The 57,671-nt window shown below is 54.8% G+C and carries 52 protein-coding genes (2 of these 52 only partly in view); 27 read left to right on the plus strand and 25 right to left on the minus strand.

The window, feature by feature from the left end:
- From UTO39_RS10545 to mutT, 8 genes are all read left to right on the plus strand, one after another.
- Nucleotides 1–506 carry the 3' portion of a D-alanine--D-alanine ligase gene (locus UTO39_RS10545; protein ID WP_320727134.1) on the plus strand. It extends 415 nt beyond the left edge of the window, so the window shows 506 of its 921 coding nt (coding positions 416–921); its start codon lies beyond the left edge, outside the window; the stop codon is at nucleotides 504–506.
- 1 nt (nucleotide 507) lies between these two features.
- Entirely contained in the window at nucleotides 508–1,350 is an 843-nt protein-coding gene (gene ftsQ / locus UTO39_RS10550; protein WP_045259458.1) for a cell division protein FtsQ, read from the plus strand.
- Entirely contained in the window at nucleotides 1,347–2,603 is a 1,257-nt protein-coding gene (ftsA, locus tag UTO39_RS10555; RefSeq protein ID WP_006173845.1) for a cell division protein FtsA, read from the plus strand. The genes ftsQ and ftsA overlap by 4 nt, the downstream gene beginning before the upstream one ends.
- A gap of 63 nt (nucleotides 2,604–2,666) precedes the next feature.
- The gene (ftsZ, locus tag UTO39_RS10560) at nucleotides 2,667–3,818 is read left to right on the plus strand and encodes a cell division protein FtsZ (RefSeq protein ID WP_008501978.1); all 1,152 of its coding nucleotides are present in this window, start codon (nucleotides 2,667–2,669) and stop codon (nucleotides 3,816–3,818) included.
- Nucleotides 3,819–3,919: 101 nt separating this feature from the next.
- Nucleotides 3,920–4,837, plus strand: a complete 918-nt coding sequence (gene lpxC, locus UTO39_RS10565) for a UDP-3-O-acyl-N-acetylglucosamine deacetylase (protein WP_061099229.1) — start codon at nucleotides 3,920–3,922, stop codon at nucleotides 4,835–4,837.
- A gap of 280 nt (nucleotides 4,838–5,117) precedes the next feature.
- Nucleotides 5,118–5,621, plus strand: a complete 504-nt coding sequence (gene secM, locus UTO39_RS10570) for a secA translation cis-regulator SecM (RefSeq protein WP_061099708.1) — start codon at nucleotides 5,118–5,120, stop codon at nucleotides 5,619–5,621.
- A gap of 58 nt (nucleotides 5,622–5,679) precedes the next feature.
- On the plus strand, nucleotides 5,680–8,385 hold the full coding sequence (secA, locus tag UTO39_RS10575; protein ID WP_320727135.1) for a preprotein translocase subunit SecA: 2,706 nt from the start codon (nucleotides 5,680–5,682) through the stop codon (nucleotides 8,383–8,385).
- A gap of 57 nt (nucleotides 8,386–8,442) precedes the next feature.
- On the plus strand, nucleotides 8,443–8,832 hold the full coding sequence (mutT, locus tag UTO39_RS10580) for an 8-oxo-dGTP diphosphatase MutT (protein ID WP_320727136.1): 390 nt from the start codon (nucleotides 8,443–8,445) through the stop codon (nucleotides 8,830–8,832).
- A gap of 37 nt (nucleotides 8,833–8,869) precedes the next feature.
- Here the strand turns inward: mutT and yacG are convergent, their stop codons facing one another.
- From yacG to coaE, 3 genes are read right to left on the minus strand one after another with little or no spacing between them, the layout of a single operon-like run.
- A complete protein-coding gene (gene yacG / locus UTO39_RS10585; RefSeq protein WP_028015516.1) occupies nucleotides 8,870–9,064 on the minus strand; it encodes a DNA gyrase inhibitor YacG in 195 nt (64 codons plus the stop codon).
- A gap of 9 nt (nucleotides 9,065–9,073) precedes the next feature.
- Complete coding sequence (gene zapD, locus UTO39_RS10590; protein ID WP_320727137.1) at nucleotides 9,074–9,817, minus strand: cell division protein ZapD; 744 nt, start codon at nucleotides 9,815–9,817, stop codon at nucleotides 9,074–9,076.
- Complete coding sequence (gene coaE / locus UTO39_RS10595) at nucleotides 9,817–10,437, minus strand: dephospho-CoA kinase (protein WP_320727138.1); 621 nt, start codon at nucleotides 10,435–10,437, stop codon at nucleotides 9,817–9,819. The genes zapD and coaE overlap by 1 nt, the downstream gene beginning before the upstream one ends.
- 228 nt (nucleotides 10,438–10,665) lie before the next feature.
- Between coaE and UTO39_RS10600 the strand changes: the two genes are divergently transcribed.
- Complete coding sequence (locus UTO39_RS10600; RefSeq protein ID WP_061099225.1) at nucleotides 10,666–11,709, plus strand: GMP reductase; 1,044 nt, start codon at nucleotides 10,666–10,668, stop codon at nucleotides 11,707–11,709.
- A gap of 41 nt (nucleotides 11,710–11,750) precedes the next feature.
- On the opposite strand, the gene hofC is transcribed toward UTO39_RS10600, so the two are convergent.
- The 4 genes from hofC to nadC all read right to left on the minus strand — a co-directional run bounded on the left by hofC (nucleotide 11,751) and on the right by nadC (nucleotide 15,823).
- On the minus strand, nucleotides 11,751–12,935 hold the full coding sequence (gene hofC, locus UTO39_RS10605; protein WP_320727139.1) for a protein transport protein HofC: 1,185 nt from the start codon (nucleotides 12,933–12,935) through the stop codon (nucleotides 11,751–11,753).
- Nucleotides 12,925–14,307: a type II secretion system protein GspE gene (gene gspE, locus UTO39_RS10610; protein ID WP_320727140.1), complete on the minus strand. Its 1,383-nt coding sequence runs from the start codon at nucleotides 14,305–14,307 to the stop codon at nucleotides 12,925–12,927. The genes hofC and gspE overlap by 11 nt, the downstream gene beginning before the upstream one ends.
- Before the next feature lie 10 nt (nucleotides 14,308–14,317).
- Entirely contained in the window at nucleotides 14,318–14,755 is a 438-nt protein-coding gene (gene ppdD / locus UTO39_RS10615) for a prepilin peptidase-dependent pilin (protein WP_061099222.1), read from the minus strand.
- A gap of 174 nt (nucleotides 14,756–14,929) precedes the next feature.
- Entirely contained in the window at nucleotides 14,930–15,823 is an 894-nt protein-coding gene (gene nadC / locus UTO39_RS10620) for a carboxylating nicotinate-nucleotide diphosphorylase (protein ID WP_061099221.1), read from the minus strand.
- Nucleotides 15,824–15,910: 87 nt separating this feature from the next.
- Here nadC and ampD point away from each other — a divergent pair, with 87 nt between their 5' ends.
- Together ampD and ampE are read left to right on the plus strand one after the other, a co-directional pair.
- Complete coding sequence (ampD, locus tag UTO39_RS10625; RefSeq protein WP_320727141.1) at nucleotides 15,911–16,462, plus strand: 1,6-anhydro-N-acetylmuramyl-L-alanine amidase AmpD; 552 nt, start codon at nucleotides 15,911–15,913, stop codon at nucleotides 16,460–16,462.
- A 9-nt stretch (nucleotides 16,463–16,471) separates the two neighbouring features.
- Nucleotides 16,472–17,326 (plus strand): beta-lactamase regulator AmpE, encoded by an 855-nt coding sequence (ampE, locus tag UTO39_RS10630; protein WP_320727142.1) that lies wholly within the window; start codon nucleotides 16,472–16,474, stop codon nucleotides 17,324–17,326.
- A gap of 18 nt (nucleotides 17,327–17,344) precedes the next feature.
- Here the strand turns inward: ampE and UTO39_RS10635 are convergent, their stop codons facing one another.
- From UTO39_RS10635 to UTO39_RS10650, 4 genes are all read right to left on the minus strand, one after another.
- The gene (locus tag UTO39_RS10635; RefSeq protein WP_320727143.1) at nucleotides 17,345–18,295 is read right to left on the minus strand and encodes a family 43 glycosylhydrolase; all 951 of its coding nucleotides are present in this window, start codon (nucleotides 18,293–18,295) and stop codon (nucleotides 17,345–17,347) included.
- Between the two features lie 10 nt (nucleotides 18,296–18,305).
- Nucleotides 18,306–19,703 carry an MFS transporter gene (locus UTO39_RS10640; protein ID WP_151413499.1) on the minus strand — a complete coding sequence of 466 codons (1,398 nt, stop codon included), beginning with the start codon at nucleotides 19,701–19,703 and terminating at the stop codon, nucleotides 18,306–18,308.
- Between the two features lie 164 nt (nucleotides 19,704–19,867).
- The gene (aroP, locus tag UTO39_RS10645; protein ID WP_061099216.1) at nucleotides 19,868–21,238 is read right to left on the minus strand and encodes an aromatic amino acid transporter AroP; all 1,371 of its coding nucleotides are present in this window, start codon (nucleotides 21,236–21,238) and stop codon (nucleotides 19,868–19,870) included.
- Between the two features lie 46 nt (nucleotides 21,239–21,284).
- A complete protein-coding gene (locus tag UTO39_RS10650) occupies nucleotides 21,285–21,512 on the minus strand; it encodes a hypothetical protein (RefSeq protein ID WP_080442035.1) in 228 nt (75 codons plus the stop codon).
- A gap of 263 nt (nucleotides 21,513–21,775) precedes the next feature.
- On the opposite strand from UTO39_RS10650, the gene pdhR reads away from it, so the two are divergent.
- The 4 genes from pdhR (at nucleotide 21,776) to lpdA (ending at nucleotide 28,843) form a co-directional block, all read left to right on the plus strand.
- Nucleotides 21,776–22,540 carry a pyruvate dehydrogenase complex transcriptional repressor PdhR gene (gene pdhR / locus UTO39_RS10655; RefSeq protein WP_014882565.1) on the plus strand — a complete coding sequence of 255 codons (765 nt, stop codon included), beginning with the start codon at nucleotides 21,776–21,778 and terminating at the stop codon, nucleotides 22,538–22,540.
- Between the two features lie 123 nt (nucleotides 22,541–22,663).
- A complete protein-coding gene (aceE, locus tag UTO39_RS10660) occupies nucleotides 22,664–25,327 on the plus strand; it encodes a pyruvate dehydrogenase (acetyl-transferring), homodimeric type (protein WP_061099215.1) in 2,664 nt (887 codons plus the stop codon).
- Between the two features lie 14 nt (nucleotides 25,328–25,341).
- The gene (aceF, locus tag UTO39_RS10665; protein ID WP_061099214.1) at nucleotides 25,342–27,243 is read left to right on the plus strand and encodes a pyruvate dehydrogenase complex dihydrolipoyllysine-residue acetyltransferase; all 1,902 of its coding nucleotides are present in this window, start codon (nucleotides 25,342–25,344) and stop codon (nucleotides 27,241–27,243) included.
- A 175-nt stretch (nucleotides 27,244–27,418) separates the two neighbouring features.
- A complete protein-coding gene (gene lpdA, locus UTO39_RS10670; protein WP_023332094.1) occupies nucleotides 27,419–28,843 on the plus strand; it encodes a dihydrolipoyl dehydrogenase in 1,425 nt (474 codons plus the stop codon).
- A gap of 52 nt (nucleotides 28,844–28,895) precedes the next feature.
- On the opposite strand, the gene UTO39_RS10675 is transcribed toward lpdA, so the two are convergent.
- Nucleotides 28,896–29,687 (minus strand): DUF2950 family protein, encoded by a 792-nt coding sequence (locus UTO39_RS10675; protein WP_320727144.1) that lies wholly within the window; start codon nucleotides 29,685–29,687, stop codon nucleotides 28,896–28,898.
- 10 nt (nucleotides 29,688–29,697) lie between these two features.
- Complete coding sequence (locus tag UTO39_RS10680) at nucleotides 29,698–31,221, minus strand: DUF3300 domain-containing protein (protein ID WP_320727145.1); 1,524 nt, start codon at nucleotides 31,219–31,221, stop codon at nucleotides 29,698–29,700.
- Between the two features lie 892 nt (nucleotides 31,222–32,113).
- Between UTO39_RS10680 and acnB the strand changes: the two genes are divergently transcribed.
- The 6 genes from acnB to UTO39_RS10710 all read left to right on the plus strand — a co-directional run bounded on the left by acnB (nucleotide 32,114) and on the right by UTO39_RS10710 (nucleotide 39,419).
- Nucleotides 32,114–34,711: a bifunctional aconitate hydratase 2/2-methylisocitrate dehydratase gene (gene acnB, locus UTO39_RS10685; RefSeq protein WP_320727146.1), complete on the plus strand. Its 2,598-nt coding sequence runs from the start codon at nucleotides 32,114–32,116 to the stop codon at nucleotides 34,709–34,711.
- Between the two features lie 191 nt (nucleotides 34,712–34,902).
- Nucleotides 34,903–35,265 (plus strand): protein YacL, encoded by a 363-nt coding sequence (yacL, locus tag UTO39_RS10690; protein WP_061099211.1) that lies wholly within the window; start codon nucleotides 34,903–34,905, stop codon nucleotides 35,263–35,265.
- 179 nt (nucleotides 35,266–35,444) lie between these two features.
- Nucleotides 35,445–36,398: a 2-keto-3-deoxygluconate permease 1 gene (locus UTO39_RS10695; protein WP_061099210.1), complete on the plus strand. Its 954-nt coding sequence runs from the start codon at nucleotides 35,445–35,447 to the stop codon at nucleotides 36,396–36,398.
- Nucleotides 36,395–37,666 (plus strand): D-threonate kinase, encoded by a 1,272-nt coding sequence (dtnK, locus tag UTO39_RS10700; RefSeq protein WP_320727147.1) that lies wholly within the window; start codon nucleotides 36,395–36,397, stop codon nucleotides 37,664–37,666. The genes UTO39_RS10695 and dtnK overlap by 4 nt, the downstream gene beginning before the upstream one ends.
- Nucleotides 37,656–38,639, plus strand: coding sequence for a D-threonate 4-phosphate dehydrogenase (locus UTO39_RS10705; protein WP_320727148.1), 984 nt, complete (start codon nucleotides 37,656–37,658; stop codon nucleotides 38,637–38,639). The genes dtnK and UTO39_RS10705 overlap by 11 nt, the downstream gene beginning before the upstream one ends.
- 9 nt (nucleotides 38,640–38,648) lie before the next feature.
- The gene (locus UTO39_RS10710; RefSeq protein ID WP_320727149.1) at nucleotides 38,649–39,419 is read left to right on the plus strand and encodes a DeoR/GlpR family DNA-binding transcription regulator; all 771 of its coding nucleotides are present in this window, start codon (nucleotides 38,649–38,651) and stop codon (nucleotides 39,417–39,419) included.
- A 23-nt stretch (nucleotides 39,420–39,442) separates the two neighbouring features.
- On the opposite strand, the gene speD is transcribed toward UTO39_RS10710, so the two are convergent.
- From speD to UTO39_RS10725, 3 genes are all read right to left on the minus strand, one after another.
- Nucleotides 39,443–40,237 carry an adenosylmethionine decarboxylase gene (gene speD, locus UTO39_RS10715; RefSeq protein ID WP_061099206.1) on the minus strand — a complete coding sequence of 265 codons (795 nt, stop codon included), beginning with the start codon at nucleotides 40,235–40,237 and terminating at the stop codon, nucleotides 39,443–39,445.
- A complete protein-coding gene (speE, locus tag UTO39_RS10720) occupies nucleotides 40,238–41,107 on the minus strand; it encodes a polyamine aminopropyltransferase (protein WP_266179253.1) in 870 nt (289 codons plus the stop codon).
- 113 nt (nucleotides 41,108–41,220) lie between these two features.
- Nucleotides 41,221–41,568, minus strand: a complete 348-nt coding sequence (locus UTO39_RS10725) for a YacC family pilotin-like protein (protein WP_219288984.1) — start codon at nucleotides 41,566–41,568, stop codon at nucleotides 41,221–41,223.
- A 145-nt stretch (nucleotides 41,569–41,713) separates the two neighbouring features.
- Here UTO39_RS10725 and cueO point away from each other — a divergent pair, with 145 nt between their 5' ends.
- Complete coding sequence (gene cueO / locus UTO39_RS10730; RefSeq protein ID WP_061099204.1) at nucleotides 41,714–43,273, plus strand: multicopper oxidase CueO; 1,560 nt, start codon at nucleotides 41,714–41,716, stop codon at nucleotides 43,271–43,273.
- A gap of 90 nt (nucleotides 43,274–43,363) precedes the next feature.
- On the opposite strand, the gene UTO39_RS10735 is transcribed toward cueO, so the two are convergent.
- On the minus strand, nucleotides 43,364–45,754 hold the full coding sequence (locus tag UTO39_RS10735) for a glucose/quinate/shikimate family membrane-bound PQQ-dependent dehydrogenase (RefSeq protein WP_253540736.1): 2,391 nt from the start codon (nucleotides 45,752–45,754) through the stop codon (nucleotides 43,364–43,366).
- Between the two features lie 208 nt (nucleotides 45,755–45,962).
- On the opposite strand from UTO39_RS10735, the gene hpt reads away from it, so the two are divergent.
- On the plus strand, nucleotides 45,963–46,499 hold the full coding sequence (hpt, locus tag UTO39_RS10740) for a hypoxanthine phosphoribosyltransferase (protein ID WP_032644976.1): 537 nt from the start codon (nucleotides 45,963–45,965) through the stop codon (nucleotides 46,497–46,499).
- Nucleotides 46,500–46,560: 61 nt separating this feature from the next.
- On the opposite strand, the gene can is transcribed toward hpt, so the two are convergent.
- On the minus strand, nucleotides 46,561–47,223 hold the full coding sequence (gene can / locus UTO39_RS10745) for a carbonate dehydratase (protein ID WP_014882586.1): 663 nt from the start codon (nucleotides 47,221–47,223) through the stop codon (nucleotides 46,561–46,563).
- A 107-nt stretch (nucleotides 47,224–47,330) separates the two neighbouring features.
- On the opposite strand from can, the gene UTO39_RS10750 reads away from it, so the two are divergent.
- From UTO39_RS10750 to UTO39_RS10765, 4 genes are all read left to right on the plus strand, one after another.
- A complete protein-coding gene (locus tag UTO39_RS10750; RefSeq protein WP_028015540.1) occupies nucleotides 47,331–48,257 on the plus strand; it encodes an ABC transporter ATP-binding protein in 927 nt (308 codons plus the stop codon).
- Nucleotides 48,254–49,024: an ABC transporter permease gene (locus tag UTO39_RS10755; RefSeq protein ID WP_023334536.1), complete on the plus strand. Its 771-nt coding sequence runs from the start codon at nucleotides 48,254–48,256 to the stop codon at nucleotides 49,022–49,024. The genes UTO39_RS10750 and UTO39_RS10755 overlap by 4 nt, the downstream gene beginning before the upstream one ends.
- 104 nt (nucleotides 49,025–49,128) lie before the next feature.
- Complete coding sequence (locus tag UTO39_RS10760; RefSeq protein WP_061099200.1) at nucleotides 49,129–49,569, plus strand: PTS sugar transporter subunit IIA; 441 nt, start codon at nucleotides 49,129–49,131, stop codon at nucleotides 49,567–49,569.
- Between the two features lie 63 nt (nucleotides 49,570–49,632).
- Nucleotides 49,633–50,880 carry a polysaccharide deacetylase family protein gene (locus tag UTO39_RS10765; protein WP_320727150.1) on the plus strand — a complete coding sequence of 416 codons (1,248 nt, stop codon included), beginning with the start codon at nucleotides 49,633–49,635 and terminating at the stop codon, nucleotides 50,878–50,880.
- Between the two features lies 1 nt (nucleotide 50,881).
- On the opposite strand, the gene UTO39_RS10770 is transcribed toward UTO39_RS10765, so the two are convergent.
- The 7 genes in view from UTO39_RS10770 to UTO39_RS10800 are tightly spaced (at most 59 nt apart) and all read right to left on the minus strand, a layout consistent with a single transcriptional unit that may run on beyond the window.
- A complete protein-coding gene (locus tag UTO39_RS10770) occupies nucleotides 50,882–52,000 on the minus strand; it encodes a fimbrial protein (RefSeq protein WP_151413507.1) in 1,119 nt (372 codons plus the stop codon).
- 20 nt (nucleotides 52,001–52,020) lie between these two features.
- Nucleotides 52,021–52,626, minus strand: coding sequence for a fimbrial-like protein (locus UTO39_RS10775; RefSeq protein ID WP_320727151.1), 606 nt, complete (start codon nucleotides 52,624–52,626; stop codon nucleotides 52,021–52,023).
- Nucleotides 52,627–52,646: 20 nt separating this feature from the next.
- Nucleotides 52,647–53,201, minus strand: a complete 555-nt coding sequence (locus UTO39_RS10780; RefSeq protein ID WP_407065107.1) for a fimbrial protein — start codon at nucleotides 53,199–53,201, stop codon at nucleotides 52,647–52,649.
- Nucleotides 53,202–53,225: 24 nt separating this feature from the next.
- Nucleotides 53,226–53,795: a fimbrial protein gene (locus UTO39_RS10785; RefSeq protein WP_151413510.1), complete on the minus strand. Its 570-nt coding sequence runs from the start codon at nucleotides 53,793–53,795 to the stop codon at nucleotides 53,226–53,228.
- A 26-nt stretch (nucleotides 53,796–53,821) separates the two neighbouring features.
- On the minus strand, nucleotides 53,822–56,416 hold the full coding sequence (locus UTO39_RS10790) for an outer membrane usher protein (protein WP_320727153.1): 2,595 nt from the start codon (nucleotides 56,414–56,416) through the stop codon (nucleotides 53,822–53,824).
- Nucleotides 56,417–56,463: 47 nt separating this feature from the next.
- On the minus strand, nucleotides 56,464–57,192 hold the full coding sequence (locus UTO39_RS10795) for a fimbrial chaperone (protein WP_407065106.1): 729 nt from the start codon (nucleotides 57,190–57,192) through the stop codon (nucleotides 56,464–56,466).
- Nucleotides 57,193–57,251: 59 nt separating this feature from the next.
- Nucleotides 57,252–57,671: the 3' portion of a fimbrial protein gene (locus tag UTO39_RS10800; RefSeq protein WP_320727174.1), read on the minus strand. It continues 165 nt past the right edge of the window; only the last 420 of its 585 coding nucleotides appear in the window; its start codon lies beyond the right edge, outside the window — the gene reads right to left on this strand; it ends in the stop codon at nucleotides 57,252–57,254.

Raw genomic sequence — 57,671 nt, forward strand, 5'->3', positions numbered from 1 at the left:
TACCGGTTATTGTAAAGCCGAGCCGGGAAGGGTCGAGCGTCGGGATGTCAAAGGTCGATAAAGCTGAAGATTTAACATCTGCTTTAGCACTGGCATTTCAACATGATGAAGAAGTTCTGATTGAAAAATGGCTCAGCGGGCCGGAATTTACCGTCGCGATGCTTGGCGAAGAAATTTTACCGTCAATTCGCATCCAACCCGCCGGAGTCTTCTATGATTATGAGGCGAAGTATCTCTCTGATGAGACGCAATATTTCTGCCCTTGTGGTCTTGAAGCAGAGCGTGAAGCCGAATTACAGTCCCTGGTGCTTAAAGCCTGGAATGTTTTGGGCTGCAGCGGCTGGGGACGCATTGATGTGATGCAGGACAATGACGGGCAGTTTTATCTGCTGGAAGCCAATACCTCACCGGGAATGACCAGCCACAGCCTTGTGCCGATGGCGGCGCGTCAGGCGGGAATGAGCTTCTCGCAGTTAGTCGTACGTATTCTGGACCAGGCGGGCTGATATGTCTCAGGCTGCATTGAACACGCGCAACCGCGATGACGAAGAAGAATACACTTCTTCACGCCGGAGTAATGGAACGCGTCTTGCAGGGATAATTTTCCTGCTCGGGGTGCTGTGCACCGTGTTTATCAGCGGCTGGATGGTGCTGGGCTGGATGGAAGATGCACAGCGGTTGCCGCTGTCAAAGCTGGTGGTGACCGGCGAGCGTCACTACACGCGTAACGATGATATTCGCCAGTCTATTCTGGCGCTGGGATCGCCCGGCACCTTTATGACGCAGGACGTCAATATTATCCAGAGCCAGATTGAACGTCTGCCATGGATAAAACAGGCGAGTGTCAGAAAACAATGGCCTGATGAATTGAAGATTCATCTGGTTGAATATGTGCCCATTGCGCGTTGGAATGATCAGCACATGGTTGACGTAGACGGAAATTCCTTCAGCGTCCCGAGCGATCGTGTCAACAAGCAAAATTTACCGATGTTGTATGGCCCTGAAGGCAGCGAAAACGAAGTATTGCAGGGTTTTCGTGAAATGGGGCAGGTGCTGGCGAAGGACAGGTTTACGTTAAAAGATGCTGCAATGACGGCGCGCCGCTCCTGGCAGCTGACGTTGACGAACGGCATTAAGCTCAACCTGGGACGCGGCGACACAATGAAACGTCTTGCGCGTTTTGTAGAACTTTACCCGGTTTTACAGCAGCAGGCGCAGGCGGACGGCAAACGGATAAGCTACGTTGATTTGCGCTATGACTCAGGCGCAGCAGTCGGTTGGGAGCCGGCTCCGGTCGAGGAACCTAATCAGCAACAGAATCAGGCACAGGTACAGGCAGAACAACAATGATCAAGGCGACGGACAGAAAACTGGTAGTTGGACTGGAGATTGGCACCGCGAAGGTTGCCGCTTTAGTAGGGGAAGTTCTGCCCGACGGTATGGTCAATATCATTGGCGTGGGCAGTTGCCCGTCCCGTGGTATGGATAAAGGTGGGGTAAACGACCTTGAGTCGGTGGTGAAATGCGTACAGCGCGCCATCGATCAGGCTGAATTAATGGCGGATTGCCAGATCTCTTCTGTCTATCTGGCCCTTTCTGGTAAGCACATCAGCTGCCAGAACGAAATCGGTATGGTGCCGATTTCTGAAGAAGAAGTGACGCAGGAAGACGTTGAAAACGTTGTGCATACGGCTAAGTCCGTGCGCGTTCGCGATGAGCATCGCGTGCTGCACGTGATCCCGCAGGAATATGCGATTGACTACCAGGAAGGGATCAAGAACCCGGTTGGTCTGTCTGGCGTGCGTATGCAGGCAAAAGTGCACCTGATCACATGTCACAACGATATGGCGAAGAACATTGTAAAAGCCGTTGAACGTTGTGGCCTGAAAGTTGACCAACTTATTTTCGCCGGTCTGGCGGCAAGTTATTCCGTGCTGACCGAAGACGAACGTGAACTGGGTGTCTGTGTGGTCGATATCGGTGGTGGTACAATGGACATGGCCGTGTATACCGGCGGTGCGCTGCGCCACACCAAAGTGATCCCGTACGCAGGGAACGTTGTGACCAGCGATATTGCTTACGCTTTTGGTACGCCACCGAGCGATGCAGAAGCGATTAAAGTACGCCACGGCTGTGCGCTGGGGTCTATCGTTGGTAAAGATGAGAGCGTTGAAGTGCCGAGCGTGGGCGGTCGTCCGCCGCGTAGCCTGCAGCGCCAGACGTTGGCAGAGGTAATTGAGCCGCGCTATACCGAGCTGCTCAACCTGGTCAACGAAGAGATTTTACAGCTTCAGGAACAGCTTCGTCAGCAGGGTGTTAAGCATCATCTTGCGGCGGGGATTGTATTAACCGGCGGTGCAGCGCAAATTGAAGGTCTTGCGGCCTGCGCTCAGCGCGTGTTCCATACGCAGGTGCGTATTGGTGCGCCGCTGAATATTACCGGTTTAACGGATTATGCTCAGGAGCCGTATTATTCAACGGCAGTGGGCCTGCTCCACTACGGGAAGGAATCTCATCTCAGTGGTGAAGCAGAAGTGGAAAAACGCGTTTCAGTGGGGTCGTGGGTCAAACGACTGAACAACTGGCTGCGAAAAGAGTTTTAATTTTTTAAAGAGACCGGAGAGAATTAGCGGTCTCGGGCGACAGGCACAACGGAGAGAGAAATTATGTTTGAACCTATGGAACTGACCAACGACGCGGTGATTAAAGTCATCGGCGTCGGTGGCGGCGGCGGTAACGCCGTAGAGCATATGGTGCGTGAACGCATTGAAGGTGTTGAGTTCTTTGCAGTTAACACCGATGCGCAGGCACTGCGTAAGACGGCAGTTGGCCAGACTATCCAGATCGGCGGTGGCATCACCAAAGGGCTGGGCGCTGGGGCCAACCCGGAAGTCGGTCGCAACGCGGCTGAAGAAGATCGTGAAGCCCTGCGTGCTGCACTCGAAGGTGCGGACATGGTCTTCATCGCAGCAGGCATGGGCGGCGGTACCGGTACCGGTGCAGCACCTGTCGTCGCTGAAGTGGCTAAAGATTTAGGTATCCTGACCGTTGCTGTCGTGACTAAGCCTTTCAACTTCGAAGGCAAAAAGCGTATGGCCTTCGCGGAGCAGGGTATCACCGAGCTGTCCAAGCATGTGGACTCGCTGATCACCATCCCGAACGACAAGCTGCTGAAAGTTCTGGGTCGCGGTATCTCCCTGCTGGACGCCTTCGGCGCAGCAAACGACGTGCTGAAAGGCGCGGTTCAGGGTATCGCAGAACTGATTACCCGTCCTGGCCTGATGAACGTTGACTTTGCAGACGTTCGCACCGTGATGTCCGAAATGGGCTACGCGATGATGGGCTCTGGCGTGGCGAGCGGTGAAGACCGTGCGGAAGAAGCGGCTGAAATGGCTATCTCTTCTCCGCTGCTGGAAGATATCGATCTGTCTGGTGCGCGCGGCGTGCTGGTCAACATTACCGCTGGCTTTGACCTGCGTCTGGATGAGTTCGAAACCGTGGGTAACACCATCCGTGCGTTCGCCTCTGACAACGCGACCGTGGTAATCGGTACTTCCCTTGACCCGGAAATGAACGACGAGCTGCGTGTTACCGTTGTTGCGACCGGTATCGGTATGGACAAGCGTCCTGAGATCACCCTCGTGACCAACAAGCAGACTCAGCAACCGGTAATGGATCGTTACCAGCAGCACGGTATGTCTCCTCTGACTCAGGAGCAAAAACCGGCCGCGAAAGTGGTGAACGACCCAACGCCGCAAACGGCAAAAGAGCCAGATTATCTGGACATCCCGGCGTTCCTGCGTAAGCAAGCTGACTAAGAATTGGCTGGAATTTGGGGATTTGCGCTCTTTGTGCTAAACTGGCCCACCGTTAGTGATATACACTCTCGGTTGGATAGTTAATTTGGCGAGATTATACGATGATCAAACAAAGGACACTTAAACGTATCGTTCAGGCGACGGGTGTCGGTTTACATACCGGCAAGAAAGTCACGCTGACGTTACGCCCTGCGCCGGCCAATACCGGGGTCATCTATCGTCGCACCGACTTGAATCCACCGGTAGATTTTCCGGCCGATGCCAAATCTGTGCGTGATACAATGCTCTGTACTTGTCTGGTGAATGAGCATGACGTGCGGATTTCTACCGTAGAGCACCTGAACGCCGCCCTGGCGGGTCTGGGTATCGACAACATTATTGTTGAAGTCGATGCGCCAGAAATCCCGATTATGGATGGTAGTGCTGCGCCGTTCGTTTATCTGTTGCTGGATGCCGGCATCGAAGAACTGAACTGTGCGAAGAAATTTGTTCGCATTAAAGAGACCGTTCGCGTCGAAGATGGCGACAAGTGGGCTGAATTCAAACCGTACAATGGTTTCTCGTTGGACTTTACCATCGACTTTAACCATCCGGCGATTGATGCCAGCACCCAACGCTATGCGATGAACTTCTCTGCTGATGCGTTTATGCGCCAGATCAGCCGCGCACGTACGTTTGGCTTCATGCGTGATATCGAATATCTGCAGTCCCGCGGCCTGTGCCTGGGCGGCAGCTTCGATTGTGCCATCGTTGTTGACGATTATCGCGTACTGAACGAAGACGGCCTGCGTTTTGAAGATGAATTCGTTCGTCACAAAATGCTGGACGCGATCGGCGACCTCTTCATGTGTGGTCACAACATCATTGGTGCATTTACCGCGTTTAAATCCGGTCATGCACTGAACAACAAACTGTTGCAGGCCGTCCTGGCAAAACAGGAAGCCTGGGAATATGTGACCTTCGAAGACGAAGCTGAACTGCCGCTGGCGTTCAAAGCACCGACTATGGTCCTGGCGTAACGGTTAACGCCGTTTCGTAAGAAAAGCGACTGGTTCACCTGGTACTCTCTCCGACCAGGGAAGCCAGTCGTTTTTATTTCTGCCTTTCTTTGATTTGTCCCTCTACTCCCTGATCTCTGTCGGGTGCCGAATAACGGTGTGTTCGCTGCATTATTGACCGTTTTTACCTGCTGCAAGGTGTCATTCCTGCTGCTGCGTATTGGCTTTAGTGGTAATATCTGGGCGCTAAAAAAGAATAATTGAACTCAGCCTGCACTGGCGGGCGAATGTGGTGGAGCAAGTGAGCGGAATACTGACGCGCTGGCGACAATTTGGCAGACGTTACTTCTGGCCGCATCTCTTATTAGGGATGGTCGCGGCGAGTCTCGGCTTGCCTGTGCTCAGCAACAGTGCGGAAGCGGCGACGCCGGCACGTTCCACGACAACTAAACACGATCTCTCGACGCGGGTTAACTTTACTAATCTCGCGTGGCTTGAAGCCAGCCGTCGTCCTAATTTCTCCGTTGATTACTGGCAGCAGCACGCCATTCGCACGGTTATCCGTCATCTGTCGTTCGCGATGGCGCCGCAGACGATGCCTGTTGCTGAAGAGACGCTGCCGGTTCAGGCTCAGCATCTTGCCCTGCTCGATACGCTTAATGCGCTCTTGACGCAGGACAACCAGCCGCCTGTGACCGTGAGTCAGACGGCGCAAACCTGGTTTGTTCCCCCTGTATCATTCTCCGTTTCGACTTGGATTAGCCAGGTTCACGGCATCCGTGCCGGGCCTCAACGCCTCAGCTAAATTAACTTTTTTCAATACCTTAATTTATCTGCCCGTCTGGGGCGTTTGAGAATTTATTATGCTAATCAAATTATTAACCAAAGTTTTTGGTAGTCGTAACGATCGTACCCTGCGCCGTATGCGCAAAGCTGTAAACGTCATCAACGGTATGGAACCGGCAATGGAGAAGCTCTCTGATGACGAGCTCAAAGCGAAAACCGCGGAATTCCGCGCGCGCCTGGAAAAAGGCGAAACCTTAGAGAGCCTGATCCCGGAAGCTTTCGCCGTTGTGCGTGAAGCGAGTAAACGTGTGTTCGGCATGCGTCACTTCGACGTTCAGCTGCTGGGTGGTATGGTGCTTAACGAGCGCTGCATCGCGGAAATGCGTACCGGTGAAGGTAAAACCCTGACCGCAACGCTGCCGGCTTACCTGAATGCACTGACCGGTAAGGGCGTTCACGTCGTTACCGTCAACGATTATCTGGCCCAGCGTGATGCCGAAAACAACCGTCCGCTGTTCGAGTTCCTCGGCATGACCGTCGGCATCAACATGTCTGGCCTGCCGGCACCCGCCAAGCGCGAAGCCTACAACGCTGACATCACCTACGGCACCAACAACGAATACGGCTTCGACTACCTGCGCGACAACATGGCGTTCAGCCCGGAAGAGCGCGTCCAGCGTAAGCTGCACTATGCGCTGGTGGATGAGGTTGACTCCATTCTGATCGATGAAGCGCGTACCCCGCTGATCATCTCCGGCCCGGCCGAAGACAGCTCTGAGATGTACCGTAAAGTCGACAAAATCATTCCACACCTGCTGCGCCAGGAGAAAGAAGACTCCGATACCTTCCAGGGTGAAGGCCACTTCTCCGTTGACGAGAAGGCGCGCCAGGTGAACCTGACCGAACGCGGTCTGGTGAAAATCGAAGAGCTGCTGGTGGCTGAAGGCATTATGGAAGAGGGCGAGTCTCTGTACTCTCCGAGCAACATTATGCTGATGCACCACGTGACCGCCGCGCTGCGCGCCCACGCGCTGTTCACCCGCGACGTTGACTACATCGTGAAAGACGGTGAAGTCATCATCGTCGATGAGCACACCGGCCGTACCATGCAGGGGCGTCGCTGGTCTGACGGTCTGCACCAGGCCGTTGAAGCGAAAGAAGGCGTGGATATCCAGAACGAAAACCAGACGCTGGCCTCTATCACCTTCCAGAACTACTTCCGTCTGTACGAGAAGCTGGCGGGGATGACCGGTACCGCAGATACCGAAGCGTTTGAATTCAGCTCCATCTACAAGCTGGATACCGTGGTTGTGCCAACCAACCGTCCGATGATCCGTAAGGATATGCCGGACCTGGTGTACATGACCGAAGCGGAAAAAATTCAGGCGATCATCGAAGATATTCGCGACCGTACTGCCAATGGCCAGCCGGTGCTGGTGGGGACCATCTCCATCGAGAAATCCGAAGTGGTTTCCAATGAGCTGACCAAAGCGGGCATCAAGCACAACGTTCTGAACGCCAAGTTCCACGCCAAAGAAGCGGATATCGTTGCTCAGGCGGGCTATCCGGCTGCCGTGACCATCGCCACCAACATGGCGGGTCGTGGTACCGATATTATGCTCGGCGGTAGCTGGCAGGCTGAAGTCGCAGAGCTGGAAAACCCAACGCCAGAGCAGATCGCGCAGATCAAAGCCGACTGGCAGGTGCGTCACGACGCGGTGCTGGCATCCGGTGGTCTGCACATCATTGGTACCGAGCGTCACGAATCTCGTCGTATCGACAACCAGCTGCGCGGCCGTGCGGGCCGTCAGGGTGATGCCGGTTCTTCCCGCTTCTATCTGTCTATGGAAGATGCGCTGATGCGTATTTTCGCCTCCGACCGCGTGTCCGGCATGATGCGTAAGCTGGGCATGAAGCCAGGCGAAGCCATCGAGCACCCGTGGGTGACTAAAGCGATCGCTAACGCCCAGCGTAAAGTGGAAAGCCGCAACTTCGATATTCGTAAGCAGCTGCTGGAATATGATGACGTTGCCAACGATCAGCGTCGTGCGATCTACACCCAGCGTAACGAACTGCTGGACGTGTCCGACGTGAGCGAAACCATCAACAGCATCCGCGAAGATGTATTCAAAGCCACCATCGACGCGCATATTCCACCGCAGTCTCTGGAAGAGATGTGGGATGTTGAAGGCCTGCAGGAACGCCTGAAAAACGACTTCGATCTCGATCTGCCAATCAAAGAGTGGCTGGACAAAGAGCCTGAGCTGCATGAAGAGACCCTGCGCGAACGTATCTTTGAAACCGCGCTGGAAGTTTACAAGCGTAAGGAAGAAGTGGTTGGCGCTGAGATGATGCGTCACTTCGAAAAAGGCGTGATGCTGCAGACCCTGGACTCCCTGTGGAAAGAGCACCTGGCGGCGATGGACTACCTGCGTCAGGGGATCCACCTGCGCGGCTATGCGCAGAAAGATCCGAAGCAGGAGTACAAGCGTGAATCCTTCTCCATGTTTGCGTCTATGCTGGAGTCACTGAAGTACGAAGTGATCAGCACCCTGAGCAAGGTTCAGGTGCGCATGCCGGAAGAAGTGGAAGCGATGGAGCAGCAGCGTCGTGAAGAAGCTGAGCGTCTGGCGCAGATGCAGCAGCTGAGCCACCAGACTGACGAAAGCGAAGCCGCAGCGGCGATCGCCGCGCAGACCGGCGATCGTAAAGTGGGTCGTAACGATCCGTGCCCATGTGGTTCCGGTAAAAAATACAAGGCCTGCCACGGCCGTCTGAACTAAGTTCATAAAAAAATGAAAAGGCGCAGACATCTGCGCCTTTTTTATGGAAGTGACACTATGAAAATACTGCAAATTGCCGTCGGGATTATTCGCAACCCGCAAAACCAAATCTTCATCACCCAGCGCGCTGCTGACGCCCATATGGCGAACAAGTGGGAGTTTCCTGGCGGGAAAATCGAATCAGGAGAAACGCCGGAAGAGGCGCTGGTGCGTGAGCTGCAGGAAGAGGTGGGGATTACCCCGCTTGGCGCCACGCTGTTTGATAAGCTGGAGTACCAGTTTCCCGACAGGCACATCACGCTGTGGTTCTGGCTGGTGGAAAGCTGGGAAGGTGACCCCTGGGGAAAAGAGGGACAGCCGGGTAACTGGGTGGAACTTCAGGCCAGCGATGCCGACAAATTCCCGCCAGCCAATGAGCCTGTGATCCGCCGCTTAGCGGCACAATAGCAGGCCTGCCGGACGACGCGCCAGCAGGCTTTGAACGTTACTGCTGGCTTTCGCTCCAGTCATCGCTATCCGAGAGGTCGCCTTCGCTCGGAATACGTTTCTCTTCCGCCGCCCATTCGCCCAGGTCAATGAGCTGGCAGCGCTTGCAGCAGAATGGGCGAAATGGACTCACTTCGCCCCAGACAACGGTTTTGCCACAGGTGGGGCAGTTTACGGTGGTGACGTCAGACATTGGCACTCCTTAACAACAGGCCAGTTCAAAATCGAGGCGTTCCGGCACGGTGCCATTTTCACTGTCCAGCGGCATAAAGCGGATCGCGAAACGGCTTTTATGCCCGGAAATTTGCGGATAAAGCTGCTCGCCAAGAGACAGATTCAGGCGCAGAAGATCGGCGTCGTCGCCGTTGTCCTGATAAAAACCGTTGAGACTGGTTTGCTTGCGGAACGGGGCAGAGTTACGCACAAGATCGAGGATCAGCGATAGCGTCTGATTCATCGGATCCAGGCTGCCCAGCCAGCTGTTTACCTGACGATCGCGCTGTTCCTGCGGCATATGCAGCCACATGTGCAGCGTTGGCAGATCAAAGCTACAGCAGCCGCCCGGTATGCTCAGGCGCTGGCGCACCAGCGCAATCAAACGGTCTTCGCGTAAATATTGCCCAACGCGCGGCGCGGCCATCAGCGTCGTGCTGCTGTTTTTCAACTGCTGGCGTAAGGCCTCAATTCGGCTTTGATCCACGCCCGGCACTTCGGCCCAGGCCTGTAATTTACGCTGCTGGCGCTCCAGCTCTTTCAACAGCTCCGTGCGGACATCGCCGCGCTCAATCACATCCAGCAGATCGCCTACGTTGCGGAAGAAGTGCAACGCCGTGGCATGATCGTTAACGGGCAGATGTTGTGAAAGCTGTTGGATGAGAAATTCAATGCGCAGCCAGGTACGCATTTTTTCATTAAGCGGGTGCTCAAAAAGGATGTGAGTGGACATTATGGTTTTTCCTGTGCAACGGCCTGCGCGGCGAACGTCAGATACTGCGCGTGCAGACGGGCAACATCCGATGCAATGGCATCTGGTGCGCCGTTATTATCAATAACATCATCCGCAACGGCAAGGCGCTGAGCGCGCGTGGCCTGAGCGGCAAGAATTTGTTCAGCATGTTCACGCGAGACGTGGTCGCGCGTCATGGTTCGCTGGATTTGCGTTTCGGGTGTGACATCAATCACCAGTACCCTATTGGCTTTCTTATGCAGCTGGTTTTCCACCAGGAGCGGAACCACCCACAGGACATAAGGTGAGCGGGCTGCGGCTATCTGACGCTGAGTTTCCTGGTGGATAATGGGGTGGAGCAGGGCATTAAGCCAGGCTTTTTCCGCAGAATCGGAAAAAATATATTCGCGAAGCTGACGGCGGTTCAGCGTGCCGTCGGCATTGATGATTGCCTTGCCGAAATGGTCTGCGATGGCCTTTAGCGCGGGTGTATTGGGCTCTACCACCTGACGGGCAATAATATCAGCATCAATAATCGCGATGCCGAGACGAGAAAATGCGTCCGCAACGGTACTTTTGCCACTACCGATGCCGCCGGTTACTGCGACGATATACCCCATTAAATCAAATCCTGGGAATTATTCATTATGAAAATCAGTTACTTAAAAAACAAACGTGCGACAGTAAATGTTTGATTCTCTTTACCGGCTTTTTACCAGGTAAATTTATAGGATTGTAGCGTAAAAAAAGAGAATTTCGCAGTCTTGCGGAGCAGGTATTAGTGCGTATGATAGCGTCACTGGAGTTGTGCTTTTAACATATTTGCCTCTAACCCCAGGAATCCGCACATGCGTATCGAAGAAGATCTGAAGTTAGGTTTCAAAGACGTTCTTATCCGCCCTAAACGCTCTACACTGAAAAGTCGCTCAGACGTTGAACTCGAACGTCAATTCACCTTTAAACACTCCGGTCAGACCTGGTCTGGCGTGCCAATCATTGCTGCCAACATGGATACAGTCGGTACCTTTGAGATGGCAACGGCGCTGGCTCAGTTCGATATTCTTACTGCAGTTCACAAGCACTACAGCCCTGAAGAGTGGAATGCGTTTGTTGCGTCCGCCTCTGCTGACGTGGTGAAGCACGTGATGGTCTCCACCGGTACTTCCGACGCCGATTTCGAGAAAACCAAACAGATCCTGAACGCCAACCCGGCGCTTAACTTCGTTTGTATTGACGTGGCGAACGGCTACTCCGAGCACTTCGTGCAGTTCGTCAGCAAGGCGCGCGAAGCCTGGCCGAACAAAACTATCATCGCGGGCAACGTGGTGACCGGTGAAATGTGTGAAGAGCTGATCCTTTCCGGTGCCGACATCGTGAAAGTGGGCATTGGCCCTGGCTCCGTATGCACCACGCGCGTTAAGACCGGCGTTGGTTATCCGCAGCTTTCCGCGGTCATTGAATGTGCCGACGCGGCGCACGGTCTGGGCGGCCAGATCATCAGCGATGGCGGTTGCACCATGCCGGGCGATGTCGCAAAGGCCTTTGGCGGCGGCGCGGACTTCGTGATGCTCGGCGGTATGCTGGCAGGCCACGAAGAGAGCGGCGGCACCGTGGTGGAAGAGAACGGCGAGAAATTCATGCTGTTCTACGGTATGAGCTCTGAATCCGCGATGACCCGCCACGTTGGTGGCGTGGCAAAATACCGTGCGGCTGAAGGCAAAACCGTGAAGCTGCCTCTGCGCGGCCCGGTTGAAAACACCGCGCGTGACATCCTGGGCGGCCTGCGCTCAGCCTGTACCTACGTGGGTGCATCCCGCCTGAAAGAGCTGACGAAACGCACCACGTTTATTCGCGTTCAGGAGCAGGAAAACCGCGTTTTCAATAGCCTGTAATGGCTTTCGCTGGCGCATGTTCGTGCGCCAGCGCTACTGCACTATCCCGCGTTCATGGCATCTCCCAGATGGAAAATCGGCAGATACATTGCCACCACCAGCGTGCCGATGATGACCCCCGTAACAACCAGGAGCAGCGGCTCCAGAAGCGCCGCCAGGTTGTCTGCTCGTTGAAAGGTCTGTTCCGTGTGATGGCGGGCAAGGTTTGCCAGCATGACGTCCAGCGAACCTGACATCTCGCCGGTTCGTAAAAGCTGAATACAGAGCGGGGTAAACATTGCCGCCTTCTGAAAGGACGACCAGACGGGGAGACCTTTTTCAATGTCCTCGCGTATGCTGCGGAGTATTCCCTGCCAGTACCGGCTTTCAACAGCCTCTTCTGCACTTTCAAGACCCTGTAAGAAGGCAATGCCCGCCTGTTGCGTGAGCGACAGCACGGTGAAGATCTGCCCCAGCTTTTGCCCTTTCGCCAGCGCTCCCATTACGGGAATATTCAGCAGCATACGCTGCCAGCTAGGATGGTGTCGCAGAGCCCAGGCTGCGGTTACGGGAACAAGCAGCATCGCGAACAGCGCGAGGGCATATGACTGCATAAACGCGGCTATCCCCATCACTATTCTTGTCAGCGCCGGAAGCGGGGTATTAAACGTTTTGTAGATCGCGGCAAACTCGGGCAAAACCAGGGTGACCATTGCCAGCACGACGAGTACGGCCAGCGTCAGGACGATCGCCGGGTAGCGCAGCGCTTTTTTCACTTTCGCGCTGAGCTGCTGCTGCGCTTTTTGCTGCTCTGCAAGCTCCCGGCAGCACGCTTCAAGCTTCCCCGTTAGCTCTCCGGTCTTCACCATTGAGATATGCAGTGGGCTAAAGACCGCAGGCCACCGTTTGAGCGCCTCAGAAAAAGGAGACCCTTCGCTGAGCTCATCGGCAACGCTTTGCAGTAGCCCCCGCCACGGCTCCACCGGATGCTGGTCTGCCAGCATTTCCAGACTATGCGCAAGCGTCAGCCCTGCCTGCAAAAGCGTTGCGAGCTGACGAAACATCTCATAGCAGTGATGTGGACGCCAGCGGTGCCTTTGAGCGCATCGGGTCAGTGCCAGAGGATGGAGGCCGTTACGTACCAGCTTGGTGAAGGCGGCGTTGCGGTCTGTGGCCCAGAGAACCCCGTTTCGGGGTTCTCCTTCAGCGGAGATTGCTCGCCAGCGCCAGAGTTGATTAGCAGCCATCGGGCATACCCAGAACGCGCACTAGCTCTTCAAGCGTGGTCATCCCTTGTTCAACGGCCATGCAGCCGTGTTCAAACAGCGAGATGAGTCCCGCCTGTCGGGCGCTGGCATCAATCACCTCGATGCCTGCTCCGCTGGCAATCGCCTGGCGCAGGGGGTTATCGATTGTAAGTACTTCAAAAATGGCCGCGCGGCCGTAAAAACCGTGATAACAACGATCGCAGCCTGCGGGCTGCCAGCGAGGAAGTGGCCGCGGCCAAACCGAGCGCGGCAGGTCCGTATGCTCCCCTGTTTTCTGTCGGCAGTGCGGGCAAAGGCGCCGAACCAGCCGCTGGGCAATCACCATCGAGAGCGCGGAAGAGATCATCCAGCGCGCCACGCCCATCTGCTCCAGACGAATGAGGGTTTCGGTCGTCGAGTTGGTGTGCAGCGTCGACAATACCAGATGCCCGGTCTGCGCGGCTTTAATGGCAATTTCTGCCGTTTCACCATCGCGAATTTCCCCGACCATAATGATGTCCGGATCCTGACGGAGCAGCGCTCTCAGTACGCTCTGGAATGTTAATCCCGCGCGGGGGTTAACCTGTGTCTGATTTAACCCCACAAGCGGGATCTCGATGGGATCCTCCACGCTGCAGATGTTGACGTCAGGGGTGTTACGCGCCTGCAACGCGCTGTAGAGCGTTACGGTTTTTCCGCTGCCCGTCGGGCCGGTGACCAGAATTAGCCCCTGAGGCTGGTGGAGCACCTCATTAAAACAGGCCAGCTGTTTAGCGCTCATGCCAAGCGCGTTCGGTTCCAGCGCCTGCTGAACCTGATGCAGCAAACGCAGCACAATTTTCTCACCGCCGTTGCAGGGAAGCGTGGCGATACGAAACGAGACCGGCTCGTTTGTCAGCTCAATCGTAAACTGACCGTCCTGCGGCAAGCGGCGTTCCGCAATATCCAGATTACCCAGCACTTTTAACCGGGCGCTGAGCATCGTCGCCAGCGCGGCGGAAAGGGGAGGCTGCGGGTAAAGTACCCCGTCGATACGTAAGCGGATCTGGCACGCGTGCTCCATCGGTTCGATATGGATGTCAGACGCGCGCTGGTTTACTGCCTGCTGCAGCGTGTGGTTGAGGATATCCACCGCGGAGTGGGGTTGCGAAACGACGGGCAGATGCGATTGCGCGGTTAACTGCCGGTGCTTTTCCATGCGTTCAGCGCTCCAGCATTCGATATCAATCCGCTTCTGGGTGGCGAAGCGCAGGGCCTCCATCAGTTCAGGCGCGGGGGTTCCCACAACGGCGATGCTAATCATGTCGCTGTCGCTGTTGAGCAGTAGCGCATGGTGGCGAAGACAAAGCGCCACGAGTTGATCGGTGTTCATTATCCGCTCCTCAGTGAGTGTCGAAGCGGAAGACGTCTTCACAGGCCTGCTTAAGCGCGCTGTCAGCACTGATATTGCAGTCACGCGTCCAGCCCGTCATGCCGTTGCCGTTGCTCCACTGTGGCGTCATGGTTACCGTCAGCCCGTTCAGGCTCTCCTGGCCTGTTAAGGTCACGACCCCTTTCGCCACGCTCATCCCCGAGACGTAACGCGTCGTGGCAGGAGAGGGTATACCGTTACTGCCCGCATCGCAGCTTTCTACGCCACCATGATCCAGCGCGCAAAGCTCAATGGCAGTGCGATAGGGAACGAAAGTTTGCAGCATATCGGTGAGAGCTGCTTTACGCAGGTAGTTCTGATAGGCGGGAACGCCGATGGCGCTCAGAATCGCAATAATGCCAATGACCACCATCAGCTCAATGAGTGTGAATCCTTGTTGTCTGTTCATATCTGCTCCTTATGCAAAGTGGCGCTACTTTGTCAGCGGGACAGGGCAGAAACGAGGGGCAAATAAGGGAACGAGAAAGGAGCTTCAGAGAATTCATTCCGTGTTGCAGAGAAGAACAATGGATTTGCGAGCGAGGCTGAAATTCCCCTCTCCGGGCAGAGAGGGGAGCGGGCGTTATTTGAAGCGCATTGAGAGATCGAGGGCGCGAACGTGCTTGGTCAGCGCGCCAACGGAAATGTAATCCACGCCGGTTTCGGCGAACTCACGGATCGTGTCGAAAGTGACGTTTCCGGACACTTCAAGCTGGGCCCGGCCGTTGGTCAGTTTCACCGCCTCGCGCATCTGCTCCGTTTCGAAGTTATCGAGCATGATGATATCGGCCCCGGCCTTGATCGCCTGCTCCAGCTCTTCCAGGCTTTCGACCTCCACCTCAACAGGCACATCCGGATGCAGCCAGAAGGCTTTCTCCACCGCCTGACGCACGGAGCCAGAAGCAATAATGTGGTTCTCTTTAATCAGGAAGGCGTCGGATAAGCCCAGACGATGGTTAGCGCCGCCACCGCAGAGCACCGCGTACTTCAGCGCAGTGCGCAGGCCCGGCAGCGTTTTGCGGGTATCCAGCAGCTGGGTTCGGGTGCCGGCCAGCAGGTCAACGTAGCGGCGTACTTCACTGGCGACGCCAGAGAGCGTCTGGACAAAATTAAGCGCGGTACGTTCGCCGGTCAGCAATACGCGGGAAGGACCGTCCAGTTCGAACAGCGGCTGATTGGCGGTCACCGCATCACCATCATCAACGTGCCATGTCACCTGTACATCGTCACCCGCCAGCTGAGTAAAAACCTCTTCAACCCAACGCTTGCCGCAAAAAACGCCCTCCTCACGGGTGATAATGACCGCGTGCGAGCGTGTCTCTTTTGGCAACAATTGTGCGGTAATATCCTTTTCAGCGTTAACGTCACCCCCCAGATCTTCTTTCAACGCATGGGCGACGCTTGCCGGAATATCCATATTAATACGTTCCAGAAGCGCTTCACGTCGGTGGTCGGGGTTGTAGCGGCGAGGCGGCATGATAAAACTCCAAATTGGTAACGAATCATAATATTGAAACATGCTACTCTGAACCGAGTCATTGCACCATACAGAAGGAGTTCCAGCATGTTGTTAGAAAACGGATGGCTGGTGGATGCGCGGCATGTGCCCTCGCCGCACCACGACTGCCGCCCGGAGGATGAAAAGCCCACACTGCTGGTGGTTCATAATATTAGCCTCCCGCCGGGTGAGTTTGGCGGCCCGTGGATCGATGCGTTATTCACGGGAACGATAGATCCCAATGCCCATCCTTTCTTCGCTGAGATTGCGCATTTGCGCGTGTCGGCACACTGCCTGATTCGCCGTGATGGTGAAGTGGTTCAGTATGTTCCTTTTGATAAGCGCGCCTGGCATGCCGGGGTATCGATTTATCACGGGCGCGAACGGTGCAACGATTTCTCGATTGGGATTGAGCTGGAAGGCACGGACACTACCCCCTACACCGATGCCCAGTATCAGCAGCTGGTTGCTATTACCCACACCCTTATCGGGCTCTACCCGGCAATCGCCGATAATATTACCGGGCATAGCGATATCGCTCCTGCGAGAAAAACCGATCCCGGCCCGGCATTTGACTGGCCGCGGTTTCGCGCCATGCTTGCCGCGTCGTCAGAATAAGGAGATACCATGACGTTGTTTACCATGCTGCTGGTTATCATCGCTGAACGCCTGTTCAAGCTCGGCGAACACTGGCAACTGGATCACCGGCTGGAGGTGTTATTCCGCCGCATCAAGCACTTTTCCATGCTGCGCACGCTGCTCATGATGGCGGGCGTCATGCTTATTACCTTCCTGCTGCTGCGCTCGCTGTACGGACTCTTTTTCAACGTGCCGCTGCTGGTGGTGTGGATCCTGCTCGGCGTGCTGTGCATTGGTGCGGGCAAGGTGCGTTTGCACTATCACGCCTACCTGAAAGCCGCTTCCCGTGACGATGCCCACGCGCGCGGCGCGATGGCGAGCGAGCTGACGATGATCCACGGCGTGCCGCCGGACTGCGACGAGCGCGAGTTCCTGCGCGAGCTGCAAAACGCGCTGCTGTGGATTAACTTCCGCTACTACCTGGCACCGCTGTTCTGGTTTGTGGTGGGCGGCCCGTGGGGGCCGGTGCTGCTGATGGGCTATGCGTTCCTGCGCGCCTGGCAGACCTGGCTTGCCCGTTACCTGACGCCGCATGAGCGTTTGCTTTCGGGCATTGATGCCATCCTGCACGTGCTCGACTGGCTCCCGGTGCGTCTGGTGGGCGTGGTGTACGCCTTAATTGGGCACGGTGAAAAAGCGCTGCCCGCATGGTTCGCTTCTCTTGGGGACCGCCATACGTCCCAGTATCAGGTGTTGACGCGCCTGGCGCAGTTCTCGCTGGCGCGAGAGCCGCATACCGACAGGATCGAAACGCCAAAAGCTGCCGTTTCAATGGCGAAGAAAACCTCGTTTGTGGTGGTAGTGATTGTGGCGCTGCTGACCATTTACGGCACGCTGGTTTAACCCTGCGCGCCGTAAACGCTATAACGTATCCGCAGGCGGGATGCCGAAATCAGGCATCCCGTTTTCGTCCCAGCAGACAAGCTTCAGGCGGGTATGACGGTTTGGATCGTAGAGCGGATCGCCTTCAATTTCGGTGTAATTTCTTGCGTGGTACACCAGCACATCTTCCCCTTCCGGCGTTTGCGTAAAGCTGTTGTGGCCTGGCCCGTACTGGCGGTTCTCGTAGCTGGTGACGAAAACCGGGCGAGGGGATTTGTGCCAGTTTGCCGGGTTTTGCGGATCGGCGTTCAGGTCTATCCACAGTAACCCCATACAGTAGTTCTCGTCGGTCGCGCTGGCGGAGTAGCTGATAAACAGCTTATCGCCGTGAACCAACACCGCCGGACCTTCGTTGACCCAGAAGCCGCGGCATTCCCAGTCGTATTCTGGCTTGCTGAGCATCACCGGCTCGCCTTTCAGCGTCCACGGGTTCTCCATTTCGCACAGATAAAGATTGGAGTTACCGGAAATATCCGGGGCTTTTTGCGCCCACAGGTACCAGCGTTTGCCCTGATGGACAAAGGTGGTGGCATCCAGGGCGAAGGTGTCGAACGGAGTGCTGATTTGACCTTTCTCGATCCAGGTACCTGTGAGCGGATCGCGGTCCGCACACTCAACCGCAAACATGCGGTGCTGGAACATCCCGAGCGCGTCGAGCGCCTGGGTATGCGTCGCGGCAAAATAGATGTACCACTTGCCGTCGATATGATGCAGTTCCGGCGCCCAGATTAGCTGGCTCATCGGGCCGGTCTCGGGTTTGCGCCAGACCACCACCTCTTCAGCGTTGCGTAGTCCTTCCAGCGAGTCCGCGCGGCGGATCGCCAGCCTGTCGTACTGCGGTACGGAGGCAATAAAATAGTACTGTCCCTCATGGCGTAAAATGTACGGGTCGGCGCGTTGTTCGATAAACGGGTTTGGCCAGGTTTGCATTCGGCTTTCCTTATTTAGTCTCAGCGGCTCTAAGTTCCTGATAGTCGTTCAGCTCGCGGTAATTGGCGCGGCGCTTTTCCAGATCGGACTGGATCTGCTTCATGGTCTCACGGTCCACTTTCAGCAGACGCACCACCCCAGCGGTAATTAAGTATCCAATGCCCGGAATGACGGTGAACAGCAGCACAATGCCGTTAATGGCGTCCGCGCTTTGCGCTTTTGCACCCGCGTCATAGCCGTACCAGGAGAGCAGGAAGCCGACCATCGCCCCGGCAATCGCCAGGCCCAGTTTCAGGAAGAAGATGTTGCCGGAGAAGCTGATCCCGGTGATGCGTTTCCCGGTTTTCCACTCGCCGTAGTCGTCCACGTCGGCCATCAGCGACCAGTGCAGCGGAGATGGGATCTGGTGCAGGATGTTCAGCAGGAAGTAGAGCACCACGATAGTAACGGTCGCTTTCGGGTCGAAGAAATAGAAGGCGCAGGAGAATACCGCCAGCACGATGTTGGTCCAGAAGAAGACCTTCAGCTTGCACCAGCGGTCGGTCAGCACTTTCGCCAGCACGCTGCCGAGCATCATGCCAACCACGCCCAGGCTGATAAACAGCGTGGCGAAGTGGGTGCTCTGGCCCATCACCCAGGTGACGTAGTACATGGTCGCCGCCATGCGAATAAAGCCCGGGCAGACGTTGCACAGCGTCAGCAGCAGAATGCGCACCCACTGATCGTTTTTCCACACGTCTTTCAGGTCGTTTTTCAGCTCGTCGTTGGTTTGTACCGCCGGACGCACGCGCTCGCGCACGGTGGCGAAGCAGAACAGGAACATACAGGTGCCAATCAGCGCCAGGACGGTCATCGCCATCTGGTAACCTTTGGCTTTGTTATCCCCGCCAAACCAGTCGGCCATCGGCAGCAGCGTCAGAGACAGCAGCAGCGTGGCGATGCCGACCAGCACGAAGCGATACGACTGGCAGGCCACGCGCTCTTTCGGATCGTTGGTGATCACTCCACCTAACGAGCAGTAAGGGATGTTGATGGCCGTATAGGTTAAAGAGAGCAGGAAGTAGGTGACAAACGCATAGATAACTTTGCTGTTATAGCTCCACTCCGGGGTGGTGAACATCAGGATGCTGAACAGCGCGTAGGGGAACGCAATCCACAGCAGCCATGGACGAAACCGGCCATATTTACTGCGGGTACGGTCGGCAATCGCCCCCATGATCGGGTCCGTTACGGCGTCAATCACGCGGACGGACAGCAGCAGCACGCCGACCAGCGCAGGCGCGAGGCCAAAAATATCCGTATAGAAATAGTTAACAAACAACATGATGGCGCCGAAGATGATGTTGCATCCCGCGTCGCCCATTCCATAGCCGATCTTTTCTTTTACTGACAGTTTGTTGTTATCCATCGACAGCTCTCCGGTTTACGGTATGGAGAGAATTATTTGCTGGCAAAGGAATATATGCGTTGCAGTATCAGGGCGGTGATATGGATAAATGTGCTGTGGGCGTGAAAGTGTGAAGGAGGTAACAACGCGCGGCACCCGCAAAAGCAGGTGCCGCGGCGGGAGGCTTAGTGCGCCTTCATAGCATTACGGCTTTTCTGGCTGAAGAGATAGCCAACGCCAAGGATCGCAATCCAGACCGGGATCAGGTAGACGGAAATCGCCATACCCGGCGTGATCAGCATGATCACCAGCACGCCCGCCATAAACAGCAGGCAAATCCAGTTACCCAGCGGATAGAGCAGGGCAGGGAAGCGCGTGGTGACGCCCTGCTGCTGCTTCGCGCGGCGGAACTTCATGTGCGCCAGGCTGATCATCGCCCAGTTGATGACCAGGGCAGAGACTACCAGCGCCATCAGCAGGCCAAACGCCGATTCCGGTGCCATGTAGTTAATCAGCACGCACAGCGCGGTCACGATGGCTGAAACAATGATGGTATTGACCGGCACGCCGCGTTTATCAACGTTGAGCAGCATCTTAGGCGCGTTGCCCTGCTGGGCCAGGCCGAACAGCATGCGGCTGTTGCAGTATACGCAGCTGTTATAAACGGAGAGCGCTGCGGTCAGCACCACGATGTTCAGGGCGTTTGCGACAAAGGTATCGCCCAGCTCGTGGAAGATGAGAACAAACGGGCTGGTGTCAGCGGTCACGCGCGTCCAGGGCAGCAGGGAGAGCAGCACGGCCAGCGAGCCCACATAGAAGATCAGGATGCGGTAGATAACCTGGTTAGTGGCTTTTGGAATGCTCTGCTCCGGATTGTCGGCTTCTGCGGCGGTGATGCCCACCAGCTCAAGGCCGCCGAAGGAGAACATAATGATCGCCATCATCATCACCAGACCGGTCATGCCGTGAGGCAGGAAGCCGCCCTGTTCCCAGAGGTTACGCACGGTGGCCTGCGGGCCGCCGTTGCCGCTGAACAGCAGCCAGCCGCCAAAGATGATCATCGCCACAACGGCAATGACTTTGATAATGGCAAACCAGAACTCCATCTCGCCGAACACTTTTACGTTGGTCAGGTTAATGGCGTTGATAATGACGAAGAAGGCTGCAGCAGACGCCCAGGTGGGGATCTCGGGATACCAGAACTGAATGTACTTCCCGACGGCGGTAAGCTCGGCCATAGCAACCAGAACGTACAGCACCCAGTAGTTCCAGCCGGAGGCAAAACCCGCGAAGCTGCCCCAGTATTTATAGGCAAAGTGGCTAAACGAGCCTGCGACCGGCTCTTCAACGACCATTTCGCCAAGCTGGCGCATGATCAGAAAAGCGATGAAACCCGCAATCGCGTAACCCAAAATAATACCCGGACCGGCTGACTGGATAACGGATGCGCTGCCCAGAAACAGGCCGGTACCAATCGCACCGCCCAGTGCGATGAGCTGTATATGGCGGTTTTTAAGTCCGCGCTTTAGCTGATCGCCGTGCTGTTGAGCTTCCATTTGAAACCTCGTGTGTGGTTGTTATGTTCACGCTGTGCGTGTGTAATTATGAAAGTCCATATTCTGTATTTATTTCTTTACGGTTAAACAAACCGAAAAAAGCGGAGATGACTTCCGTACGCGCAAGAATAGTGGTAAGCGCCTGCGAATGCACCTGCTTTATGAAGGGATGCTGACCACTTGAATAAAAAGAAAGCATTTGTAAATCGGCCCGCTTATTCTTCCTAACCCAACCTATAGAATAGAAATGCTTATTAAGTGGGCGAATTTTCATTATTTGCCATGTTGAATCGCTTCAGATTGCAAAACCCCTCGTTTCATTATGGTTAAAACTCCCTCTTTGGGAGTAATCAACTCATTTGTGCAAAGTTACATTTCTGAAACGTTATTTCTGTAAGGTTGTTAAAATGTGCAGGGTTTACTGATTTCAATCAAAACCAATATGGACAGAAGGTGAATACTTTGTTACTTTAGCGATACGAACTAGAAATTGGTAAGACCAATTGACTCCGGGCAAAAAGGCGTAAGACAGGGAATATGGCCTACAGCAAAATTCGCCAACCAAAACTATCTGATGTGATTGAGCAGCAGCTGGAGTTTTTAATCCTCGAAGGGACTCTGCGCCCGGGTGAGAAACTTCCGCCAGAACGCGAGCTGGCAAAACAGTTCGACGTTTCACGTCCCTCTCTGCGTGAGGCGATTCAACGCCTCGAAGCAAAGGGCTTGCTGCTTCGTCGCCAGGGCGGCGGAACCTTTGTGCAAAACAGCCTGTGGCAGAGCTTCAGCGATCCGCTGGTAGAACTTCTCTCTGACCACCCAGAATCCCAGTTTGACCTGCTTGAGACCCGTCACGCGCTTGAAGGTATTGCGGCCTATTACGCCGCCCTTCGCAGCACTGATGAAGATCGTGTGCGTATCCGCGAACTGCATCAGGCCATTGAACGGGCACAGCAGTCCGGCGATTTAGACGCCGAGTCCAGCGCCGTCGTCCAGTATCAAATCGCCGTCACCGAAGCAGCACACAACGTGGTGCTCCTCCATCTGCTACGCTGCATGGAGCCGATGCTGGCCCAGAACGTTCGTCAGAATTTTGAATTGTTGTATGCCCGTCGGGAGATGCTCCCACTGGTAAGCAACCATCGCACCCGAATATTCGAGGCGATAATGGCCGGGGAGCCGGAGCAGGCGCGCGAAGCGTCGCACCGTCACCTGGCTTTCATTGAGGAAATCTTGCTGGACCGCAGCCGTGAACAATCGCGTCGCGAACGTTCATTACGCCGCATACAGCAACGAAAGGATTAAGCGCCAGGTACTTTTAGAGCGCGGCAACTAAACGCAGAACCTGTCTTATTGTGTTCTTGCCCAAGAGCACAATGGGACAGGTTCCAGACAAATCAACGTATTAGATAGATAAGGAATACCCCCATGTCAGAACGTCTCCAAAATGACGTGGATCCGATCGAAACTCGCGACTGGCTACAGGCGATCGAATCGGTCATCCGTGAAGAAGGTGTTGAGCGCGCTCAGTATCTGATTGATCAGCTGCTTTCTGAAGCCCGCAAAGGCGGCGTGAAGGTTGCTTCAGGTGCAGGGGCTAGCAACTACGTAAACACGATTGCCGTTGAAGACGAACCGGAATACCCGGGCAATCTGGATCTGGAACGTCGTATCCGTTCTGCAATCCGCTGGAACGCCATCATGACCGTTCTGCGCGCGTCCAAGAAAGACCTGGAGCTGGGTGGCCACATGGCGTCCTTCCAGTCTTCTGCAACCGTTTACGAAGTGTGCTTCAACCACTTCTTCCGTGCAGCGAACGAGAAAGACGGCGGCGATCTGGTGTACTTCCAGGGCCACATCTCTCCGGGCATCTATGCACGTGCATTCCTGGAAGGTCGTCTGACTGAAGAGCAGATGAACAACTTCCGTCAGGAAGTTCACGGTAAAGGTCTGTCTTCTTATCCGCACCCTAAACTGATGCCTGAATTCTGGCAGTTCCCGACCGTATCTATGGGTCTGGGTCCAATCGGTGCGATCTATCAGGCTAAATTCCTGAAGTACCTGGAACACCGTGGTCTGAAAGACACCTCTGAGCAGACCGTTTACGCCTTCCTGGGCGACGGCGAAATGGATGAGCCAGAATCTAAAGGTGCGATCACCATCGCGACCCGTGAGAAGCTGGACAACCTGTGCTTCATCATCAACTGTAACCTGCAGCGTCTGGATGGTCCGGTAACCGGTAACGGCAAGATCATCAACGAACTGGAAGGCATCTTCGCGGGTGCTGGCTGGAACGTAATCAAAGTGATGTGGGGCGGTCGTTGGGATGAGCTGCTGCGTAAAGATACCAGCGGTAAACTGATCCAGCTGATGAACGAAACCGTTGACGGCGACTACCAGACCTTCAAATCCAAAGACGGTGCCTACGTGCGTGAGCACTTCTTCGGCAAATATCCTGAAACCGCCGCGCTGGTTGCAGACTGGACTGATGAGCAGATCTGGGCCCTGAACCGCGGTGGTCACGATCCGAAGAAAGTCTACGCTGCACTGAAAAAAGCGCAGGAAACCAAAGGTAAAGCGACTGTAATCCTGGCCCACACCATCAAAGGTTACGGCATGGGTGATACCGCAGAAGGTAAAAACATCGCTCACCAGGTTAAGAAAATGAACATGGACGGCGTGCGTTACATCCGCGACCGTTTCAACGTTCCAGTGACCGATGAGCAGGTAGAAAACCTGTCTTACATCACCTTCCCGGAAGGTTCTGAAGAGCACAAGTACCTGCACGAACGTCGTCAGGCGCTGAAAGGCTACCTGCCTGCTCGTCAGCCTAACTTCACCGAGAAGCTGGAACTGCCAGCGCTGGAAGACTTCTCTCAGCTGCTGGAAGAGCAGAACAAAGAGATCTCTACCACCATCGCTTTCGTTCGTGCCCTGAACGTGATGCTGAAGAACAAGTCGATCAAAGATCGTCTGGTTCCAATCATTGCCGACGAAGCGCGTACTTTCGGTATGGAAGGTCTGTTCCGTCAGATCGGTATCTACAGCCCGAACGGCCAGCAGTACACCCCGCAGGACCGTGAGCAGGTTGCATACTACAAAGAAGACGAGAAAGGTCAGATTCTGCAGGAAGGTATCAACGAGCTGGGCGCAGGCGCATCCTGGCTGGCTGCTGCGACCTCTTACAGCACCAACAACCTGCCGATGATCCCGTTCTACATTTACTACTCCATGTTCGGGTTCCAGCGTATCGGTGACCTGTGCTGGCAGGCAGGCGACCAGCAGGCTCGCGGCTTCCTGATCGGTGGTACTTCTGGTCGTACGACTCTGAACGGTGAAGGTCTGCAGCACGAAGATGGCCACAGCCACATTCAGTCTCTGACTATCCCTAACTGTATCTCTTACGACCCGTCTTACGCGTACGAAGTGGCGGTCATCATGCATGACGGTCTGCAGCGCATGTACGGTGAAGCGCAAGAGAACATTTACTACTACATCACCACCCTGAACGAAAACTACCACATGCCGGCAATGCCGGAAGGTGCCGAGGAAGGTATCCGTAAAGGTATCTACAAACTCGAAACCCTCGAAGGTAGCAAAGGTAAAGTTCAGCTGCTGGGCTCCGGTTCTATCCTGCGTCACGTGCGTGAAGCAGCGCAGATCCTGGCGAAAGACTACGGTGTGGGTTCCGACGTGTACTCTGTGACCTCCTTCACTGAACTGGCGCGTGATGGCCAGGATTGTGAGCGCTGGAACATGCTGCACCCAATGGAAACCCCACGCGTTCCGTACATCGCTCAGGTGATGAACGACGCGCCAGCGGTGGCGTCTACTGACTATATGAAACTGTTCGCTGAGCAGGTTCGTACTTACGTTCCGGCTGATGATTATCGCGTACTGGGTACTGACGGCTTCGGTCGTTCTGACAGCCGCGAAAACCTGCGTCACCACTTCGAAGTTGATGCTTCTTACGTGGTTGTAGCAGCACTGGGCGAACTGGCTAAACGTGGCGAAATCGATAAGAAAGTGGTTGCGGACGCAATTACCAAATTCAACATCGATGCAGAAAAAGTTAACCCGCGTCTGGCGTAAGAGGTAAAAGAATAATGGCTATCGAAATCAATGTACCGGACATCGGGGCTGATGAAGTTGAAATCACCGAGATCCTGGTCAAAGTAGGCGACAAAGTTGAAGCTGAACAGTCGCTGATCACCGTAGAAGGCGACAAAGCCTCTATGGAAGTCCCGTCTCCTCAGGCTGGCATCGTTAAAGAGATCAAAGTCTCTGTTGGCGATAAAACCGAGACCGGCAAACTGATCATGATTTTCGATTCCGCCGACGGTGCAGCAGCTGCTGCACCTGCGCAGGAAGAGAAGAAAGAAGCCGCTCCGGCCGCCGCTGCTCCAGCAGCTGCCGCGAGCGCGAAAGAAGTCAACGTGCCTGACATCGGCGGTGACGAAGTTGAAGTGACCGAAATCCTGGTGAAAGTAGGCGACACCGTTGCGGCCGAGCAGTCTCTGATCACCGTAGAAGGCGATAAAGCCTCTATGGAAGTGCCAGCGCCGTTCGCCGGTACCGTTAAAGAGATCAAGATCAACACCGGTGACAAAGTGTCTACCGGGTCGCTTATCATGATCTTCGAAGTGGCGGGTGCTGCCCCAGCTGCCGCGCCTGCACAGGCCGCTGCTCCGGCTCCGGCTGCTGCACCAGCAGCTGCTGGCGGCGCGAAAGACGTTAACGTTCCGGACATCGGCGGTGACGAAGTTGAAGTGACCGAAGTGATGGTGAAAGTGGGCGACAAAGTTGCCGCTGAACAGTCACTGATCACCGTTGAAGGCGACAAAGCTTCTATGGAAGTGCCAGCGCCGTTCGCCGGTACCGTTAAAGAGATCAAAATCAGCACCGGCGACAAAGTCTCTACCGGATCTCTGATCATGGTCTTCGAAGTGGAAGGCGCTGCGCCTGCCGCAGCTCCGGCTGCCGCGGCTGCTCCAGCACCGGCTGCTGCACCGGCTCAGGCTGCTAAACCAGCGGCTGCCCCTGCTGCGAAAGCGGAAGGCAAATCTGAGTTCGCTGAAAACGACGCTTACGTCCACGCCACCCCGCTGATTCGTCGCCTGGCGCGCGAGTTCGGTGTGAACCTGGCGAAAGTGAAAGGCACGGGCCGTAAGGGTCGTATCCTGCGCGAAGACGTTCAGACCTACGTGAAAGACGCGGTGAAACGTGCCGAAGCTGCACCAGCTGCAGCCGCTGGCGGCGGTATCCCGGGCATGCTGCCATGGCCGAAAGTGGACTTCAGCAAGTTCGGCGAAATCGAAGAAGTGGAGCTGGGCCGTATCCAGAAAATCTCTGGTGCGAACCTGAGCCGTAACTGGGTGATGATCCCGCACGTTACGCACTTCGACAAAACCGATATCACCGACCTGGAAGCGTTCCGTAAACAGCAGAACGCCGAAGCTGAGAAGCGTAAGCTGGACGTGAAGTTCACCCCAGTGGTCTTCATCATGAAAGCCGTTGCCGCTGCCCTTGAGCAGATGCCACGCTTCAACAGCTCCCTGTCCGAAGACGGCCAGAAGCTGACGCTGAAGAAATACATCAACATCGGTGTTGCGGTAGATACGCCAAATGGTCTGGTTGTTCCGGTCTTCAAAGACGTGAACAAGAAGAGCATTACCGAGCTGTCCCGTGAACTGACCACCATCTCCAAAAAAGCGCGTGATGGTAAGCTGACTGCCGGCGAAATGCAGGGCGGCTGCTTCACTATCTCCAGCATCGGCGGCCTGGGTACCACCCACTTCGCGCCGATTGTTAACGCGCCGGAAGTGGCTATCCTCGGTGTGTCCAAGTCCGCGATGGAGCCGGTGTGGAATGGCAAAGAGTTCGTGCCGCGTCTGATGATGCCAATCTCTCTGTCCTTCGACCACCGCGTGATCGACGGTGCTGATGGTGCGCGTTTCATCACCATCATCAACAACACCCTGAGCGACATTCGCCGCCTGGTGATGTAACCGAAAAGCCGGCCGCTCGGCCGGCTTTTTTCTGATAACCTCATGGGGTTTATGAGGTTATGGGTGAAAGCGATAATTCGTGAGCCGTTTGTTGTTTCAAAATTGTTAACAATTTTGTAAAATACGGGCGGATAGAACGACCCGGTGGACGACGGGTATAAATTAAGAGGTCATGATGAGCACAGAAATCAAAACTCAGGTCGTAGTACTTGGGGCAGGCCCAGCAGGTTACTCCGCAGCATTCCGCGCAGCGGATTTAGGTCTGGAAACCGTCATCGTAGAACGTTACAGCACCCTCGGCGGTGTTTGTCTGAACGTCGGCTGTATCCCTTCTAAAGCGCTGCTGCACGTAGCGAAAGTTATCGAAGAAGCCAAAGCGCTGGCTGAACACGGTATCGTCTTCGGCGAGCCGAAAACCGATATCGACAAGATTCGTACCTGGAAAGAGAAAGTTATCACTCAGCTGACCGGCGGTCTGGCGGGTATGGCCAAAGGCCGTAAAGTGAAAGTGGTAAACGGTCTGGGTAAATTCACCGGTGCGAACACCCTGGAAGTGGAAGGCGAAAACGGCAAAACCGTGATCAACTTCGACAACGCGATCATCGCGGCAGGCTCTCGCCCAATCGAACTGCCATTCATTCCACATGAAGATCCACGCGTGTGGGATTCCACCGATGCCCTGGAGCTGAAAACCGTTCCTAAGCGTCTGCTGGTTATGGGCGGCGGTATCATCGGTCTGGAAATGGGTACCGTGTACCATGCGCTGGGTTCAGACATTGACGTGGTTGAAATGTTCGACCAGGTTATCCCGGCTGCCGACAAAGACATCGTTAAAGTCTTCACCAAGCGCATCAGCAAGAAATTCAACCTGATGCTGGAAACCAAAGTGACTGCCGTTGAAGCGAAAGAAGACGGTATTTACGTTTCCATGGAAGGCAAAAAAGCGCCATCCGAACCGCAGCGTTACGACGCCGTGCTGGTGGCTATCGGCCGCGTGCCGAACGGTAAAAACCTCGACGCGGGCAAAGCTGGCGTGGAAGTGGACGACCGTGGCTTTATTCGCGTTGACAAGCAGCTGCGCACTAACGTGCCGCACATCTTTGCTATCGGCGATATCGTCGGTCAGCCAATGCTGGCGCACAAAGGTGTTCACGAAGGTCACGTTGCCGCTGAAGTTATCGCCGGCATGAAACACTACTTCGATCCGAAAGTGATCCCATCTATCGCGTACACCGAGCCAGAAGTTGCATGGGTCGGTCTGACCGAGAAAGAAGCGAAAGAGAAAGGCATCAGCTACGAAACTGCCACCTTCCCGTGGGCTGCTTCTGGCCGTGCTATCGCGTCTGACTGCGCAGATGGTATGACCAAACTGATCTTCGACAAAGAAACTCACCGCGTTATCGGTGGTGCCATTGTCGGTACCAACGGCGGCGAGCTGCTGGGTGAAATCGGTCTGGCTATCGAAATGGGCTGCGACGCGGAAGACATCGCGCTGACCATCCACGCTCACCCAACTCTGCACGAGTCCGTGGGCCTGGCGGCTGAAGTGTTTGAAGGTAGCATCACCGACCTGCCAAACGCGAAAGCGAAGAAGAAATAAGTTTCTTCAGATGAAAAAAGCGGCCAGAGGCCGCTTTTTTTATGCGCTGCGTTCAGGGGGTAACGAGCTGCCAGGTTTTATCCGGGTGGTATGCAGTAAGAGCCTGCGCTTTCTGCGCTGAATCGCTGCCGAGATCGGACTGATACACCTTGTCGTCCTGGTTTATCACAAAGCTCATTACGCCGGTCTGACCATAGCTGACCGGCCAGGCCACCATCGCGAAACCGTTATTATCCGGGAGGATGCGGAAGCGATAACCATGGTAACCCGCACCCGGCTCTTTCGGACTGAACGCCGGACCAAGCGGGCTTGGCGCTTCGCCAGGCGAAACGGGCCAGTACAGACCGTCCTTCTTCCCTTCAGAGCTGACAATCTTTTGCGCGTATTTCTGGTTCATCGCAAAATAGCTTTGCTGCGCATCCACGTAGGCATGCAGGGCTTCAATGGCGGCGAGCTCGTTGCGCCCAATTTCGCGGGTCAGGATCTCCTCGGCGCCTTCTTTGATGTCAAACTGCCAGCCGGAGGCGGTTTTGACCACCGGGATGGGAAGCTGCCAGCCGCTGTCGCCGACCACAAGATGCGCCGTATCCCCTTCGACAACGGTATTATGACGGACTTTCCAGTCACGCAGAAAGCGATCGACCGCATCAGGATCAACGCCTTCAGGCGGCAGAAAATCGCGCCAGTTTTCGCCGAGCAGATTGTTCATGGCGCTTTCGTTTTGCTCGCTGATGGCGCTTGCCAGCGCGTTGGTTGCCTGGTCTGGCGAGCTGAAGGATTGCTGCGCCATAGCGGCCGCCGAGACCATGAACAATACTATTCCACTGAGTAAGTTACGTTTCATGTCGGCTCCCTTAACGATGACGGAATTCACGGTGTTCAGCGCGTTCGCCAGAGAGCTGGCGCGGCTGATGTTGACGAGCAGCGAGCTGCCGGCTTTGCGCACCGCGCTGCTGCTGGGCTTGCCAGTTACCGGAGCGGCTGTCGTTGCCGCTCAGCGCATTGGCGCGATGCAGCCTGGCTGGCTGTTGTACCGTCTGTGAAGCCCGCTTCTCCTGTCTGTGCGCCGCAGTCTGGTGATTTTCACGCTGCGGTGCACTCGCGCGTTTTACGGTCTGCGGCCTGGTGTCATACCCACGATAGTTATTGCGCTGCGAAATCTGCTTTAACTGCTGCGTCGAGGCCAGACGCTGAGCATCTCGCGTGCCCGCGTGCGGGAAGGTTTTCCCCGTTGATTTTTCCATCTGACTGAGCGCGGCCTGGCGCTGGCTGTCGCGATTAACCGGCTTTTGCTGCGTTGCGCTTAGCCCGGTGGCTGTATTTGTGGAGTGGAAACGGTTAGCCAGCTGGTTATTCGGGTAGGGGACGCCCTCACGGTAGGCCGGGTTGTGCTGCCATGTGCGATCGATATCGGTGAGATGCTGTCCGCTGATTCTGTTGAAGTTATCAACGTTAATATTGATGTTGTTATCACCGTTGTGGTTGTAGCCGCCGTGATTATCCCAGTCGTCATGGTGATGATCCCAGTCATCGTCATCATCCCAGTCGATATTGCTGAAAATGGCGTAGGTGGTTGCGACCCCGAGGCTGAAACCTAAGCCTTTGACCAGGCTGTCGGTGAACTGCTCGCCGGGGGAGGGCGGGAGATACACCGGCGGGTAAGTGGTGTTGGGCCAGGTACCGTAAACCGTATTCGGGTTATAGGTGGGAACGTAAACCACCTGCGGATCGGCAGATTCAATTTTAATGACCGTCGGATTGCTGGTTGCTTCCGTTACCGTTGTTGATGTTGTTTTTGCCGGTGCGGGCTTCGTGACGGTGGTAACCGTCTGCTGCGGCGTGGATTGCAGTGCACCCGCCTGTTGCGCCAGCAGGCGCAACCGTTGTACCGAATCCATCACGTCTTTCGGCTGCGCGAGGAATGCATCCCCCAGGTTTTGTACCCACGGCGGGTTTTCACCCATCAGCGACATCAGCTGAGGAAATGCGACCAGCGATTTCACGCTGGGGTCCCACGGCTGATTGGCTACCGCCTGAATGGCGGCATCACCCTGCATTTTAGGGTTGTCCTTTGACCACTGCGCCGCCTGGATAACGTTAGACGGGTAGGTTGACGCCATTAAAATCTGCGACAGGAGGGCATCTGGATAAAGTGCTACAGGGGCAACCCACTGATCGATTTGCGCGGCAGTGTAGGTTGGCGCGACAACAGGGGCGGGCTGGGCTGCAGCAGGCGCCGGTGCAGCTGGCTGTTGTGTAACGGGCGCCGGCGAAGCGGGCTCCGTTGCGCGGCTTTGGACAAACATGACGCCTGAGGCGGCAAACAGCCCGGCACTGCACATAAGGACGAGCAGATGTGGCTTAAAGGGCAACTTCATAAAATGACTCCAACGAGACAAGCGCTGTGCCGTGAGGCGTTACGGTTGGCGTGAGTATTATTCACCCGCCTTTTACTTTTTTGACTTTTATTGGGAAGCGTTCAATACGTCCGGATAAAGAGTGTGAGTATTTATTACGCAATTATATGCGATGCGGGAAAAACCGCAGGGAATTCAGAAGGCCGCTCTTACGAGCGGCCAGCAGCTAGTTGCCGAGGTTGACGACAAACAGCACCGTGATGTCGGATATGTTCCAGCCACCGTGCAGTGCGGTTAGCAGTAAACCGATCGCAACGATCAGCGCAGTGATTCGCATCTCCATTGCATGCGTTCCTGTACAGGCTACGCGGGTTCATTCTCCACCGGGAAAGGCAGAACCAGGCAAATGAGTACATTGCCGCGTAGGTAACGGAACTGCTTCCGGGCCCGGTGACTGGTTGCTACACCAGCGAAGCAGGCCGGGAGCAACAGTATTACAGCCGAAATGGACTGAAAATAGGTGAAATGCAGTTTCATCCTTTTTCATTCGAAACTGGATGGCAGCTCGTAAACATAAAATATGTGCTTGCGGATCTGCATACACAGGAGCATTATTCATGCCGAGTGCATTGCCGCAAATCTGCCAACCCGGTGTGCTACCACCGCAAGGCAACAAATAAACCGCTACCAGGCGGTTTTTTTGTCCCCAAAATTCGTCTCGTTTCTCCGCTACACCAGCTTAACGATTCAGCAAATTTTTTAATGTTGCTTTTTTGTAAACAGATTAACACTGTGCAGAAATCCTGCTATGCTGCCCGACGCGGTATCGGGCATTTACCCTACAAACTGCTGTCTCACAGGAGCGTGAAGAGAACGCCCGCCGCATATGACAATGAGAGCGAGGAGAACCGTCGTGCTAGAAGAATACCGTAAGCACGTAGCAGAACGTGCCGCCGAGGGAATTGTACCCAAACCTTTAGATGCAACCCAAATGGCCGCGCTCGTCGAGCTGCTGAAGAACCCGCCTAAGGGCGAAGAAGAATTCCTGTTAGATCTGCTGATCAACCGCGTACCGCCTGGCGTAGATGAAGCTGCCTACGTAAAAGCCGGATTCCTTGCTGCTATCGCCAAAGGCGAAGCCACCTCCCCACTGGTTACTCCTGAAAAAGCCATTGAACTGCTCGGCACCATGCAGGGTGGTTACAACATTCATCCGCTGATTGACGCGCTGGATAACGACAAGCTGGCACCGATTGCCGCTAAAGCGCTCTCTTCCACGCTGCTGATGTTCGATAACTTCTACGATGTCGAAGAAAAAGCCAAAGCGGGCAACGTCTATGCGAAGCAGGTGATGCAGTCCTGGGCTGATGCCGAATGGTTCCTGAACCGCCCAGCGCTGGCGGAAAAAATCACCGTGACCGTCTTTAAAGTGACCGGTGAGACCAACACCGATGACCTCTCTCCGGCGCCGGACGCGTGGTCTCGCCCTGATATTCCTCTGCACGCCCTGGCGATGCTGAAAAACGCCCGTGAAGGTATTGAGCCGGATCAGCCGGGCGTTGTTGGCCCGATCAAACAGATCGAAGCGCTTCAGAAGAAAGGTTTCCCGTTGGCCTATGTGGGTGACGTTGTTGGTACCGGCTCTTCCCGTAAGTCCGCGACCAACTCTGTGCTGTGGTTCATGGGCGACGACATTCCGCACGTGCCGAACAAGCGCGGCGGCGGCCTGTGCCTCGGCGGTAAAATTGCGCCAATCTTCTTCAACACCATGGAAGATGCGGGCGCGCTGCCAATTGAAGTGGATGTGAGCAATCTGAACATGGGCGACGTGATTGACGTCTACCCGTATAAAGGCGAAGTGCGCAACCACGAAACCAACGAGCTGCTGGCAAGCTTCGAGCTGAAAACCGACGTGCTGATCGACGAAGTGCGTGCCGGTGGCCGTATCCCGCTGATCATCGGCCGTGGCCTGACTACCAAAGCGCGTGAAGCGCTGGGTCTGCCGCACTCCGACGTTTTTCGTCATGCGAAAGACGTTGCGGAAAGCAGCCGCGGCTTCTCGCTGGCACAGAAAATGGTTGGCCGCGCATGCGGCGTAGCCGGTATCCGTCCCGGCGCGTACTGCGAGCCGAAGATGACCTCCGTGGGGTCTCAGGACACCACCGGACCAATGACCCGTGACGAACTGAAAGACCTGGCGTGCCTGGGCTTCTCTTCTGACCTTGTGATGCAGTCCTTCTGTCACACGGCGGCGTATCCGAAGCCGGTTGACGTGACCACGCACCACACGCTGCCAGACTTCATCATGAACCGCGGCGGTGTATCCCTGCGTCCGGGCGACGGCGTTATCCACTCCTGGCTTAACCGCATGCTGCTGCCGGATACCGTGGGTACCGGCGGTGACTCCCACACCCGTTTCCCAATCGGTATCTCCTTCCCGGCGGGCTCCGGTCTGGTGGCGTTTGCTGCTGCGACCGGCGTGATGCCGCTGGACATGCCGGAATCGGTGCTGGTGCGCTTCAAAGGCAAAATGCAGCCGGGCATCACCCTGCGCGACCTGGTTCACGCGATCCCGCTGTATGCGATTAAACAGGGCCTGCTGACCGTTGAGAAGAAAGGGAAGAAAAACATCTTCTCTGGCCGCATTCTGGAAATTGAAGGTCTGCCGGATCTGAAAGTGGAGCAGGCGTTCGAGCTGACCGATGCCTCTGCCGAGCGTTCTGCTGCGGGCTGTACCATCAAGCTGAACAAAGAGCCGATTATTGAGTATCTGACCTCCAACATCGTGCTGCTGAAGTGGATGATTGCGGAAGGCTACGGCGACCGTCGTACGCTGGAGCGTCGTATTCAGGGTATGGAGAAATGGCTGGCGGATCCGCAGCTGCTGGAAGCTGACGCAGACGCAGAGTACGCGGCGGTGATCGACATCGATCTGGCTGATATCAAAGAGCCAATCCTGTGTGCGCCGAACGATCCGGACGATGCGCGTCTACTCTCTGACGTGCAGGGCGATAAGATCGACGAAGTGTTCATCGGCTCCTGCATGACCAACATCGGCCACTTCCGTGCTGCCGGTAAGCTGCTGGATACCCACAAAGGCCAGCTGCCGACCCGCCTGTGGGTGGCGCCGCCAACCCGTATGGATGCGGCGCAGCTGACCGAAGAGGGCTACTACAGCGTGTTTGGTAAGAGCGGTGCGCGTATCGAAATCCCTGGCTGTTCCCTGTGTATGGGTAACCAGGCGCGCGTGGCCGACGGTGCGACGGTGGTCTCCACCTCTACCCGTAACTTCCCGAACCGTTTAGGTACCGGTGCGAACGTCTACCTGGCTTCTGCGGAGCTGGCGGCGGTTGCGGCGCTGATTGGCAAACTGCCAACGCCGGAAGAGTACCAGACCTTCGTGGCTCAGGTGGATAAGACGGCGGTGGATACCTATCGCTATCTGAACTTCGACCAGCTCTCTCAGTACACCGAGAAGGCCGACGGGGTTATCTTCCAGACGGCAGTATAAACAGCAAAACCGTCTCTACGAGACGGTTTTTAGTGTTTGCACACTCTCCCCGTGGGAGAGGGACGGGGTGAGGGCGTCAGGCCGCAGGGTCTTGCTCTCACCTTTTTATTTTCATTCCTCCCACCTCTCCCGCTTTTTTTCTTCCTCTCTGCTGCGATAATTACCCTAATGGCTTTGCAGAGGAAAACGCTATGGATTACGAATTTCTGCGCGACATCACCGGCGTGGTGAAAGTGCGTATGTCGATGGGGCACGAAGCCGTTGGACACTGGTTTAACGAAGAGGTGAAAGAGAACCTCGCGCTGCTGGATGAAGTCGAACAGGCGGCGAAGACGGTAAAAGGCAGTGAACGCTCCTGGCAACGCGCCGGGCATGAATACACCCTGTGGATGGATGGCGAAGAGGTCATGGTGCGCGCTAACCAGCTTGAGTTTTCAGGTGACGAGATGGAAGAGGGGATGAGCTACTACGACGAAGAGAGCCTGTCGCTGTGTGGCGTGGAGGACTTTCTTAAGGTAGTGACAGCCTATCGAAAATTTGTGGGTCAATCCTGAGCGAATTTAATCATTTCAGGGCCGGACGTCTGTGTCCGGCTTTTTTTTACCCTGGAATCCTTCCTTTGATTTTTATTAATCATTTAAAACTGTGATCTGGCGCGTTTGTGGAATTAATTTGATTGAATATAATCTTTATGATTTTATTTAATCACAGCATAACAACAGGCGGGAAGACCATGAACATCAAGAAGGCTATAGAGCGTGTACCCGGCGGCATGATGGTCGTGCCATTGGTGATCGGCGCCATTATCAATACTTTTGCCCCGCAAGCGCTTGAGATCGGTGGGTTTACCACCGCGCTATTTAAACATGGCGCTGCGCCACTGATTGGTGCCTTCCTGCTCTGCATGGGGGCGGGAATTAGCGTGAAGGCTGCGCCACAGGCGCTGTTACAGGGCGGTACGATTACGCTCACCAAGCTCCTGGTTGCCATTGCCATTGGCCTCGGAGTGGAACAGCTTTTCGGTGCAGAAGGGATCTTTGGCTTAAGCGGCGTGGCGATCATCGCTGCGATGAGTAACTCGAATGGCGGGCTTTACGCCGCGCTGGTTGGTGAATTTGGTAACGAGCGTGATGTGGGAGCGATCTCCATCCTGTCTCTGAACGACGGGCCGTTCTTTACGATGATTGCGCTGGGCGCTGCGGGGATGGCGAACATTCCGATCATGGCGCTGGTCGCGGTGCTGGTGCCGCTGGTGGTGGGGATGATTCTGGGTAACCTCGATCCCAACATGCGCGACTTTCTGACCAAAGGGGGGCCGCTGCTGATCCCGTTCTTCGCTTTTGCTTTGGGCGCGGGGATCAACCTTGAAATGCTGCTGCAGGGCGGGCTGGCGGGTATTCTGCTCGGCGTGCTGACCACCTTTATCGGCGGTTTCTTTAATATTCGTGCCGACCGTCTGGTGGGCGGAACCGGTATTGCGGGGGCTGCGGCGTCCAGTACCGCCGGAAACGCTGTGGCCACGCCACTGGCAATTGCCCAGGCCGATCCCTCGCTGGCGGAGGTAGCCGCCGCGGCTGCACCGCTGATTGCTGCATCGGTGATCACAACGGCGATCCTGACGCCTGTTCTGACCTCGTGGGTTGCGAAGAAACAAGCGCGTCAGGTTGCTGAGGAGAAAAAAGCATGAAGATGCTCGTTATCGCCGACGACTTTACTGGCTCTAACGATACCGGCGTACAACTGGCAAAGAAGGGCGCACGCACGGAAGTGATGTTAACGCCGGATCAAAAACCGTCGCGTCGCGCTGATGTGCTGGTGATCAACACGGAAAGCCGCGCTATGCCAGCAGCACAGGCCGGGAAAGCGGTAGCGCAGGCGTTATCGCAATGGTGCGATGGAAATGTACTCCCGTTGATTTATAAGAAAATCGACTCCACTTTTCGCGGCAACGTGGGTGCTGAAGTCATGGCGGCAATGCGGGCTGCAAACCGGACGCTGGCAGTGATCGCGGCGGCTATCCCCGCAGCCGGACGCACCACACGCAACGGATTGTGTCTGGTTAATGGTACGCCACTGCTGGAGACCGAATTCGCCAGCGATCCGAAAACCCCCATTATCTCCTCGCGTATTGCGGCGTTGATCGCGTTGCAAAGCGATGTTCCGGTACATGAAGTGTTTCTCGAAGACGTTCGTCGGGGCCAACTCAGCGCACTGCTTACGGCTTTTGCCGCCGAGGGTGAATGCATGGTGGTGGTGGATGCGGTGGAAGACCGCGATCTGCTGCTGATTGCGCAGGCTATTTGTGAGCAAAAAGAGATGCCGCTATTGGTCGGCGCTGCCGGGCTGGCGAATGCGCTACCGGCCAGGATGTTCATGCAGGAAAAGCAGGATCTTCCGGTACTGGTAGTGGCGGGCTCAATGAGCGAAGCCACGCGCCGGCAGGTTGAAAAAGCGCTCTGCCAGGCACGCGCCAGCGTCGTGGATATCAATGCATCGCGGCTGGTTTCGGCACAGGCCGAGCAGGAGATGGCTGCGGTAGTGGAGCAGGCTTGTGCGCTGCTGAGTCGCCAGCAGCACACCATTTTACGTACCAGCCGGAGCGCGGACGATAGGCAGACGATCGACGAGCTGTGTAGTCAGGCAGGAGTAAGCCGCCAACAGCTCGGCGGGATGCTTAGCGAACGCCTGGGGATGATTACGCTGCGCATTATTGAGCAGGCTCGTATTGGTGGACTGTTCCTGACCGGAGGGGATATCGCCACCGCGGTTGCCAGCGCGCTTGGGGCAGAAGGCTATCGCATTCAAGGTGAAGTGGCGCCCTGTATTCCCTGTGGGACTTTCGTAAACAGTGAAATCGACGATCTGCCGGTTATCACTAAAGCAGGCGGATTCGGTTCAGACAGCACCCTTTGTGATGCGCTTTATTTTATTGAGGAGATGTACAGTGGTAACTAAAACAATTGCGATTACGATGGGCGACCCGGCGGGCATCGGTCCGGAAATTATTGTCAAAGCGCTTTGTGACGACGAGCTTAATGGTGCCCCGCTTGTGGTGGTGGGATGTCTCCAGACCCTGAGACATCTGCAGGGCAAAGGGCTGGCGGAAGGTGTCACCTTCCGCGCGATTGCCGACGTCGCGGAGGCGCGATATACGCCAGGCGTGATCCACGTCATCGACGAACCGCTTGCCCAGCCAGACGCGCTTGAACCGGGTAAAGTGCAGGCCCAGGCGGGCGATCTCGCCTACCGCTGCGTGAAGAGGGCGACAGAAATGGCGATGAAAGGAGACGTACACGCCATCGCTACCGCACCGCTTAATAAAGAGGCGCTACATCTGGCCGGACACAATTATCCGGGGCATACCGAACTGCTGGCGGCGCTGACTGAAAGCCGTGATTACGCAATGGTTCTCTACACCGACAAGCTGAAGGTCATCCATGTCTCGACCCACATTGCGCTGCGCAAGTTCCTCGATACGCTGAATGGTCAGCGCGTTGAGACGGTCATCGGCATCGCGGATCGCTTCCTGAAACGCGTCGGCTTCGCCCAGCCGCGCATTGCCGTAGCCGGCGTAAATCCCCATGCGGGCGAAAACGGTCTGTTTGGCGATGAAGAAATACGCATTGTATCGCCAGCTATCGAAAACATGAAAGCGAAGGGAATCGATGTTTACGGTCCCTGTCCGCCGGACACCGTATTTTTACAGGCGTACGAGGGGCAATATGACATGGTCGTGGCGATGTACCACGACCAAGGACATATTCCGCTCAAACTGCTTGGCTTCTATGATGGGGTGAATATTACGGCTGGTCTGCCGTTCATCCGTACTTCTGCCGATCATGGAACCGCGTTTGATATAGCCTGGACGGGAAAAGCAAAATCTGAGAGCATGGCCGTATCGATTAAACTGGCAATGCAACTGGCGTAATTTCCTGTTATGAAAGGGCAACACCGTCTGGATAAGATTGTGGCGTATTTGAAAAATCATACGCTGGTGACCGTGGAACAGCTGGTGGATGCGGTAGATGCATCACCTGCAACGATACGACGGGATCTGATCAAACTGGATGAGCAGGGCGTGATCAGCCGCAGCCACGGCGGTGTTGCTCTGAAACGCTTTGAACCTGCTCAGCCTACAACCAATGAAAAGCAGTTACGATCGCCGGCGGAAAAGCGGGCGATTGCGCGTTTTGCCGCCTCGATGGTTCAGGCGGGCGACGCTGTGGTGCTTGATGCCGGCACGACCATGCTGGAGCTGGCAAAATGCCTGACTCATCTCCCGCTCAGGGTGATCACCGTCGATCTGCATATCGCTCTGTTTTTATCCGAGTTCCGTCAGATTGAAGTCACCATAGTTGGCGGCCGAATTGATGACAGTAGCCAGTCCTGTATCGGCGAGTTTGGGCGCAAGATGCTACGTAGCGTCTATCCCGATATCGCCTTCATGAGCTGTAACAGCTGGAGCGTGGAAAATGGCGTGACTACCCCGACGGAAGAAAAGGCAGGACTGAAGCAGGAGATTATCGCTAACGCTCAGCGCAAGATCTTACTGGCGGACAGCAGCAAATATGGCGCTCACTCGCTGTTCAACGTTGCTCCGCTGAGCCGCTTCACTGATATTATTACCGATGTGAGTTTGCCTCTGCCCGTTCAGGCCGATCTAAAAGCGCAATCCGTTGCCCTTACGTTAGTACAGCCTGAACTTTAACGATATCGCTATCCGAAACGTCGTTACACGGCCGGAATGTTGCGGCCGTAGTAGATTTCGCGCATCTCTTTCCAGAGCAGGTCGGTGATGACCTTGCGCTCTTCTTCACTTAAATCTTCCGGCCTGGTGTGGAACATGTAGTGCTTAAGGTCGAACTCTTTAAGCATCATCTTGGTATGGAAGATGTTTTCCTGGTACACGTTCACGTCCATCATGTCATACAGCGATTTCATGTCCTCGGACATAAAGTTCTGAATGGAGTTGATCTCGTGGTCGATGAAGTGCTTCATGCCGTTGATATCACGGGTAAAACCGCGCACGCGATAATCAATCGTGACGATGTCGGATTCCAGCTGGTGGATTAAATAGTTCAGCGCGTTCAGCGGGGAAATTACGCCGCAGGTCGACACCTCAATATCCGCACGGAACGTGCACAGCCCGCCTTCCGGGTGGCTTTCCGGGTAGGTGTGAACGCAGATATGGCTTTTGTCCAGGTGGGCGACGACCACTTCCGGCAGCGGTCCCGGGTGTTCAGTTTTGTCGATAAGCTGCGGGTCGACCGGCTCTTCGCTGACCAGAATGGTCACGCTGGCACCCTGAGGTTCATAATCCTGTCGGGCGATATTCAGAATATTGGCACCGATGATCGAGCAGGTTTCTGAGAGGATCTCGGTCAGACGGTTGGCGTTGTAGAGTTCATCGATATAGGCGATGTAACCATCGCGTTCTTCCGCTGTTTTGGCATAGCAGATATCGTAAATACAAAAACTCAGGCTTTTAGTCAGGTTGTTAAAGCCATGTAGTTTAAGCTTTTTCAATTAGCTCACCCCCTTAGTGGATAATGCGTCTTGCAGGTACTGCGGCAGAGCAAACGCTGCGGTATGAATAGCCGGGTTGTAGTACCGACACGTGAGGCCGGCCTGATGGAAGCGGGCCTGGATAATTTCTGTAGAGAGATGGCGCAGCACGTCGTTATCCGTCGCCCAGGCAAAGGTCATGATCCCGCCGTAGTACGTCGGAATGGCCGCCTGATAGAAGCTGACGTCGCCGAAATAGGTGCTCAGCTTACGATGGCTGTCGAGGGCTTCATCCTGCTGCAGGAAGCAGACGCCATTTTGTGCGACGAAGATACCGCCGGGGTTCAGGCAGCGCTTGCAGCCTTCGTAGAACGAGGAGGTAAACAGCGACGCGCCGGGGCCGATGGGGTCGGTACAGTCAGAGATAATCACGTCGAAGGTCTGCGCGGTCTGGTTAACGAAGTTAACGCCGTCGTCAATGACCAGCTTGAAGCGCGGATCGTCATAGCTACCGGCATTGTGGTTAGGCAGATACTGACGGCAGAACGAGACCACGCCCGCATCGATCTCCACCATGGTGATGGTTTCAATGGACCGATGACGGGACACCTCGCGCAGCATTGCGCCGTCGCCGCCGCCGATAATCAGAACATGCTTTGCGTGTCCATGGGCCAGCAGCGGAACGTGGGTCATCATCTCATGATAGATAAACTCGTCGCGCTCGGTCGTTTGCACTACGCCGTCCAGCGCCATCACGCGGCCAAAGGCGGCGTTTTCGAAGATGATGAGATCCTGGTGATCCGTTTTCTCATGATAGAGCACGTTATCAACGGCAAAGTACTGACCAAACTGGTCATGCAGTGTTTCATGCCACAACGTGTGGTCGGCCATACGCGGACTCCTCCTTTGTTAACATCCGTAACGCTCACAAAAATGAGCGAAACATGATAGCTAACTATAACCGTGGTTGCACGGTTATAGGTTGAACAGGGGCGTCGGGAAGGTTATTTCACGTAGGCGAGCAGGCTGAGCGAATCGCGGGCCAGCGCTTTGCATTTTTTAGCCGTGGGAATGCCAATACCGCTCAAGTCGCGGTAGCTGTCTTCACCGAGCGCCTTCATGTCAAAGCTGTCGTAGTTGCTGAGATCCCACTGGTTCTGCTGGGCGAAAAAGACCAGCGCGCGGCGAATTTGCCCGTTGGGTAAATTCTGGTAGCCACAATCATTTTTCAGGAATACAAAAACCGCCGTTAAATCGGCCATATCTTCCGCTTCATTTTCACTGAGCGCATAGCTGTTCGCACATATTGCCATCAGGCTTCCGAACAAAATTGTCCTGAAAAACGTCTTCATTGCTTCTACCACTTCTTCACGGAAAATTAACGTTAGCACACTTGATGCCAGTGCGACGATCTTTATTATTGCCGCTTTACTTGACCTTCCGGTAAGGGGAGGGTTTATGCTCAAAAGATCGCCTGCTGGAAATAAGGAAATGAACATGCAACGTCGTGATTTTTTAAAGTATTCCGCTGTGCTGGGGGCTGCCAGCGCATTACCACTCTGGAGCCGCGCGGTTTTTGCGGCTGAAAGGCCTGCCTTACCCATCCCTGACTTACTGACCGCAGACGCCCGTAGCCGTATTCAGCTCGTTGTTCAGTCCGGTAAAACCGCCTTCGGCGGGCACAGTGCCACAACCTGGGGCTACAACGGCAATCTGCTCGGCCCGGCGTTGCAGCTACGCAAAGGGAAGGCGGTAACGGTGGATATCCACAATACGCTTGCGGAGGAGACGACGCTGCACTGGCACGGGCTGGAAGTGCCGGGCGAGGTGGACGGCGGACCGCAGGGCATCATCAAAGCGGGTGGTACGCGCAGCGTCACCTTTACCCCTGACCAGCGTGCAGCGACCTGCTGGTTCCACCCGCATCAGCATGGTAAAACGGGCCATCAGGTAGCGATGGGGCTGGCGGGGCTGGTGCTGATTGAAGACGATGAAAGCCGCCTGCTGCGCCTGCCGAAACAGTGGGGCATCGACGACGTGCCGGTGATTGTGCAGGACAAAAAATTTAGCGCGGACGGGCAGATTGACTACCAGCTGGACGTGATGAGCGCGGCGGTCGGCTGGTTTGGCGATACGCTGCTGGCCAACGGCGCGATCTACCCGCAGCATGCCGCCCCGAAGGGCTGGCTGCGCCTGCGCCTGCTTAACGGCTGTAACGCGCGTTCGCTGAATTTTGCCGCCAGCGACAAACGGCCGCTGTATGTGGTCGCAAGCGACGGCGGCCTTCTGCCGGAGCCGGTGAAGGTGAGCGAGCTGCCGATGCTGATGGGCGAACGCTTCGAAGTGCTGGTAGACATCAGCGACGGCAAGCCGTTTGACCTGGTGACCCTGCCGGTCAGCCAGATGGGGATGGCCGTGGCGCCGTTTGATAAACCGCATCCGGTGCTGCGCATTCAGCCGCTACAGGTCACGGCATCCGGTACGCTGCCGGACACCTTAGCCGCGCTGCCTGCCCTCCCGTCGCTGGAGGGGCTTACGCAACGCAAGCTTCAGCTCTCCATGGATCCGATGCTCGATATGATGGGCATGCAGGCGCTGATGAAGAAGTACGGCAATCAGGCGATGGCGGGGATGCACCACGGCCAGATGATGGGCCATATGAATATGGACCACGGTAAAATGGGCGGTATGGATCACGGCGGTCACGGGTTCGATTTCCACAACGCCAACAAGATCAACGGCAAAGCGTTCGATATGAACACGCCGATGTTTGCCGCCACGAAGGGGCAGTTTGAGCGCTGGGTGATTTCCGGCGAAGGCGACATGATGCTGCACCCGTTCCACATCCACGGCACGCAGTTCCGCATTCTCTCTGAAAACGGTAAAGCGCCGGACGCACATCGCGCGGGCTGGAAAGATACGGTGAGGGTGGAAGGCGGCGTCAGCGAGGTGCTGGTGAAGTTTGACCACGAAGCGCCTAAAGAGTTTGCCTATATGGCGCACTGTCATCTGCTGGAGCATGAAGATACGGGGATGATGCTGGGGTTCACGGTATAAAGCAGCTCGGCCTGATGCCCTCACCCTAACCCTCTCCCACGGGGAGAGGGAACAAACACAAAAACGGCAACCGAAGTTGCCGTTTTGCTTTTATTTTGCGTCGTCCGGCAACGCATACGCGACAATATAGTCGCCCATCTTCGTGCCAAACGAGCCGTGACCACCCGCAGAGATGACAACGTACTGCTTGCCATTCACTTCATAGGTCATCGGCGTTGCCTGTCCACCGGCCGGCAGACGGCCTTGCCACAGTTTCTCACCGTTGGTCATGTTGTACGCGCGCAGGTAGTTATCTGCGGTCGCCGCGATGAACAGCACGTTACCGGCGGTGGAGATAGGGCCGCCCAGCATTGGCATACCCATATTGAACGGCACCGGAACCGGCATCGGGAACGGCATGCTGTCCTGTGGTGTACCAATACGTTTTTTCCAGACGATCTGGTTGGTTTTCAGATCCAGACCGGAGATGTAACCCCAGGCCGGCTGTTTACACGGCAGACCAAACGGAGACAGGAACGGGTTCAGGGTCACGCCAAACGGTACGCCATACTGCGGCTGGATACCGGCTTCGGTACCGCTTCCTTTCGCGTCTTTCGGCTGCTCCATCGGGTTACCCGGACCGCGAGGGATCAGACGGGAAACGAACGGCAGCGCCATTGGGTTGGCAATCGCCACCTGACGGTTAGGGTCGACGGAGATACCGCCCCACTCGAACATCCCCAGGTTGCCCGGGAAGACCAGCGTGCCTTGCTCAGACGGCGGCGTAAAAATGCCTTCATAGCGCAGCTGATGGAACATCACGCGGCACACCAGCTGGTCAAACATGGTGGCACCCCACATGTCAGCACCGCTGAGGTCTTTCTTCGGACGGAAGCTCAGGTCAGAGAACGGCTGGGTTTTGCTGACGTAATCGCCTTTAGCCGCACCCTGCGGAACCGGTTTTTCCGGGGCAGGCACAACCAGTTTACCGTTGCTGCGATCCAGTACGAAGATGTTGCCAGTCTTGGCCGGAGCGTAAATGACCGGTACGGTTTTGCCGTTAACGGTAATGTCCGCCAGCGTCGGCTGGGACGGCATATCCATATCCCACAGATCGTGGTGAACGGTCTGGTAGCTCCACGCCAGCTTACCGGTGGTGGCGTTCAGTGCCAGGATAGCGCTCGCATAGCGTTCCTGCTCCGGCGTGCGGTTACCGCCCCAGATATCCGGCGTGGATACGCCCATTGGCAGATAGACCAGGTCCAGCTTCGCGTCATACGCGGCAGGCGCCCAGGAGTTTGGCGAGTTGAAGGTAAAGGTGTGCTCGTCCGATGGGATCGCGTTTGGATCTTTCGCGCCCGGGTCGAAGGCCCACAGCAGTTTACCGGTGTTCACGTCAAAACCGCGGATGACGCCGGAGGTTTCACGCGTGGAGAAGTTATCCGTTACCGAACCGGCAATCACGATGGTTTTATCGGTGATGATTGGCGGCGAGGTTGGCTCATACAGACCCGGCGTGGTGTCCGGCATGTTGGTCTGCAGGTTCAGGATACCTTTGTTGGCGAAGGTTTCGCACAGCTTGCCCGTTTCGGCGTTGATGGCGAACAGACGGCCATCGTTCACCGGCAGCATAATGCGGCGAGGACAGTCGGCAATGACTTCCGGGCTGGCATTATCGGCACGCGCTTCGTGGTAAGAGACGCCACGGCAGGTGACATGCTGGAAGGACGGATTGGAGTTCAGCTGTGGATCAAAGTGCCATTTCTCTTTACCGGTGGCCGCGTCGAGCGCGAACAGACGCTGGTGCGCCGTACACAGGTAGAGCATGTTGCCCACTTTAATCGGGGTCACTTCGTTGGTCAGCTCGCCAGGATCGTTCGGCATTTTCAGGTCGCCGGTACGGAATACCCAGGCTTCCTTCAGGTTTTTCACGTTGTCCGCGTTGATCTGCTTCAGTGGGGAGTAACGTTGACCTTCCTGGTTACGGCCATAGGCCGGCCAGTCACCGTCCGCCACCTGCGAGATAGCCGCCGCAGGCGTGGATTCCGCGTTCAGCGTACCGTTGATCTCCTGCGGGTCGTTAAAGCCGGCCCAGGTGAGAATGCCGCCGCTGATTAACAGCGCTACCACCAGCGCCGCAACGGCACCGCTGGAAGGGACAATCAGGCGACGCCAGACAAACGGCAGGATCAGCCAGATACCGAAGAAGACCAGGATGTCGCTGCGCGGGGTCAGGGCCCAGAAGTCGAAACCGACTTCCCAGACGCCCCAGATCATCGTGGCGAGGAGCAGCGCGGCATACAGCCACAGTGCGGATTGTTTTCTACGCCAGAGCAGGACGGTTACGCCAAGCATAACCAGGCCCGCAATCGGGTAGTACCAGGAGCCGCCGATCGCGACCAGCCAGACGCCACCGATTAACAGGTACAGGCCGCAGAAGGCGGCGAATAGCGCTGTTAGTGTCACCAGTAGACGCGGCTGTTTAGAGTTTGTTTCAGCCATAGAAAGTGTACTCGTCAGTTTTTGTTAATAATTTGCTAGCAACTAATTATAGGTATTAACAAGTGTGATCGGAATCACAATATTTGCTTTTTATAACTCATACGCCCCGGTTATCCATTTACTGGTATAATGGCGGGCTTGCGTATCAATGCCTGGAATTAATTCATTCGCATTGATAGATTTTCATTAAAATCATATGGTTAGCAATATGAAACATACTGTTGAAGTGATGATCCCGGAAGCCGAGATCAAAGCGCGTATCGCCGAACTGGGTCGTCAAATCACCGAACATTACAAGGACAGCGGCAGCGAAATGGTGCTGGTCGGTCTGCTGCGTGGCTCTTTCATGTTCATGGCGGACCTGTGCCGTGAAGTGCAGGTGCCACACGAGGTCGATTTTATGACCGCCTCCAGCTACGGCAGCGGCATGTCCACAACCCGTGATGTGAAAATCCTGAAAGATCTGGATGAAGATATTCGTGGCAAAGATGTGTTGATCGTTGAGGACATCATCGACTCCGGCAACACCCTTTCAAAAGTGCGCGAGATCCTGAGCCTGCGCGAGCCGAAGTCGCTGGCGATTTGTACGCTGCTGGATAAACCGGAGCGTCGTGAAGTGCAGGTACCGGTGGAGTTCGTGGGCTTCTCCATCCCGGACGAGTTCGTGGTGGGCTACGGCATTGATTACGCGCAGCGCTATCGTCATCTGCCGTATGTTGGGAAAGTGGTATTGCTGGACGAGTAATTGCGGGCTGATGCCCTCACCCCAGCCCTCTCCCACGGGGAGAGGGTGAAAACCCCCGGTTTTATTTATGGTTCACATGCTTAAGCTTGAGGTTGGCAATCCCCGAACGGTAACGCTGCTCCAGCGTTTCGCGGTTGGTGGCGGTGACTTCCAGATTGCGCAGCAGGCCATCGTGAATACCGTACGCCCAGCCGTGAATTGACACCTTCTGCCCGCGCTTCCACGCCGACTGCATGATGGTCGAATGCCCAAGGTTATATACCTGCTCCATCACGTTGAGCTCGCACAGGGTGTCCATGCGTCTCTCCTGCGGCATTTCGCCGAGCAGTGAACTATGTTTGAACCAGATATCGCGAATGTGCAGAAGCCAGTTATCAATTAATCCCAGCTCCGGGTTTTCAACCGCCGCCTGCACGCCGCCGCAGCCGTAGTGGCCGCAAATAATGATGTGCTCGACTTCCAGAACGTCAACGGCATACTGAACCACGGAAAGGCAGTTGAGATCGGTATGAATTACCAGGTTGGCGACGTTGCGGTGAACAAACAGTTCGCCTGGCTCAAGGCCGGTCAGGCGCTCGGCAGGTACGCGGCTGTCTGAACAGCCAATCCAGAGAAAGCGCGGGTTCTGGGCTTGTGCGAGTTTTCCAAAAAATCCGGGGTCTTCCTCCACCAGCATTTTTGACCATAGTGCATTGTTGCTAATGAGTGTATCTATGTCGTTCATGGAGGTTAGCGACCTGTAACCGAGTAATTGCGTTGCGCTACTATAGGGTAACCCGACTTTTAATGAAACCACACAACGTGTGTAAGAACTGAAGGTAAGTTAAATTCATGGCAATTGCACTGGAGCTTGAGCAGCTTAAAAAAACCTATCCGGGTGGCGTTCAGGCGCTACGCGGGATAGATCTAAAAGTAGAGGCCGGGGATTTTTACGCGCTTCTGGGGCCGAACGGGGCGGGGAAATCCACCACCATCGGGATCATCAGCTCGCTGGTGAACAAAACCTCCGGCCGCGTCAGCGTGTTCGGATACGATCTGCAAAAAGATGTGGTGAATGCCAAGCGCCAGCTGGGGCTGGTACCGCAGGAGTTCAACTTCAACCCGTTTGAAACGGTGCAGCAGATCGTCGTGAACCAGGCGGGGTATTACGGCGTTGAGCGTAAAGAGGCGCTGGAGCGCAGCGAAAAGTACCTGAAACAGCTCGACCTGTGGGAAAAGCGTAATGAGCGTGCGCGCATGTTGTCCGGTGGGATGAAGCGCCGCCTGATGATTGCCCGCGCGCTGATGCATGAGCCGAAGCTGCTGATCCTCGATGAACCGACCGCGGGCGTGGATATCGAACTGCGTCGTTCCATGTGGGGCTTCCTGAAGGATCTCAACGACAAAGGCACCACCATCATTTTGACCACCCACTACCTTGAAGAGGCGGAAATGCTGTGCCGCAACATCGGCATCATTCAGCACGGCGAGCTGGTGGAAAACACCTCGATGAAGGATCTGCTCTCCAAGCTGAAATCCGAAACCTTTATTCTCGATCTGGCGGCAAAAAGCCCGCTGCCGAAGCTTGAAGGGTACCAGTATCGCCTGGTGGATACCTCGACGCTGGAAGTGGAAGTGCTGCGCGAGCAGGGGATCAACAGCGTGTTCTCCCAACTGAGCGCGCAGGGGATTCAGGTTTTAAGCATGCGTAACAAAGCGAACCGACTGGAAGAGCTGTTTGTCTCTCTGGTGCAGGATAAACAAGGAGACAAGGCATGACGCATCTTTACTGGGTCGCGCTGAAAAGTATCTGGGCGAAAGAGATTAACCGCTTTATGCGTATCTGGGTGCAAACCCTGGTACCGCCGGTCATCACCATGACGCTCTATTTCATCATCTTCGGTAACCTGATCGGTTCCCGCATTGGTGAGATGCACGGTTTTACCTATATGCAGTTTATCGTGCCGGGCCTGATCATGATGGCGGTGATCACCAACGCCTACGCGAACGTAGCCTCGTCGTTCTTCAGCGCTAAGTTCCAGCGCAACATTGAAGAGCTGCTGGTGGCGCCGGTGCCGACGCACGTCATTATCGCCGGTTACGTGGGCGGCGGCGTGGCGCGCGGTCTGTGCGTGGGGATCCTGGTCACGGCGATTTCATTGTTCTTCGTCCCGTTCCAGGTTCACTCGTGGCTGTTCGTGGCGCTGACACTGCTGCTGACGGCAATTCTGTTCTCGCTGGCCGGTCTGCTGAATGCGGTGTTCGCCAAGACGTTTGACGACATCAGCCTGATCCCGACCTTCGTGCTGACGCCGCTGACCTATCTTGGCGGGGTGTTCTACTCCCTGACGCTGCTGCCGCCGTTCTGGCAGGCGCTGTCGCACCTGAACCCGATTGTCTACATGATCAGCGGCTTCCGCTTTGGCTTCCTTGGCATTACCGATGTTCCGCTGTTTACCACGGTAGCGGTGCTGGTGGTGTTTATCATCGCCTTCTACCTGCTGTGCTGGTACCTGATCCAGCGCGGGCGCGGTCTGCGTAGCTAACCCTCTGCCCGGCGACGCTCTGGTTGCCGGGCACTTTCTTTGACGGTTATCACCGTAAGCAAACCTTCACTCCGCTAAACTACTTGCCTGCTAAGGAGAGAGTTATGCTGGGATGGGTTATCACCTGCCACGATGAACAGGCGCAGGATATGCTGGACACGCTTGAAGCCAAATTTGGACCGCTAGCGCAATGCCGGGCGGTAAACTATTGGCGTGGGCTCAGCACCAACATGCTCAGCCGGATGATGTGCGATGCCCTGCATGAAACGGACACCGGTGATGGCGTGATTTTTCTTACCGATAAATCCGGTGCTGCGCCTTACCGGGCCGCGGCGCTGCTGAGCCACAAGCATAATAATTGTGAAGTGATCTCCGGTATCAGCCTGCCTTTACTCGAAACCCTGTATCCTTTTCGCGCCTCATTAAGCAGTGCTGAATTTCGAAATACCATTGTGGCGCAGGGATCGCCGGAAGTGAGCAGCCTGTGGCATCAGCAGCAGAAGAACCCGCCTTTCGTTCTGCTTCACGATCTGTATAAGCATTAAACATTGGTATTGATGTCGCTTTTGCTACAATAGCGACTGATTTCCCGTGTCGATTTATATCCTATGTTCATGCGCGTTATCTTTCTCCTTTTGCTGCTGGTTTCCGGCGGGGCGTCTGCCAGCCTGATAAGTCAGCAAGGGCTTCCTGCTCAATATATGCAAACCACTGAGGATGCGGCCATCTGGGCTCAGGTGGGGAACTCCGTGGTTAACGTGGGCAATATCCGCGCCGGGCAGATCCTCGCGGTCTTTCCCGCCGCGGCGGATTATTATGAATTTCGCTTCGGATTCAGCACGGGATTTATCGATAAAGAGCATCTGGAGAAAGTGCAGGGCAAGCAGCGCGTTGAGGACAGCCTGGGCGATCTGAACAAGCCGCTCAGTAACCAGAACCTCATCACCTGGAAAGATACGCCCGTCTATAACGCGCCCAGCAGCGGAAGCGCGCCCTTTGGCACCCTTAGCGCCAACCTGCGTTATCCCATTCTGAACAAACTTAAAGACCGTCTGAATCAGACCTGGTATCAGATCCGCATCGGCAACCGCCTGGCGTGGATCAGCAGCCTGGATGCGCAGGAAGATAACGGCATTCCGGTTCTGACCTACCACCATATCCTGCGCGATGAGGAGAACACCCGTTTTCGTCATACCTCTACCACCACCAGCGTGCGCGCGTTCAGCAACCAGATGACCTGGCTTCGAGACCAGGGTTACACCACGCTGACGATGTACCAGCTGGAAGGTTACGTGCGTAACAGGATGAACCTGCCCGCGAAGGCTGTGGTGATTACCTTTGACGACGGCCTGAAGTCGGTGAGCCGGTACGCGTATCCTGTGTTGAAAGAGTACGGCTTCAACGCGACGGCGTTTATCATTTCGTCACGAATAAAAGGCCATCCGCAAAAGTGGGACCCGAAATCGCTGCAGTTTATGAGCGTTCAGGAAATCAAAGGCATTCAGGACGTGTTCGACATTCAGTCGCACACTCACTTCCTGCACCGCGTGGACGGGTATAAACATCCGATCTTACTGAGCCGCAGCTATCACGTGATCCTGTTTGATTTTGAGCGTTCCCGCCGCGCGCTGGCGCAGTTCAACCCGCGCGTGCTGTATCTTTCGTATCCGTTCGGCGGCTATGACAATAAAGCGATCAAGGCGGCGAACGATGCCGGTTTTCATCTGGCGGTGACGACGGTGAAAGGGAAGGTGAAGCCGGGGGATAATCCGTTCTTACTGAAACGCCTGTATATTTTAAGAACGGATTCGCTGGAGACCATGTCGCGGCTGATCAGCAATCAGCCGCAGGGGTAGGTTAGTAGTAATTTATCGAGAAGGTCGCAACGCCTTTATAATTACCGGCTGTAAGTGGTTCGTTATAGTTTCTGCCCATATCAGCCATAAATGGTAAATTTACCGATGAGTTCGTACCTACCTGGTACCAATTATCTGAATCGTCACGGAATCCCTCAAGCGATGTGTATGCATAGGCACCGTCGTTAACCACCAGTCCCGAAGTTGGCTCTGTTGTAAACCGTGCCCAAAGTGATATTTGAAGTCCTTTAGCTGCATTGGAAGTCAGTGTATTTCCAAGCTGACTTTTATCACTGCCTGTAACGGCAGCGCTCACTTTGAGCTTAACGGCACCAACGTTATTACAGCCCTGAAGTTGTAGGTTGAAAGCCTTGGATGGGAAAAAACCTGTCCTGATAGAAGAGAACATCGCTTCGCCGAAGTCGACGTTATTTGTGCCGTTGTTAACGGTTGCGACCTTACAGGTGGAGGCTGATACCGGAATACTGAAACTCGACGTGGTGACATCGAAATACCAGGGCTTGTTGTTAGTGTCGGTATGGTTACCGATTGACATCCCCCCAATGCGTGCAGAGGCTTTAGGGGTAATTTTCGTTGCGCCATTCATGTTGCCCGTAAACTCACCGTTGTTCTGGTAGAGCTTAATCTGAATTTTCCAGTTATGGCTTACATTCGGCGCATGAACGCCCAGCGATTCCCATCTTCCAAGGGTGGGTGAGAACCAGGCTCCGGGGTTATTATCGCTGTAGACCCGCACCGCATAATAAATTCCCGTTATATTCGTCGGCCACACAGCGGTATCGTTATCAGCACCTTTATTATCGTAGGTGATGTTTTCCATCGTGTCGCCATCGTCACCGGGATCGCATTCGGACCAAAGTGCAGGCGTGAGGGAGGCGTCATACACCTCACCAATCTCCATCATGCCTACATATCCTGCGAACGTGTTGAAATAGACCGGCGTACCTGAGGAACCGTTGATAATGGTCGACGAACCGCCTTCGCCATAAGCGCCAAAGTGACATTCACTTGCCAGAGAAGCACTGGCGTAAGTCAAAAATAGGAGTGCCGTCATCATCTTTATAATGACGTGGCCATGCTGATATCCCTTTTTATTCATGAGTAATTTCCTTTTCTACTCTATTTATAGGTTGCGTTAACGATAACTCTGCTTGTGACTTTACCTGCCGTGACCGTACCGGTATTTTGCAGGCGCGCGTAGAATGGGTATTCTTTTGCCCAGTCATCGGTATTGGTATCAAGCGCAACGCTGGAGGTTCCATCCGAATTTAAGACGTTGGTATTCAATGCTTTTGAAAAAATGACCACGCCCGTGTTATCCGCACCGCCTTCAGCCACGCTGGTCTCGTTAATAAAGACCTGGTGAGATCCCGTTGGCCAAATTTTACTTTGCGGCTGAAAGCTAAAAATAAGCTTTGTGATGGCTTCAGCACCACCCGCGCACTCTTTCACTTTTACCTTAAACTCGGTGCCTGATGCAGCATCCGTTGGTTGCAGTCGTGTGCTGCCGTCTGAATTATAAAACCATGATTTTCCCACCGTCGGTAAATGCACTTTACCGTCACCGGAAATGGATACCTGACATGTGTTTTCAATAATGTTGGCATTAAGCGTAATATCCATGCCTGGTTCTTCTGCCAGGCATGGGGCAGACCAATGCCAACTGAGTAGCCCTGCCAAGAGAGTGAATCTTTTCAGGCTATTATTTTTTATATTTCGCAACATGGCTGCCCCGTCTACTTTACTTACTGATAAGTTACAACAAAGGTGACTGGTGCACTGACGTTACCTGTCGTGACATTGCTGATGGTCTTTCCTTTCGCAATGACAATACGGGCAGCTAAGTCCATCGTTCCTGTGCCACTGCTGATGGTGACGTTTTGCTTCGTGGTTGTTTTACAGCTTAAGAGCGTGCCGCTGCCTGCTGTTCCTTTCCAGACCTCAAATGCCGCTGCATTACCTGCATCGAAAGAGTCGCCATCTTTTGCATCGCCCGAACAGTTACCGCCCGTACCTTTTGTTGTCTCTACTGAAGCAGATTTAACGCCAGCGCAGCCGCTAAAGGCAATTTTGAAAGGTTCACTGCGACTTTGCGCCGTCAGGTCAGATTTATACACGTCGCCAAAAGCCAGCGTGCTGATCGCGGTGCCGGCAGCGTTTTGTACCTGCGCCGTACATGTGCCAACTTCTACCGTTGAGGTAAACGTTCCTGATACGCTTGTGGTGCCGGTAATGGCGCTGGCCGCGCTGGTAAACATGCCGGCAGAAACAGCCAGAGCAATCAATGTGGAGGATGTCATTTTCATTAGTGCGTTTCCTTCCGCTTATTCGTAGACAAAGTTAAAAGTTGCCGTGGCGCTAAAATTACCCGCTGTTGCTTTCCCTGTCTGGGTTTCGACCAGACGAGCAATAAGAGGAACCTCTTTGCCGCTAATTTCTGAGGTTGTCCAGACCAGACGTTTTGTATCGTCAGTCGAGTTGATTACAAAAGGCGCATCCGGTGCGGAGACACGGGCGATACTGACGCCCAGATAATCTGATGCAGAAGAAGTTGCGGCGTTGACTATGACGGTATCGACATAACCCGATGCAGTGCCGGTGATCGTCGTTTTTAGCGCAGCAAGGCTGCTCGGGCACTCAGTAATTTTCAGCTTGAACTGGGTGCTGGCAGCATCTGAGCCACTCATAATATCACCCAGGTTGGTTTTCCCGCCCGTACCGATTGGAATGGTATTGTTGGTGCCATTACCCGTACCCCCTTCGATTTTCATGTCACAGGTGGTTTCACGCAGTGAGGCTGTGAAGCTGACGTCAAGATCGACAGCCTGCGCTGGCGACTGCAATGTCATGATCAGCAATGCGCTGAGCGGTGCGAGTGATAAAACTTTCTTCATTAAAATAACTCCCTGTATAAAAAAAATTACATTTGGCATGTTTGATTGTTAAGCAGCGTGGTCAGCCCGACTTTCTGAGCGGATGGCGTAATGTGATAATTAACGGTGCATGAGCTGCCTGCCTCACTCCCCCAAACCACACGCAATTTACCGCTCTCCTCTACACCACGGACATAGGCCTGACCCGCCTGACCGACGGAGCCGACAGATTCACCTTTTTCGTTAAGCACATCTGCTCCGAGTGGAATAAAGCTATTATCTGAACGATGCAGTTCGAGCAGCAGTGAACGACCCTGATCGGTCTCAAAATCGACGCGAAGAATGGCCCCGCTACGAGGCACAGCCACCGTACTGGTACTTTTGACTTCAACGTCCGCGTCCATTTCTGAAATATCAATACCCACCGTGTTTTCACGGTATGCGGTGAGATAAGGCATGATGGCATAGCCAGAACTACCGATGACGCCATCACCAATGCTAAGATGCGCGCCCTTGGCGCCCGGTGCGTTTACCAGCGCCAACGTATCCGTATCGCCAATACTGCCTGGCGCAAGCGTAATGCCGCCGGAGTGGACCAGCATGCCGCCGCTGTAGCTCAATGAATACTGGCGACTGTTGTCATCGCTCGCTGATGCTGAAAGGCTCAACGGCCCATACTGGCTGTTGTAGCTGCCGTAACCGCCAATTTGATTCAGGTCTCCGCTGTCAGAGTGGTTAGTGCTGGCGTTCACGCTGTAGTTAAAGCGATAGTCTTCTGAGTTGCCGTTTGCACTGGTATTGAATGTCGTGCTGTCTTTAAAGTCAGAGTTCACGCTCATATTGACGCTTGAGAAGCCGCCCGGGTGTTTGTTATTACCCAGCAGATTCTCCAGCGGGATGTTCAGGCTTAAATAAAGGCTGTCATCCTTCTCGCCGTATTCGTCATAGCTTCGCTGCAGTGAGATACTGTAACTACCTAGCCAGAACGAGTTGTTGTAGCCCATGGAATACTGTGATGTTGAGCTCGACTCCGTCCAGTAATCCTGCCAGCTTCCGTTAACGTACAGAGAGCCGTAATCATCCTTACCGACGGTAAGCGGCTGACTTACGTTAACCTGAACCTGGTTTTTCATACGCTGGAAACGGTTATAGACGTCTTCACTCGTGTGATCTGGGTTACGTGAGGTATCCCGGTATTTAATATCCTCTGAAAGAGAGGCTGCGTCGTTCAGCGTCAGGTAATCTTCCGTCGAGAAGCGATAGGCCGCGACGTTGAATGAGGTGTTGGTATCACTCAGTAACTTACTCCAGGAAAGACGATAACTTTGCCCGGTCAGTCTTCCCACTCCGTCTACATCGGCATCAGAATGGGTGACGTCAAGTGCAAACGCACCTATTCCCGTGTTCATGGCAATACCCAGCAGGCCAGATAAATAATCTGTGTCCATATACTGCATCCCGGCGTAGCCGGTGAAGGTATTGCTCAGGCCATAATAGCCAGTAAGATAAGCAACGCGTGGTTTGTCTTTCAGACCATTGTCATTAAGCTCGCCAGCGCCAATGTCCCAACGTCCATAGCCGGGGCGCAGCATTTGGCTCACCGAAGAGTAAGGCACAGAGAAATTACGCTGGCTACCATCAGACTCTTCGATAGTGACGATCAGATCGCTGCCGTAACCGGTGGTGCTGAGGTCGTCGATCTCAAATGCGCCAGGCGGTACGGTGCTTTCATAAATCTTGTTGCCATTTTGGGATATGGTCACTTTTGCGTTAGTTTTTGCAACGCCGCGGATGGTTGGGGCATAGGTCGAGACACCGCCTGGCAGCATACGGTCGTCGTTGTACATACGCACACCACGCAGGTTGATGGCGTTAAATGTGTCGCCACGGGTATAGGAATCCCCTAACAACAGCTGAGCGCGCAGAGCAGTAACATCACGCTGAAGGTAGGCTTCCTGGCTGCTATAGTCAGTGCCTTCATCCTCAGACCAGTTGAGGGTGCCGCGAGAGCGTAAACGCCACGGCCCCATATTCAGCCCATACTTCAGGCCCGCATAGGCAGTATCTTCTGAACCGTAGGCACTATCTGAATGCCACGCGTTAAGATCATAAGAAAGTATGCCCGCGGTGATACCATCCTCCCAAAGAGAAGGATCAACATAACCACCCGGGTGGCGCTCAACATAAATCTGAGGCACGCTAAGGCTCAGCTCCTGCGTGCTCGCATCGAAGTCCCATGAAGAACCAGACAGTTGGTCATTGAGTGATACGCAGATTTCATGGCCATCTTCTTCTTTGCTAAGGGCGTCTTTTAAAGGCTCAGCTTTGATGCCAACTTGCAGCAAAATTTTAGGCGTAAAGCAAGGTGTGGCACGTGTTGTACCGTTTTCTTTAAAGGTAAACTCCGTCAACAGTTTCTTCTGGCCGTTAAGCAATATCTGCGTTTTAAAGGTGCCAGGCACCACGGGGTTCCCGCGAGAAAAGCGGCTTACGTCGATATTCGTCCCTGTGTTAAACAGAAACTGATCGTTGAATTCAACCTCTTCATTAGAAGAGGTTGAAGCTGAAGCATCGGCAGCCAGGGCCGATGTTTGCAAGGCTGCGCAAATGGCAAGGCAAAGAAAAGATGGGCGAAGAAACATTGCTATCACTAGTCCGTTAGCTGCGAAAGTTGGTTGCTGTTATTTATTTAATTTATTTGCGCTTCATGCGGCTCTGAACCACCAAAGTCATTGATTGTGTTGTACATGACTTTGGAAATACGTGCGCTTGCAGCTTCTTTTACCTGATAGGTCTGGCTGTCAAATGGCGCAATATAATGAGGTTCAATATTAATTTTTTTACCGCCGACGGTGGCCTCTAATTTCGCTAATGACACGTAATAAGGCGAATCATTACGGGCAATTAACGACGCATTACTTTGTGTCCATTTCAGCTGGCCAGCAGCAATAGAGGCATCTCCGGTCAGACCTTTAGGACGGAAGAACATTTTTATGCGGGTACGGAATGCCAGCTGCAATAAGTTTTGCGCATCACCGCCTTTCGCTTTTGGTGGAATTTCAAGCACGTTGAACCAGTAAAGGGATTCTCTGTCTTTCGGCATAGGTTGGCCCAGCCAGGTAATACGAACCGTCTGACCTTTTGCCGCGTCAACGCGTGAAACAGGTGGTGTTACAATAAAAGGAAGTTTTAATTCTTGCGGGTTAACTTCGTCACGGCCATCATCAAGCCAGGTCTGTACCAGCAGGGGTTTGTTACCCCTGTTTTCCATTTTTACCGTCACATCTTTTGCGGTCTCAGGGTAAATAACCCGAGTGCCAGAAATAACGATATCCGCTAACGCGGAATAAGAAAAACAGCAAGTGGTGCTCAATAACAGAGCAGCAAGAGTTTTTTTTAACGGGCGCATAATATTCATCCTTAAACAAAATATGCGCCCACCTCATCCGTGAGCGCATGTATTAATTAATCAATTGATTATTTGTAGCTCATGGTGAAGGTAACGTTGCTGCTGACCTTACCAGAAGAAACATCATTGGTGCCTTTTGCCCAGTCTGCGCTTGGAACGTAAGCAACGCGGTAAGCCAGGGTGCCTTCGCCAGCAGTCAGAGTAGCTTCCTGAGTGTCGTTACCTGGCTGACCGATCAGAACGCGATCGGAGCTTGCAGAAGTGTTGTTATAGAGCGCCAGGCTAACGTTGTCAGCGTGACCCGCTACAGTTGGGTCAGCTTTCAGAGTACCGTTGGTCAGTTCAGCGAACTGCTGAGAGGAGAAGGTCGCCGTCGCTTTGGTCAGGGTATCCGGGCACTCGCTCAGGTGAAGTTCGAACTCTTTAGAACCAACACCTTTATCAACAGTGGTGCCTTCAACATCAGATACTTTTACAACTGGCAGGGT

Source organism: Enterobacter sp. 118C5, from assembly GCF_034107645.1.
Lineage (GTDB): Bacteria > Pseudomonadota > Gammaproteobacteria > Enterobacterales > Enterobacteriaceae > Enterobacter > Enterobacter nematophilus.

Coding starts and splice junctions, on each gene's coding strand:
- ftsQ (WP_045259458.1), top strand. CDS start 508: ATGTCTCAGGCTGCATTGAACACGCGCAACCGCGATGACGAAGAAGAA.
- ftsA (WP_006173845.1), top strand. CDS start 1,347: ATGATCAAGGCGACGGACAGAAAACTGGTAGTTGGACTGGAGATTGGC.
- ftsZ (WP_008501978.1), top strand. CDS start 2,667: ATGTTTGAACCTATGGAACTGACCAACGACGCGGTGATTAAAGTCATC.
- lpxC (WP_061099229.1), top strand. CDS start 3,920: ATGATCAAACAAAGGACACTTAAACGTATCGTTCAGGCGACGGGTGTC.
- secA (WP_320727135.1), top strand. CDS start 5,680: ATGCTAATCAAATTATTAACCAAAGTTTTTGGTAGTCGTAACGATCGT.
- mutT (WP_320727136.1), top strand. CDS start 8,443: ATGAAAATACTGCAAATTGCCGTCGGGATTATTCGCAACCCGCAAAAC.
- yacG (WP_028015516.1), bottom strand. CDS start 9,064: ATGTCTGACGTCACCACCGTAAACTGCCCCACCTGTGGCAAAACCGTT.
- zapD (WP_320727137.1), bottom strand. CDS start 9,817: ATGTCCACTCACATCCTTTTTGAGCACCCGCTTAATGAAAAAATGCGT.
- coaE (WP_320727138.1), bottom strand. CDS start 10,437: ATGGGGTATATCGTCGCAGTAACCGGCGGCATCGGTAGTGGCAAAAGT.
- UTO39_RS10600 (WP_061099225.1), top strand. CDS start 10,666: ATGCGTATCGAAGAAGATCTGAAGTTAGGTTTCAAAGACGTTCTTATC.
- hofC (WP_320727139.1), bottom strand. CDS start 12,935: ATGGCTGCTAATCAACTCTGGCGCTGGCGAGCAATCTCCGCTGAAGGA.
- gspE (WP_320727140.1), bottom strand. CDS start 14,307: ATGAACACCGATCAACTCGTGGCGCTTTGTCTTCGCCACCATGCGCTA.
- ppdD (WP_061099222.1), bottom strand. CDS start 14,755: ATGAACAGACAACAAGGATTCACACTCATTGAGCTGATGGTGGTCATT.
- nadC (WP_061099221.1), bottom strand. CDS start 15,823: ATGCCGCCTCGCCGCTACAACCCCGACCACCGACGTGAAGCGCTTCTG.
- ampD (WP_320727141.1), top strand. CDS start 15,911: ATGTTGTTAGAAAACGGATGGCTGGTGGATGCGCGGCATGTGCCCTCG.
- ampE (WP_320727142.1), top strand. CDS start 16,472: ATGACGTTGTTTACCATGCTGCTGGTTATCATCGCTGAACGCCTGTTC.
- UTO39_RS10635 (WP_320727143.1), bottom strand. CDS start 18,295: ATGCAAACCTGGCCAAACCCGTTTATCGAACAACGCGCCGACCCGTAC.
- UTO39_RS10640 (WP_151413499.1), bottom strand. CDS start 19,703: ATGGATAACAACAAACTGTCAGTAAAAGAAAAGATCGGCTATGGAATG.
- aroP (WP_061099216.1), bottom strand. CDS start 21,238: ATGGAAGCTCAACAGCACGGCGATCAGCTAAAGCGCGGACTTAAAAAC.
- UTO39_RS10650 (WP_080442035.1), bottom strand. CDS start 21,512: ATGAAAATTCGCCCACTTAATAAGCATTTCTATTCTATAGGTTGGGTT.
- pdhR (WP_014882565.1), top strand. CDS start 21,776: ATGGCCTACAGCAAAATTCGCCAACCAAAACTATCTGATGTGATTGAG.
- aceE (WP_061099215.1), top strand. CDS start 22,664: ATGTCAGAACGTCTCCAAAATGACGTGGATCCGATCGAAACTCGCGAC.
- aceF (WP_061099214.1), top strand. CDS start 25,342: ATGGCTATCGAAATCAATGTACCGGACATCGGGGCTGATGAAGTTGAA.
- lpdA (WP_023332094.1), top strand. CDS start 27,419: ATGAGCACAGAAATCAAAACTCAGGTCGTAGTACTTGGGGCAGGCCCA.
- UTO39_RS10675 (WP_320727144.1), bottom strand. CDS start 29,687: ATGAAACGTAACTTACTCAGTGGAATAGTATTGTTCATGGTCTCGGCG.
- UTO39_RS10680 (WP_320727145.1), bottom strand. CDS start 31,221: ATGAAGTTGCCCTTTAAGCCACATCTGCTCGTCCTTATGTGCAGTGCC.
- yacL (WP_061099211.1), top strand. CDS start 34,903: ATGGATTACGAATTTCTGCGCGACATCACCGGCGTGGTGAAAGTGCGT.
- UTO39_RS10695 (WP_061099210.1), top strand. CDS start 35,445: ATGAACATCAAGAAGGCTATAGAGCGTGTACCCGGCGGCATGATGGTC.
- dtnK (WP_320727147.1), top strand. CDS start 36,395: ATGAAGATGCTCGTTATCGCCGACGACTTTACTGGCTCTAACGATACC.
- UTO39_RS10710 (WP_320727149.1), top strand. CDS start 38,649: ATGAAAGGGCAACACCGTCTGGATAAGATTGTGGCGTATTTGAAAAAT.
- speE (WP_266179253.1), bottom strand. CDS start 41,107: ATGGCCGACCACACGTTGTGGCATGAAACACTGCATGACCAGTTTGGT.
- UTO39_RS10725 (WP_219288984.1), bottom strand. CDS start 41,568: ATGAAGACGTTTTTCAGGACAATTTTGTTCGGAAGCCTGATGGCAATA.
- cueO (WP_061099204.1), top strand. CDS start 41,714: ATGCAACGTCGTGATTTTTTAAAGTATTCCGCTGTGCTGGGGGCTGCC.
- UTO39_RS10735 (WP_253540736.1), bottom strand. CDS start 45,754: ATGGCTGAAACAAACTCTAAACAGCCGCGTCTACTGGTGACACTAACA.
- hpt (WP_032644976.1), top strand. CDS start 45,963: ATGAAACATACTGTTGAAGTGATGATCCCGGAAGCCGAGATCAAAGCG.
- can (WP_014882586.1), bottom strand. CDS start 47,223: ATGAACGACATAGATACACTCATTAGCAACAATGCACTATGGTCAAAA.
- UTO39_RS10750 (WP_028015540.1), top strand. CDS start 47,331: ATGGCAATTGCACTGGAGCTTGAGCAGCTTAAAAAAACCTATCCGGGT.
- UTO39_RS10755 (WP_023334536.1), top strand. CDS start 48,254: ATGACGCATCTTTACTGGGTCGCGCTGAAAAGTATCTGGGCGAAAGAG.
- UTO39_RS10760 (WP_061099200.1), top strand. CDS start 49,129: ATGCTGGGATGGGTTATCACCTGCCACGATGAACAGGCGCAGGATATG.
- UTO39_RS10765 (WP_320727150.1), top strand. CDS start 49,633: ATGTTCATGCGCGTTATCTTTCTCCTTTTGCTGCTGGTTTCCGGCGGG.
- UTO39_RS10770 (WP_151413507.1), bottom strand. CDS start 52,000: ATGAATAAAAAGGGATATCAGCATGGCCACGTCATTATAAAGATGATG.
- UTO39_RS10775 (WP_320727151.1), bottom strand. CDS start 52,626: ATGTTGCGAAATATAAAAAATAATAGCCTGAAAAGATTCACTCTCTTG.
- UTO39_RS10780 (WP_407065107.1), bottom strand. CDS start 53,201: ATGACATCCTCCACATTGATTGCTCTGGCTGTTTCTGCCGGCATGTTT.
- UTO39_RS10785 (WP_151413510.1), bottom strand. CDS start 53,795: ATGAAGAAAGTTTTATCACTCGCACCGCTCAGCGCATTGCTGATCATG.
- UTO39_RS10790 (WP_320727153.1), bottom strand. CDS start 56,416: ATGTTTCTTCGCCCATCTTTTCTTTGCCTTGCCATTTGCGCAGCCTTG.
- UTO39_RS10795 (WP_407065106.1), bottom strand. CDS start 57,192: ATGAATATTATGCGCCCGTTAAAAAAAACTCTTGCTGCTCTGTTATTG.